Source organism: Hydrogenophaga sp. GW456-12-10-14-TSB4 (genome assembly GCF_059424305.1).
The window spans coordinates 300-54,899 of the sequence record NZ_JBWKZH010000015.1 but is presented as its reverse complement, the minus strand read 5'-3'; the positions used below and the strand labels follow the sequence as shown (position 1 = coordinate 54,899).

54 protein-coding genes and 1 riboswitch (1 of these 55 cut by a window edge) are annotated in these 54,600 nt (G+C 68.7%); of the genes, 24 read left to right on the top strand and 30 right to left on the bottom strand.

The genetic code is table 11. From position 1 onward, the window contains the following. On the bottom strand, window positions 1–818 hold the 5' portion of the coding sequence (locus AC07ZS_RS10110) for a threonine ammonia-lyase (RefSeq protein WP_494798467.1). Its footprint begins 382 nt before the window's first position; 818 of the gene's 1,200 nt are visible here — the first part of the coding sequence; the start codon lies at window positions 816–818; its stop codon lies off the left edge, out of view. 170 nt (window positions 819–988) lie between these two features. Here AC07ZS_RS10110 and AC07ZS_RS10105 point away from each other — a divergent pair, with 170 nt between their 5' ends. Then, window positions 989–3,388 carry an ATP-binding protein gene (locus AC07ZS_RS10105; RefSeq protein ID WP_494798466.1) on the top strand — a complete coding sequence of 800 codons (2,400 nt, stop codon included), beginning with the start codon at window positions 989–991 and terminating at the stop codon, window positions 3,386–3,388. 133 nt (window positions 3,389–3,521) lie between these two features. Here AC07ZS_RS10105 and AC07ZS_RS10100 read toward each other — a convergent pair whose 3' ends face one another. The 7 genes from AC07ZS_RS10100 to AC07ZS_RS10070 all read right to left on the bottom strand — a co-directional run bounded on the left by AC07ZS_RS10100 (window position 3,522) and on the right by AC07ZS_RS10070 (window position 10,044). After that, window positions 3,522–3,872: a hypothetical protein gene (locus AC07ZS_RS10100; protein WP_494798465.1), complete on the bottom strand. Its 351-nt coding sequence runs from the start codon at window positions 3,870–3,872 to the stop codon at window positions 3,522–3,524. 178 nt (window positions 3,873–4,050) lie between these two features. Beyond that, a complete protein-coding gene (gene recQ, locus AC07ZS_RS10095; RefSeq protein ID WP_494798464.1) occupies window positions 4,051–5,964 on the bottom strand; it encodes a DNA helicase RecQ in 1,914 nt (637 codons plus the stop codon). Window positions 5,965–5,968: 4 nt separating this feature from the next. Next, the gene (locus tag AC07ZS_RS10090) at window positions 5,969–6,388 is read right to left on the bottom strand and encodes a rhodanese-like domain-containing protein (protein ID WP_494798463.1); all 420 of its coding nucleotides are present in this window, start codon (window positions 6,386–6,388) and stop codon (window positions 5,969–5,971) included. A gap of 89 nt (window positions 6,389–6,477) precedes the next feature. Beyond that, entirely contained in the window at window positions 6,478–8,205 is a 1,728-nt protein-coding gene (locus AC07ZS_RS10085; protein ID WP_494798462.1) for a flotillin family protein, read from the bottom strand. 28 nt (window positions 8,206–8,233) lie between these two features. Further along, on the bottom strand, window positions 8,234–8,842 hold the full coding sequence (locus AC07ZS_RS10080) for a YqiJ family protein (RefSeq protein WP_494798461.1): 609 nt from the start codon (window positions 8,840–8,842) through the stop codon (window positions 8,234–8,236). A 7-nt stretch (window positions 8,843–8,849) separates the two neighbouring features. After that, the gene (locus tag AC07ZS_RS10075; RefSeq protein WP_494798460.1) at window positions 8,850–9,518 is read right to left on the bottom strand and encodes a PspA/IM30 family protein; all 669 of its coding nucleotides are present in this window, start codon (window positions 9,516–9,518) and stop codon (window positions 8,850–8,852) included. Next, the gene (locus AC07ZS_RS10070) at window positions 9,511–10,044 is read right to left on the bottom strand and encodes a hypothetical protein (protein ID WP_494798459.1); all 534 of its coding nucleotides are present in this window, start codon (window positions 10,042–10,044) and stop codon (window positions 9,511–9,513) included. Before AC07ZS_RS10070 ends, AC07ZS_RS10075 begins: the two co-directional genes overlap by 8 nt. A 130-nt stretch (window positions 10,045–10,174) precedes the next feature. Between AC07ZS_RS10070 and AC07ZS_RS10065 the strand changes: the two genes are divergently transcribed. Together AC07ZS_RS10065 and AC07ZS_RS10060 are read left to right on the top strand one after the other, a co-directional pair. Then, entirely contained in the window at window positions 10,175–11,227 is a 1,053-nt protein-coding gene (locus AC07ZS_RS10065) for a homocysteine S-methyltransferase family protein (protein ID WP_494798458.1), read from the top strand. A gap of 215 nt (window positions 11,228–11,442) precedes the next feature. Beyond that, the gene (locus AC07ZS_RS10060; RefSeq protein WP_494798457.1) at window positions 11,443–12,390 is read left to right on the top strand and encodes a TerC family protein; all 948 of its coding nucleotides are present in this window, start codon (window positions 11,443–11,445) and stop codon (window positions 12,388–12,390) included. 4 nt (window positions 12,391–12,394) lie between these two features. Here AC07ZS_RS10060 and AC07ZS_RS10055 read toward each other — a convergent pair whose 3' ends face one another. Next, a complete protein-coding gene (locus tag AC07ZS_RS10055; protein WP_494798456.1) occupies window positions 12,395–12,976 on the bottom strand; it encodes a cyclic nucleotide-binding domain-containing protein in 582 nt (193 codons plus the stop codon). A gap of 98 nt (window positions 12,977–13,074) precedes the next feature. Between AC07ZS_RS10055 and AC07ZS_RS10050 the strand changes: the two genes are divergently transcribed. From AC07ZS_RS10050 to cynS, 6 genes are all read left to right on the top strand, one after another. Beyond that, on the top strand, window positions 13,075–14,289 hold the full coding sequence (locus AC07ZS_RS10050) for a sensor histidine kinase (RefSeq protein ID WP_494798455.1): 1,215 nt from the start codon (window positions 13,075–13,077) through the stop codon (window positions 14,287–14,289). A 17-nt stretch (window positions 14,290–14,306) separates the two neighbouring features. Continuing rightward, window positions 14,307–14,969 carry a response regulator gene (locus tag AC07ZS_RS10045; protein ID WP_494798498.1) on the top strand — a complete coding sequence of 221 codons (663 nt, stop codon included), beginning with the start codon at window positions 14,307–14,309 and terminating at the stop codon, window positions 14,967–14,969. 135 nt (window positions 14,970–15,104) lie between these two features. Further along, window positions 15,105–16,526, top strand: a complete 1,422-nt coding sequence (locus tag AC07ZS_RS10040) for a CmpA/NrtA family ABC transporter substrate-binding protein (protein ID WP_494798454.1) — start codon at window positions 15,105–15,107, stop codon at window positions 16,524–16,526. 1 nt (window position 16,527) lies between these two features. After that, window positions 16,528–17,391: a nitrate ABC transporter permease gene (ntrB, locus tag AC07ZS_RS10035; protein ID WP_494798453.1), complete on the top strand. Its 864-nt coding sequence runs from the start codon at window positions 16,528–16,530 to the stop codon at window positions 17,389–17,391. Window positions 17,392–17,440: 49 nt separating this feature from the next. Beyond that, window positions 17,441–18,238, top strand: coding sequence for an ABC transporter ATP-binding protein (locus AC07ZS_RS10030; RefSeq protein ID WP_494798452.1), 798 nt, complete (start codon window positions 17,441–17,443; stop codon window positions 18,236–18,238). A gap of 42 nt (window positions 18,239–18,280) precedes the next feature. Further along, a complete protein-coding gene (gene cynS, locus AC07ZS_RS10025; RefSeq protein ID WP_494798451.1) occupies window positions 18,281–18,724 on the top strand; it encodes a cyanase in 444 nt (147 codons plus the stop codon). 5 nt (window positions 18,725–18,729) lie between these two features. Here cynS and AC07ZS_RS10020 read toward each other — a convergent pair whose 3' ends face one another. Next, on the bottom strand, window positions 18,730–19,596 hold the full coding sequence (locus AC07ZS_RS10020) for a LysR family transcriptional regulator (RefSeq protein WP_494798450.1): 867 nt from the start codon (window positions 19,594–19,596) through the stop codon (window positions 18,730–18,732). A gap of 103 nt (window positions 19,597–19,699) precedes the next feature. Here AC07ZS_RS10020 and bla point away from each other — a divergent pair, with 103 nt between their 5' ends. Beyond that, window positions 19,700–20,566, top strand: a complete 867-nt coding sequence (bla, locus tag AC07ZS_RS10015) for a class A beta-lactamase (RefSeq protein ID WP_494798449.1) — start codon at window positions 19,700–19,702, stop codon at window positions 20,564–20,566. A gap of 53 nt (window positions 20,567–20,619) precedes the next feature. On the opposite strand, the gene AC07ZS_RS10010 is transcribed toward bla, so the two are convergent. The 3 genes from AC07ZS_RS10010 to AC07ZS_RS10000 are packed head-to-tail and all read right to left on the bottom strand — an operon-like array spanning window position 20,620 to window position 22,627. Next, complete coding sequence (locus AC07ZS_RS10010; protein WP_494798448.1) at window positions 20,620–20,832, bottom strand: AbrB/MazE/SpoVT family DNA-binding domain-containing protein; 213 nt, start codon at window positions 20,830–20,832, stop codon at window positions 20,620–20,622. A 30-nt stretch (window positions 20,833–20,862) separates the two neighbouring features. Next, on the bottom strand, window positions 20,863–21,732 hold the full coding sequence (locus tag AC07ZS_RS10005; protein WP_494798447.1) for a pirin family protein: 870 nt from the start codon (window positions 21,730–21,732) through the stop codon (window positions 20,863–20,865). Window positions 21,733–21,751: 19 nt separating this feature from the next. Further along, window positions 21,752–22,627: a pirin family protein gene (locus AC07ZS_RS10000; protein ID WP_494798446.1), complete on the bottom strand. Its 876-nt coding sequence runs from the start codon at window positions 22,625–22,627 to the stop codon at window positions 21,752–21,754. Window positions 22,628–22,713: 86 nt separating this feature from the next. Between AC07ZS_RS10000 and AC07ZS_RS09995 the strand changes: the two genes are divergently transcribed. Together AC07ZS_RS09995 and AC07ZS_RS09990 are read left to right on the top strand one after the other, a co-directional pair. After that, a complete protein-coding gene (locus AC07ZS_RS09995; protein ID WP_494798445.1) occupies window positions 22,714–23,619 on the top strand; it encodes a LysR family transcriptional regulator in 906 nt (301 codons plus the stop codon). Between the two features lie 25 nt (window positions 23,620–23,644). Beyond that, the gene (locus AC07ZS_RS09990) at window positions 23,645–24,685 is read left to right on the top strand and encodes an RNA methyltransferase (protein WP_494798444.1); all 1,041 of its coding nucleotides are present in this window, start codon (window positions 23,645–23,647) and stop codon (window positions 24,683–24,685) included. Here the strand turns inward: AC07ZS_RS09990 and AC07ZS_RS09985 are convergent. Beyond that, window positions 24,669–25,391, bottom strand: coding sequence for a hypothetical protein (locus tag AC07ZS_RS09985; protein ID WP_494798443.1), 723 nt, complete (start codon window positions 25,389–25,391; stop codon window positions 24,669–24,671). The genes AC07ZS_RS09990 and AC07ZS_RS09985 overlap by 17 nt on opposite strands. Window positions 25,392–25,526: 135 nt before the next feature. On the opposite strand from AC07ZS_RS09985, the gene AC07ZS_RS09980 reads away from it, so the two are divergent. After that, entirely contained in the window at window positions 25,527–25,928 is a 402-nt protein-coding gene (locus AC07ZS_RS09980; RefSeq protein ID WP_494798442.1) for a transcriptional regulator, read from the top strand. Window positions 25,929–25,937: 9 nt separating this feature from the next. Here AC07ZS_RS09980 and AC07ZS_RS09975 read toward each other — a convergent pair whose 3' ends face one another. The 5 genes from AC07ZS_RS09975 to AC07ZS_RS09955 all read right to left on the bottom strand — a co-directional run bounded on the left by AC07ZS_RS09975 (window position 25,938) and on the right by AC07ZS_RS09955 (window position 31,569). Continuing rightward, the gene (locus AC07ZS_RS09975) at window positions 25,938–27,161 is read right to left on the bottom strand and encodes an FAD-dependent oxidoreductase (protein WP_494798441.1); all 1,224 of its coding nucleotides are present in this window, start codon (window positions 27,159–27,161) and stop codon (window positions 25,938–25,940) included. Continuing rightward, window positions 27,158–28,309: an acyl-CoA dehydrogenase family protein gene (locus AC07ZS_RS09970; protein ID WP_494798440.1), complete on the bottom strand. Its 1,152-nt coding sequence runs from the start codon at window positions 28,307–28,309 to the stop codon at window positions 27,158–27,160. Before AC07ZS_RS09970 ends, AC07ZS_RS09975 begins: the two co-directional genes overlap by 4 nt. Further along, window positions 28,306–28,881 (bottom strand): OsmC family protein, encoded by a 576-nt coding sequence (locus AC07ZS_RS09965; RefSeq protein WP_494798439.1) that lies wholly within the window; start codon window positions 28,879–28,881, stop codon window positions 28,306–28,308. The genes AC07ZS_RS09970 and AC07ZS_RS09965 overlap by 4 nt, the downstream gene beginning before the upstream one ends. 36 nt (window positions 28,882–28,917) lie before the next feature. Then, a complete protein-coding gene (locus AC07ZS_RS09960) occupies window positions 28,918–29,808 on the bottom strand; it encodes a sulfurtransferase (protein ID WP_494798438.1) in 891 nt (296 codons plus the stop codon). Between the two features lie 195 nt (window positions 29,809–30,003). Then, complete coding sequence (locus tag AC07ZS_RS09955; protein ID WP_494798437.1) at window positions 30,004–31,569, bottom strand: sigma-54 interaction domain-containing protein; 1,566 nt, start codon at window positions 31,567–31,569, stop codon at window positions 30,004–30,006. A 67-nt stretch (window positions 31,570–31,636) separates the two neighbouring features. After that, window positions 31,637–31,733: riboswitch (S-adenosyl-L-homocysteine riboswitch) on the top strand. 30 nt (window positions 31,734–31,763) lie between these two features. Here AC07ZS_RS09955 and metH point away from each other — a divergent pair. From metH to AC07ZS_RS09940, 3 genes are all read left to right on the top strand, one after another. Continuing rightward, on the top strand, window positions 31,764–34,508 hold the full coding sequence (gene metH / locus AC07ZS_RS09950) for a methionine synthase (protein ID WP_494798436.1): 2,745 nt from the start codon (window positions 31,764–31,766) through the stop codon (window positions 34,506–34,508). Between the two features lie 12 nt (window positions 34,509–34,520). Continuing rightward, on the top strand, window positions 34,521–34,745 hold the full coding sequence (locus tag AC07ZS_RS09945) for a hypothetical protein (RefSeq protein WP_494798435.1): 225 nt from the start codon (window positions 34,521–34,523) through the stop codon (window positions 34,743–34,745). A 119-nt stretch (window positions 34,746–34,864) separates the two neighbouring features. Beyond that, window positions 34,865–35,263 carry a DoxX family protein gene (locus AC07ZS_RS09940; protein WP_494798434.1) on the top strand — a complete coding sequence of 133 codons (399 nt, stop codon included), beginning with the start codon at window positions 34,865–34,867 and terminating at the stop codon, window positions 35,261–35,263. 34 nt (window positions 35,264–35,297) lie between these two features. Here AC07ZS_RS09940 and AC07ZS_RS09935 read toward each other — a convergent pair whose 3' ends face one another. Continuing rightward, window positions 35,298–36,737 carry an NAD-dependent succinate-semialdehyde dehydrogenase gene (locus AC07ZS_RS09935; RefSeq protein ID WP_494798433.1) on the bottom strand — a complete coding sequence of 480 codons (1,440 nt, stop codon included), beginning with the start codon at window positions 36,735–36,737 and terminating at the stop codon, window positions 35,298–35,300. A gap of 82 nt (window positions 36,738–36,819) precedes the next feature. Next, window positions 36,820–38,367: a YifB family Mg chelatase-like AAA ATPase gene (locus AC07ZS_RS09930; protein WP_494798432.1), complete on the bottom strand. Its 1,548-nt coding sequence runs from the start codon at window positions 38,365–38,367 to the stop codon at window positions 36,820–36,822. A gap of 334 nt (window positions 38,368–38,701) precedes the next feature. On the opposite strand from AC07ZS_RS09930, the gene AC07ZS_RS09925 reads away from it, so the two are divergent. From AC07ZS_RS09925 to glcF, 5 genes are all read left to right on the top strand, one after another. Beyond that, window positions 38,702–39,040 (top strand): P-II family nitrogen regulator, encoded by a 339-nt coding sequence (locus AC07ZS_RS09925; RefSeq protein WP_291124926.1) that lies wholly within the window; start codon window positions 38,702–38,704, stop codon window positions 39,038–39,040. Between the two features lie 32 nt (window positions 39,041–39,072). Beyond that, window positions 39,073–40,491, top strand: a complete 1,419-nt coding sequence (locus tag AC07ZS_RS09920) for an ammonium transporter (protein WP_494798431.1) — start codon at window positions 39,073–39,075, stop codon at window positions 40,489–40,491. Between the two features lie 113 nt (window positions 40,492–40,604). Continuing rightward, window positions 40,605–40,823, top strand: coding sequence for a hypothetical protein (locus tag AC07ZS_RS09915; RefSeq protein ID WP_494798430.1), 219 nt, complete (start codon window positions 40,605–40,607; stop codon window positions 40,821–40,823). 75 nt (window positions 40,824–40,898) lie between these two features. Continuing rightward, a complete protein-coding gene (gene glcE / locus AC07ZS_RS09910) occupies window positions 40,899–41,999 on the top strand; it encodes a glycolate oxidase subunit GlcE (protein ID WP_494798429.1) in 1,101 nt (366 codons plus the stop codon). 13 nt (window positions 42,000–42,012) lie between these two features. Further along, window positions 42,013–43,242 (top strand): glycolate oxidase subunit GlcF, encoded by a 1,230-nt coding sequence (glcF, locus tag AC07ZS_RS09905; protein ID WP_494798428.1) that lies wholly within the window; start codon window positions 42,013–42,015, stop codon window positions 43,240–43,242. A gap of 193 nt (window positions 43,243–43,435) precedes the next feature. Here the strand turns inward: glcF and AC07ZS_RS09900 are convergent, their stop codons facing one another. Next, window positions 43,436–43,918 (bottom strand): glutathione peroxidase, encoded by a 483-nt coding sequence (locus AC07ZS_RS09900; RefSeq protein WP_494798427.1) that lies wholly within the window; start codon window positions 43,916–43,918, stop codon window positions 43,436–43,438. 170 nt (window positions 43,919–44,088) lie between these two features. Between AC07ZS_RS09900 and AC07ZS_RS09895 the strand changes: the two genes are divergently transcribed. Beyond that, on the top strand, window positions 44,089–45,300 hold the full coding sequence (locus tag AC07ZS_RS09895; protein WP_494798426.1) for a hypothetical protein: 1,212 nt from the start codon (window positions 44,089–44,091) through the stop codon (window positions 45,298–45,300). 10 nt (window positions 45,301–45,310) lie between these two features. Here the strand turns inward: AC07ZS_RS09895 and lplT are convergent, their stop codons facing one another. Then, the gene (lplT, locus tag AC07ZS_RS09890; protein WP_494798425.1) at window positions 45,311–46,582 is read right to left on the bottom strand and encodes a lysophospholipid transporter LplT; all 1,272 of its coding nucleotides are present in this window, start codon (window positions 46,580–46,582) and stop codon (window positions 45,311–45,313) included. A 209-nt stretch (window positions 46,583–46,791) separates the two neighbouring features. Here lplT and alr point away from each other — a divergent pair, with 209 nt between their 5' ends. Next, entirely contained in the window at window positions 46,792–47,904 is a 1,113-nt protein-coding gene (gene alr, locus AC07ZS_RS09885) for an alanine racemase (RefSeq protein WP_494798424.1), read from the top strand. Here the strand turns inward: alr and AC07ZS_RS09880 are convergent, their stop codons facing one another. From AC07ZS_RS09880 to AC07ZS_RS09865, 4 genes are all read right to left on the bottom strand, one after another. Continuing rightward, window positions 47,905–49,452, bottom strand: coding sequence for an ArnT family glycosyltransferase (locus tag AC07ZS_RS09880; protein ID WP_494798423.1), 1,548 nt, complete (start codon window positions 49,450–49,452; stop codon window positions 47,905–47,907). A 10-nt stretch (window positions 49,453–49,462) separates the two neighbouring features. Then, entirely contained in the window at window positions 49,463–49,825 is a 363-nt protein-coding gene (locus AC07ZS_RS09875) for an SMR family transporter (protein WP_291121883.1), read from the bottom strand. Window positions 49,826–49,844: 19 nt separating this feature from the next. Next, entirely contained in the window at window positions 49,845–51,317 is a 1,473-nt protein-coding gene (locus AC07ZS_RS09870; protein WP_494798422.1) for a UbiA family prenyltransferase, read from the bottom strand. A 131-nt stretch (window positions 51,318–51,448) separates the two neighbouring features. Then, window positions 51,449–51,841, bottom strand: coding sequence for a hypothetical protein (locus AC07ZS_RS09865; protein ID WP_494798421.1), 393 nt, complete (start codon window positions 51,839–51,841; stop codon window positions 51,449–51,451). A 146-nt stretch (window positions 51,842–51,987) separates the two neighbouring features. On the opposite strand from AC07ZS_RS09865, the gene AC07ZS_RS09860 reads away from it, so the two are divergent. Continuing rightward, on the top strand, window positions 51,988–52,875 hold the full coding sequence (locus tag AC07ZS_RS09860) for a LysR family transcriptional regulator (protein WP_494798420.1): 888 nt from the start codon (window positions 51,988–51,990) through the stop codon (window positions 52,873–52,875). Here AC07ZS_RS09860 and AC07ZS_RS09855 read toward each other — a convergent pair. The 3 genes from AC07ZS_RS09855 to AC07ZS_RS09845 form a co-directional block, all read right to left on the bottom strand. Continuing rightward, window positions 52,856–53,536, bottom strand: a complete 681-nt coding sequence (locus tag AC07ZS_RS09855; protein WP_494798419.1) for a Pr6Pr family membrane protein — start codon at window positions 53,534–53,536, stop codon at window positions 52,856–52,858. The genes AC07ZS_RS09860 and AC07ZS_RS09855 overlap by 20 nt on opposite strands. After that, entirely contained in the window at window positions 53,499–53,708 is a 210-nt protein-coding gene (locus tag AC07ZS_RS09850) for a hypothetical protein (protein ID WP_494798418.1), read from the bottom strand. Before AC07ZS_RS09850 ends, AC07ZS_RS09855 begins: the two co-directional genes overlap by 38 nt. Window positions 53,709–53,719: 11 nt before the next feature. Next, on the bottom strand, window positions 53,720–54,600 hold an 881-nt coding region (locus AC07ZS_RS09845), incomplete at its 5' end, for an AI-2E family transporter (RefSeq protein ID WP_494798417.1).

Genomic DNA, 54,600 nt, shown 5'->3' with positions numbered 1-54,600 from the left:
TCGACCAGGGTCTTCTCGATTTCCAGCAACATCACGATGGCCTGCTCCACGTCGCCTTCGTCGACCAGCAGCAGGTCGTCCACCCGACGGCGGATGATGGCCTCGGTCACCACGCCCGGCGTGCCCACCGCGATGCCCTCGGCGATCGTGCTCGTGCCTTGTGGCAGGTGGGTGCCCTTGATGGCGTTGACCATGGCCGGAAAGCGCTCGGTCTGCACGCCCACGATCTCGATGTCGGGCCGGATCGCCTTGGCCGCGGTAGCGATGCCGGCGATCAGGCCGCCGCCACCGATGGCGATCACCAGCGTGTCCAGATCGGGCTGATCGCGCAGCATCTCCAGCGCCACCGTGCCCTGGCCGGCGACGATCGCCTCGTCGTCGTAAGGGTGGACGAACACCAGGCCCTGCTGCTGAGCCAGTTCCCGGGCGTGGGAGCGGGCCGCGTCCAGCGTGTCGCCGTGCAGCACCACCTCGGCGCCGAAGCCCCGCGTGCGCTCCACCTTCACGCCCGGTGTGAAGCGCGGCATGACGATCACCGCGCGCAAGCCCAGCCGATGGGCGTGGTAAGCCACCCCCTGGGCGTGGTTGCCCGCGCTCATGGCGACCACGCCGCGCAACCGCTCCTCGGGCGTGAGCTGCGCCAGCTTGTTGCAGGCGCCTCGTTCCTTGAAAGAGGCGGTGTATTGCAGGTTCTCGAACTTCAGGAACACCTGGCAGCCGGTGAGCTGCGAAATGGTGCGCGATTCGACGAAAGGTGTGTCCAGCACCTGCCCGGCGAGGCGACCGGCGGCGGTCTGGATGTCTTGGAGTTGCAGCATGGCGCGATTGTGTACCCGCCGTGACGGTGTGGTGCGAGGGCAAAGCCCGACAAATTGCTCAAACCGTTCGTATCACTCTCTTCCATGATTCATCAAGCTGGGTTATGGTCCGCTCAAATGCCGGCTCCCCTGGCATGGCGTCATGGGGAGGCATTTCTGGAGGTGTCTGGATGACGAAGCGCTCGCTGCAGTCCGCTGCATCGGCGGCCCGCACCGTTCTCGATGCACGCGAAGGCCGTGCCCCTCTCTCGAGTGAGGGGCGCGTCTTCGTGCCCCACGGCCTGCGCCAGGCGCCCGTGCTCGACCTCATGTGCTCGCATTTCGTGCTCACCCTGGCCGCGCGCCAGGGCCCGCGCTTCAATGTGCGGCGCGATCTCAATACCCTGCTGTCGCTCGCCGGCCGCCACCTGGTGTGGCCGCACACCGTGCTGCTGCGCCTGCGCGAGTTCCTGGCGCGCCGCTGCAAGGACAACGAGCTGTGGAGCGGCCACGACGGCCTGACCACCAACGCCTTCATGGAGCGCTACGGCGTGTGGCGCGGCCCCTACGAGGAAGGCACGCTGTTCTTCTACCTGGACGAGTACGCCAAGGAGTCGCCCAAGGACCTGCTGTCCGTGCTGGCCGTCACCGGTGAGTGGCTGAGCCACTCGCTCAAGAAGCAGTCCACCCTGGTGGAGAAGAACATCGACGCGCTGGCCAGCCTGCTGCAGCTCAACCGCGCCGAGCGCGCGCTGCTGCTGTACGGCACGCTGGCGCGCTACCAGCGCGACCTGCGTTCCATCCTGGTCGAGTTCAAGGTCAACAACGCGCCCGAGGCCTATGCGGCCATTGCCGACGTGGCCGGCGTGAAGGCCAGCGAGGTCGGCGAGGCGCTGCGCGCGGGCTCGCGCCTGGAGCGCATCGGCATGGTGGAGAACCTGATTTCCGAGCACAACATCACCGACCTGGCCGACCTCATGAAAGTGAGCGAGAAGCTGCCCCCGGTGCTGATGCGCGAGTACCGCACGCAAAGCGAGCTGATGGCGGTGTTCACCCGCCCGGCCGCCCGGTCCGCGCTCACCCCCAAGGACTTCGACTACGTGGGCGAGGATGTGCGCCTGCTCTGCGGTCTGCTGCGCGAAGCCGTGGCGCGCAAGGAGCTGGGCGTGAACGTGCTGCTGTACGGCCCGCCCGGCACCGGCAAGACCGAGCTCGCGCGCGTGGTGGCGCAGGCCGCGGGCCTGGAACTCTTCGAGGTGGAGTACGCCGACCGCGACGGCAACGCGCTCTCCGGCCGCGACCGCTACCGCTCGCTGCAGATCGCGCAGGTGTTCCTCAAGGGCACGGCGCATTCGGCGCTGCTGTTCGACGAGGTGGAAGACGTGTTCCCGCCGATCTCCAGCGAGGCGGCACAGATCATGGCGCGCGCCGAACACGTGGCGGCTGCGCACACCGGCAGCGTCAGCGGCAAGGCCTGGGTCAACCAGATCCTGGAGACCAACGCGGTGCCCACGCTGTGGGTGACCAACCGCATCGAGCAGATCGACCCGGCCTTCCGCCGCCGTTTTGCCTACCACCTCGAACTCAAGAGCCCGCCGCCCGGTGCGCGCGAGCAGCTGGTGCGCAAGACGCTGGAAGGCGCGCCGGTGTCCGACGGCCTGGTGGCGCGCCTGACCGAGCGCAAGGGGCTCACGCCGGCGCAGATCCGCACCGCGCTGCGGTTCGCGCAGCTGGCGGGCCAGCCCGCACCCCGGCGCGGCGGCAAGGCGCGGGCGACCGAGGCGCCCGTGCTTGACGAGCTGATCGAACGCCAACTGAAGAACGCCGACCTCGCTTTGGGCCGCAAGCCCGATCTGGTGCAGCGCCCCAGCGCCACGCAGTACAGCCTGGACATGCTCAACGTCGAGTCGCGCTACGAGCTGCCGCGCGTGATCGCGGCGCTCAAGGCGCGGGGCCATGGCTGCCTGTGCTTCCACGGCGCGCCCGGCACCGGCAAGACCGCGCTGGCCGAGCACATGGCCCAGCAGCTGGACCGCCCGCTGATGATCCGCCGCGCCAGCGACCTGGTGAGCAAGTTCGTGGGCGAGACCGAACAACAGATGGCCGCGATGTTCCGCGAGGCCGAGGCCGAGAAAGCCGTGCTGTTGCTCGACGAAGCCGACAGTTTCCTGCAGGACCGGCGCGGCGCGCAGCGCACCTACGAGGTGACCGAGGTCAACGAAATGCTGCAGGGCATGGAGCGCTTCGCGGGCATCTTCATCTGCACCACCAACCTGATGGACAGCATCGACCAGGCGGCGCTGCGGCGCTTCACCTTCAAGATCCGCTTCAAACCGCTGACCGCGCGCCAGCGCGAGACCATGTTCGTGGTGGAAGCCCTGGGAGGCGATGCCGCGCGCCTGAGCCCCGAGCTGGCCACGCGGCTGGCGAAGCTGGAGCAGCTCTGCCCGGGCGACTTCGCGGCCGTGAAGCGGCAGGTGGAGATCCTGGCCGAGGCCCTGGCGCCCGAGGAGTTCATGGCCCAGCTGGAGGCCGAGCACCGCATCAAGCCCGAGGTGCGGGAGGCGCGCCCGATGGGATTCACGCACTGAGCGCTGAGAGCGCCAAAAACAAAAGCCACCGCAAGGTGGCTTTTGTTTGTCCAGGGCAGCGCGGAACCGGCTTTGCCGGGCCGCTGCTGCCGCCCCCTGGGGGGTGACGCCGCAGGCGGCGCGGGGGGGACCGTCAGTGCAGCAAGGCCATCGGGCCGCTGGGCAACTCGTCGGCGGAATACTCCGGGTGGTGGGAGACGAAGAAGCGCAGCTTCTGGTCGAGCCGGGCCACGCGGCTGTTGGCCACGCTTTCGCAGTGGTGCTTGGAGATCAGGCTGAACAGCTTGCTGCGCAGGAACCAGAGGTCCTTGGGCGTCTGGCAGGACATCAGCGCAGCGTGCACCCTTTGGCGCACGGGGTCCTTGATGTCGGCCATGGCTTCGTGGAACTCGTCAACGAGAAAATCCAGCTCCAGCACCTGGGTGTCGTGGTACTGCGGCTGTACCTGCCGGGATTTGCCAAACCATGGCAACCTGAAAAACATGACGCGCTCCGTTTCGTGGGTCTCAGGCCAGAGGGCAAGAAGTCCTCCGGCTACATCTGAAACATCGGCGCGGCCGTGAGAAGCTTGAGCGGCAGCGGCGTCCGACAGACGGCTCGCCGACAGGCGGTTGAGCTCCTAAAACCTAGGTACCAAAGACCGGGAAGGGGCTGAATCGACTTCAGACGAAAGCACTCACGACCTGGAGCACGTCCGAGCCGTAGGCTTCGCGTTTTTTCTGCCCGATGCCGGCAATCCCGTCCAGGTCGGCCAGGGTTTCGGGCTTGCGGCCGGCAATGGCACGCAGCGTCGCGTCGTGGAAGATCACGAAGGCCGGCAGGTTGTGCTCTCGTGCCACGCCCGCGCGCCAGGCCTTGAGGGCCTCCAGGCATTCGCGTTCGGACAGGCTCAGCGGCACGCCATCGTCCTTGGCGGTGGCGCGCGAAGCGCGCTGGCGGCCGCTGCGCGCCGAGCTGGCGGCCTTGTCCGCCAGCGACTTGAGCCACACCGGGCTCTGGCCCTTGAGGATGTCGCGCGCCGCGTCGGCCAGGTGCAAGGTGTTGTAGGGCGCGTCGTGCACCTGCACCGCTTCGCGGGCGATCAGCTGGCGCAACAGCGCGCGCCACTGCGTTTCGGAGAGGTCGGCGCCGATGCCGAAGGTGGACAGCTTCTCGTGGCCGTACTGCTTGACCTTGTCGGTGGCCTTGCCACGCAGGATGTCCATGATGTGACCCGCGCCGAAGGCGGTGCCACTGGCCTGCTGCACCCGGTAGATGCACGAGAGCAGCTTGCGCGCCGACTCGGTCGCGTCGTGCAGCTCGGGCGGGGTGAGGCAGTTGTCGCAGTTGCCGCAGGGCTGGCTGGCTTCACCGAAGTACGACAGCAGGCGCACGCGCCGGCAGTCGCTGGCCTCGGCGAGCGTGAGCAGGGCGTCGAGCTTGCCGCGCAGCACCTGCTTGAACTCGTCGGCCGCCGGGCTTTCGTCGATCATGCGGCGCTGGTTCACCACGTCCTGCAGGCCGTAGGCCATCCAGGCGTTGGCGGGCTCGCCGTCGCGGCCCGCGCGGCCGGTCTCCTGGTAGTAGCCCTCGATGTTCTTGGGCATGTCCAGGTGCGCGACGAAGCGCACGTCGGGCTTGTCGATGCCCATGCCGAAGGCGATCGTGGCCACCATGATCAGACCCTCTTCGCGCAGGAAGCGGTCCTGGTGGCGCTGGCGCACGGCGGCGTCCAGACCCGCGTGGTACGGCAGTGCGTTAAAGCCGGCCTCGCACAGCATCGCGGCCACTTCTTCGACCCGGCGGCGCGACTGGCAGTAGACGATGCCCGCGTCGTGGCCGTCCGCACCGGTGTGCTCGTCGCGGATGAAGCGCTGCAGCTGGGTCGTGGCGTCCTTCTTCTCCACCAGCTGGTAGCGGATGTTGGGCCGGTCGAAGCTGCTGATGAAGGTGCGCGCTTCCTGCAGCTGCAGGCGCTCGACGATGTCGGCGCGCGTGAGGTCGTCGGCGGTGGCCGTCAGGGCCACGCGCGGCACGCCGGCATAGCGCTCGTGCAGCACCACCAGGGCGCGGTACTCGGGGCGGAAGTCGTGGCCCCACTGGCTCACGCAGTGCGCCTCGTCGATCGCGAACAGGCTCAGCTTGCCGCGCTCGTGCAGCGAGTCGAGCAGGGCCAGGAAACGCGGCGTGGTCAGGCGTTCGGGCGCCGCGTAGAGCAGGGTGAGCTCGCCGCGCAGCATCTGCTTCTCGACCTGCTGCGCGTCTTCCAGCGACAGGCTGGAATTGAGGAAGGCGGCGGCCACGCCGGCCTCGATCAGCGCGCCCACCTGGTCGTGCATGAGCGCGATCAGGGGCGAGACCACCACCGTCAGGCCCTGGCCCGTGCGCTCGCGCACGATGGCCGGCACCTGATAGCACAGCGACTTGCCGCCGCCCGTGGGCATGAGCACGAGCGCATCGCCGCCTGCGCCCACGTGCGAGACGATGTCGGCCTGCGGGCCCCGGAAGGCGTCGTAGCCGAACACCTCGTGCAGCACGCCGAGGCTGTTTTCCAGGATCTCGCCGCCCGGTGCGATGTCGATGGTGGCCGCGGTCATGGGCTTACATCTGCTCCCAGGGCAGGCCGTCGTGGCGCCAGCCGTTGAGGCTGGAGCGCTTGAAGTCGTCGTTGAGTTCGCCCTCGAAACCGTGCAGCACGTGCGCCACGTCGCTGAAACCGGCGGCCTCCAGGGCCTGGCCCGCGTCCAGCGTGCGTTTGCCGCTGCGGCAGATCAGGAGGACCGGCCGGTGCTTGCCGCCGGCTTCCTGCTCCACCGACGACGCGAAGCGCGCCGGGTCGGGCGTGAGGTCGGGGTACTCGTACCAGGGAATGTTCTCCACGCCGGGCGGGCGGCCCACGTAGAGCGACTCGATCTCCATGCGCACGTCGACAAACAGCGGGGGCTCTTCACCACGGGCTGCGCGCTGTTCGCGTTCGGCCTGCAGCCAGGCCCAGGCCTGCTTGGGCGTGAGGTGTTTCATGCCGGGTATTGTCGGGGATCGCGAATCCGTGCAGAAACCATCGCCATATTGAACTGCGCCAGCATGCCGCTGGCGGAGTGTGCAAGGTGTTATGCCGGGTTGGGGAGCGAAGCGGGAGAGGGGGGCTCACTCAGCGCACCGGAACCGTTGACCATGGCGGCCACGGACTGCGAGATGCCTGTCAGGGACGGGTTGGCCAATCCGGCGTCTTTCATGATGGCGTCGACAATGGGCTTGGCGACCTGGTACTGAAGTGCCGAGTTCATGACCTGCTCGGGCAAGGAGCCGGATGAGCCACCCCGTGCGGAGCCGTCATCCGTCCCATTCAGCCCGCCCATGGGCAAGCCGTTGACCTGGAAGAGTCGGATCGAATCGATTTTCTCCAGCGGTTTGGAGGCTTCCCGGATGATCAGCGGCAAGGACTGGATGAGCTGCATGCGCACCGCCAGATCGATCTGGGCGGCGCCCAGGCGGTTCTTGGCGTCGTTGATGGCCGAGATGCCCTCGGCCTCTGCCAGCGCCGCTTCCCGCTTGGCATCGGCCTCCACCTTCAAGGCCATCGCGCGATTTTCCGCGGCTTCTTTCTCGGCTTCGGCGGCCACCTTCACCGAGATGGCCAGTTGCTCTGCCTCCCGCGCGGCGTCGATCAGCTGGATGGACTTGCCCCGCTCGGCAATGGCGACTTCACGCGCGGTGTTGACGCCTTCTTCCGCCTTGACCGCTTCTGCTCGTGCCTGGTTGGCGGCAGCGTCCGCCTGGGACTGTTCTTCGGACTTGCGCGCGATCGCAATGGCGGCCCCCTGGTTGGCCAACTCGACCGCTTGCCGTTGCTCGGCCTGCTTGACCCGGGTTTCCCGATCCGCCTCGATGGTCTTCTTCTGAATGGTCAGGTTCTTGTCGATTTCAGCGCTGTTGACGGTGCGGTCGGCCTCGATGCGGCGCTCCTTGACCAGCCGCTCGGCATTGATCCGCACTTCTTCGGCCTCGCGCTGCCGCTCGGCTTCGATCTTGGCGATTTCCGCCACTTGGTCGGCCTTGGCGTTGGAGATCTCCTGCTGCTGGGTGAGGGTGGCGAATTCCTGTTGCTTGGTGATGTCGAGCTTGAGCCGTTCGGCTTCCAGGTTTTTGGTGCGAACCTGAACCTCCGTGTCCTGCTCGATGTCGTTGCGCTGTTTGCGGCGTGTCTCGGTTTCCTGCGTGAGCTTGGTCAGACCTTCGGCATCGAAAGCATTGTTCGGATTGAAGAAGTCTTTCGCCGTCTGGTCCATGCTCGTGAGCGAGACGGATTCGAGCTCCAGCCCGTTCTTTTCAAGGTCTTCCGCCACGGCGTTCTGCACCGCCTGAACAAACTCGCGGCGTTTGTCCTGCAACTCCTGCATGGTCATCGTGGCAGCGGTGGCGCGCAGGGCGTCCACGAACTTGTCTTCGACCAGGACCTTCAGCTCGTTGGGTGCCATGGTCTTGCGTCCCAAGGTTTGCGCGGCGGTGCTCACGGACTCGGCGACCTGCTTGACACGCACGAAGAACGCCGCCGCCACGTCCACACGCATGCGGTCCAGGGCGATCAGGCTCTGCTCCTCGCGGCGCGACACCTCCAGCTTGAGCGTGTTCATGTTCACCGGGATGATTTCGTGAAAGATGGGTAGCACGATGGCGCCGCCGTCCATGATCACCTTTTGGCCTCCCAGGCCCGTGCGGACAAAGGCCGTTTCCTTGGTTGCCCTGCGGTACAGGCGGGCAAAGATGATGCCGATGAAAACGAGGGCAACGAAACCGATGGCGGCGGGCACGCCGATGTTGAACAGCAGGTCGATCATTTCTTCCCTTTGGGTTTATGGAGTGGTTTCAAAGCAGATCGGGGTGGGGGTTCTTGATGCCGAAGTACCGGGCCCCCGTTTTCTTGACCAGCAGGACGGCGACGCCTTCTTCAAAGGTGTCGCCTGCCAGATCGGGTTCGACAAGGACATAGTGCGCCCGGCCATGCATGTCCCTTACCCTGGCCTGTGCCGCCATGCCTTGGCGAGCGATGCCTTGCGTGACGACCCCCGCACGTCCGATCAGGCTCTGTTCGCTGACCACACTGCTCTCGTCGGTCGGCATGACTCGGGCGATCAGGCCGCCCAGGCCACTGACGGTTGCAACGGCCGTCAGGGCCGCTGGCACAGAGGCAAGCCAGGCGGGCAGCAAGCGCCCCAACAGGGCATCGCTGAAGCTCTGGATGGCGTAGCCGCTGATGGAAAAGCCAGCCAGGAAGAGCCCCAGCAGGATGAGAAACGGCACCTTGCCGAGATGAAGCCAGCCGAGCGAACCGTCCACGCTGTCGGGCAGAAGCCCGTCCAGCCAGCTCGAGGGGCTGGCGGACAGCAGAAGTCCGGCGCCCTCCGCCACCAGGAGTGCCAGCATCAGCAACAAAGCCGCGCCGAAAGGCCACGTCTCGTGGGCAAACAGGATCATGGCTTGCCTACTTTGCTTTGAGTGCGGCGAGTCGCTCGTTGATCTTGTTCTCGCGAACCAGATCACCCAGCTCCTTCAATTTGGCTGCCTGTTCCAGGCTGGTGCCGCGCCCGGCAAGGTCCAGCCCGGTTTGGCGTTGGTAGGTCCGGTCGAATGCGGATTGGGCGGCCTGCAGTTTGGAGGCCACGGGCGTGCCGGCGCCGGCGCCCCGGAGCGCGGCACTCTCGGCGGCCTGCCGTGATTGTTCAAAGTCGCGGATGGCCGCCTGCATCTCGCGTTTCTTCCCCATCAGGGCATCGACGAAACCGGAAAGCTCCTTCTCCTGCGAGGCCAGCTCCGCCAGGCTGGCTTCAAGCACAGGCAGTTGGGCTTCGATGTCGATCTGCCTTGCGATCGCCGGCTTGGCCAGATCCTCGCGTTGGCTGTCCAGCGCCTGTCCAATGGAAACGCTCAGGTGCTCGTGCTCCTTGTTCAGATTCAGGTGCTGCTGCTGCGCCAGATGCCGGTTGGCCACGACCCGGCCCAGTTCCGATCGGACTTCGTCGGCGATGCCCTCGACCTCACGAACGCTTTGCTCCAGCATCGCGACGGGCGCGTTGTCCTCTATCTTGTCCAGCAGGGCGTGGGCGCCTCCTGCAATCACCCTCGATACCCTCTGACGCAACGAGTCACTCATGTCGTGTTCCTTCCTGTTCGTTGATGGACTGCCTGTGAATCATGTTGGCCAGTTCGACCAAGGGCGCAGCGTGTCTTGAGACCACGTCGCCATCATGGGCCCTGGCTTTGCGGGTGATGGCCTGTCGCAGCAGGCTCTCGGCCAACTGCAGGCAGCGCTGCGTGAGTTGATCTTCCAGCCGTCGGGCATCGGACACGCCGTTGATCTGGGCCGACGTCAGTGCGGCCAAGATGGCCGGCGCGTGTTCGATGATGGTGGAAAGAACCTCGGAGTGCCCATGCTTGGGCTCCATCTGTGCCAGCTGTCTGCGCGTGTTGCTGCAGAGATCCCGGTACATGGACAGTGCGCCGTTGTAGTCCGTATCCCCTTCCTGCAGTTGCTTCAGCGTGGTGATCGCCACCCGCAACTTGTCGCTCATGGTGGTGGCGCCATCGAACGAAGCAGTGGACAGCCACTGATACAGCTCGTCGGGTATGCGACCCGACAAGGGCATCATGGAATGGGATGGCCGGGATGCTGTGTTCATGCGATGTCAATTGTATTCAATTGAATTCAGGCGTCAACAAGTTTGATCGGCAGCCTTTTTCGCCGATGGAGAGGTCCCGCATTTGCCCTCAAGGCCGGGTGGGCAGGAGGTTGTTCCTACAATCCAGGGCATGAACGCCCCTGCCTACACCCGCGCCCAGGCGCTGCCCGAGATCCTGAAGCACCGCATCGCCATTCTCGACGGCGCGATGGGCACCATGATCCAGCGCTTCAAGCTGGGCGAGGCCGAGTACCGGGGCGAGCGCTTCAAGGACTTCCACAAGGACGTCAAGGGCAACAACGAACTGCTCAGCCTCACGCGCCCGGACGTGATCCGCGACATTCACGAGGGCTACCTGAGCGCCGGCGCCGACCTGATCGAGACCAACACCTTCGGTGCCACCACGATCGCGCAGGACGACTACGAGATGGGCCACCTCGCGCGCGAGATGAACCTGGCCTCGGCCCGCCTGGCCCGCGAGGCCTGCGACAAGTTCAGCACGCCCGACAAGCCGCGCTTCGTGGCCGGCGCCCTGGGCCCCACGCCCAAGACCGCCAGCATCAGCCCCGATGTGAACGACGCCGGGGCGCGCAACGTCACCTTCGAGCAGCTGCGCGCGGCCTACCTGGAGCAGATCGAGGCGCTGGTCGAGGGCGGGGCCGACGTGCTGCTGGTCGAGACCATCTTCGACACGCTCAACGCCAAGGCCGCGCTGTTCGCGGTGGACGAGTTCTTCGAGCAGTCGGGCCAGCGCCTGCCGCTGATCATCAGCGGCACCGTGACCGACGCCTCCGGCCGCATCCTCAGCGGCCAGACCGTGACCGCTTTCTGGGCCAGCGTGCGCCACCTGCAGCCGCTGGCCGTGGGCCTGAACTGCGCGCTGGGCGCCGCGCTGATGCGCCCCTACATCCAGGAACTGGCCAAGGCCGCAGGCGACACCTTCATCAGCTGCTACCCCAACGCCGGCCTGCCCAACCCCATGAGCGACACCGGCTTCGACGAGACGCCGGAAGACACCAGCCGCCTGCTGCGCGAGTTCGCGGCCGAGGGCCTGGTCAACATCGTGGGCGGTTGCTGCGGCACCACGCCGCAGCACATCGAGGCGATCCGCCTGAGCGTGGAGCCCCTGGCACCGCGCGGTGTGCGGCGCGACTACTTCTACAAGGAAGCCGAAGCGGTCTGAAGTCCGACCGCGGCACGGGGTCGGTGGACCTCGTGCATAATCGGCGTTCCCTTCAAGGGGAGTAGTCAGCCTGCCACCCGGCGTCCAGCCGGTCTTCGGTGGGCGGAATTTCCGTCATTACGTGGTCTTCGGGTCACCGGGAATTCCCAGCCGCGCCACGCGCGGTGGAGGCAAGACCTTGGGGTGTTTGTTCAACACCAACCTGAGGTCTTTCAATGGAAAGCATTGCCCCGCTGTGGCTGTGGGTCGTCTTCGTCGTGTTCGTCGTGGCGGCTCTGTTCGTGGATTTCGTCGTGCTCAAGAAGCAGGGCTCGCACGCCGTCGGCGTGAAGGAAGCGCTGAACTGGTCGTTCGCCTGGGTCGCGCTGAGCCTGCTGTTCAACGGCCTGTTCTGGTGGGCCGTGAAGGACGCCACCGGTTCGAGCGCGATCGCCACCGAGAAATCGCTCGAGTTCCTCACCGGCTACCTGATCGAGAAAAGCCTGGCGGTCGACAACATCTTCGTCTTCCTGCTGATCTTCAGCTACTTCGCCGTGCCGGCCGCGTTCCAGAAGCGCGTGCTCATGATCGGCATCCTGGGCGCCATCGTGCTGCGCACCGTGATGATCCTGGTGGGCGGCTGGCTGCTGGCGCAGTTCCACTGGATCCTTTACGTCTTCGGTGCCTTCCTGGTGCTTACCGGCGTGAAGATGTGGTGGGCCGCCGGCCAGGAGCCCAGCCTGGACGAAAACCCCGCGCTGAAGTTGTTGCGCCGCGTGCTGCCTGTCAGCAAGGGCTTTGACGGCGAGAAGTTCTTCACCGTGGAAAACGGCAAGCGCATCGCCACGCCGCTGCTCATGGTGATCTGCCTGGTCGGCTTCACCGACGTGATCTTCGCGGTCGACTCCATCCCGGCCATCTTCGCCGTCACGCGCGACCCGTTCATCGTACTGACCAGCAACGTGTTCGCCATCCTGGGCCTGCGCGCCATGTTCTTCCTGCTGCAGGCCGCCGCGAGCCGCTTCCACCTGCTCAACTACGGGCTGGCGCTGATCCTGGTCTTCATCGGCACCAAGATGCTGCTGATCGACATCTACAAGATCCCGGTCGCGATGGCGCTGGGGGTGGTGCTCTCCATTCTGGCCATCACCATGCTCTGGAGCGCGCGCACGGCAAAGACCTGAGGCTTCAGTCCAGGTCCGGCACCAGCCGGTCGATCTCCTGCTGCATGGAGAAGACCAGCTGGCTGTAGAGCTGCAGCTTGCTGTCGGCTTCCCGCAGGCGCCGGCTCAGGCGCAGCGCCACGGCGCTCAGCAGCTTGGCGGCGGTGGCGGGCTCCTCCGCGATCATCGCCTCCAGCGCGTCGCGGGTGAGCACCGCGCAGCGCACCTCGGTGCTGGCGGTGCAGGTGGCCGAGCGCGCCGCGCCGTCCATCAGCGACATCTCGCCCATCAGGTGGCCGGGGCCCAGCACGTTGACGGTCTGGGCGTCGATGCGGCTCACGTTGAGCGCCTCGACCGTGACCTCGCCCTCCACCACCAGCGCCATGAAGCCGTCGTCGCCGCTGCCCCCGCTGTCGCCCTGGCGGATGATGGCCTCGCCTTCGGCACAGTGGCGCATCTCCATGTAGCCCACCACCGTGAGCGCCTCGCCCTCGCTGAGCTGGATCAGCGCGTTCGCCGAGCGCAGCAGTTCCGCGGCGCGCAGGGCGGTGCCCGAGGCGCTCTCGCGGGCGCGGCGGGTACCGAACAGGGTGTTGAAGAAGGCCATGGCGGAGGTCCGGTGGGCAGGGGGGCGCGAACCAAGCGATTGTCGTGCCTTCCGGCGCCATGCACCGCTTTGGCACATCCATTGCTTGGGCAAGGCCCATGCACCTGGACGCCAACCACCTCGTCAGCCGCCCCGAAGCGCCCGCCACCGGCGCCTGGCGCGACCCGCTCGCGCTGCTGCTGGCCTCCACCGGCGAAGGGGTGTTCGGGGTCGACCTCGACGGCCTGTGCGTGTTCATCAACCACGCCGGCGCGCGCATGATCGGCTTCGAGCCGGCCGAGTTGCTGGGCGCCAACATGCACGACCTCACCCACCACTCGCACGCCGATGGTGCGCACTACCCGGTCGAGGACTGCCCGATCTTCAACGCCTTCCGCCAGGGCCTGCCCTGCCGCATCGACAGCGAAGTGTTCTGGCGCCGCGACGGTACGGCCTTTCCGGTCGAGTACTCGAGCCACCCCATCGTGGACGGCGGCGAGGTGCGCGGCGCGGTGGTCACCTTCGTCGACATCACCGAGCGCAAGCGCGCCGCCGATGCCCTGCAGCGCGCCAAGGATCAGCTGGAAGAGCGCGTGGGTGAGCGCACGCTCGCGCTGGCAACCGCATTGAAACAAGTGCGTGAACTTGCTGCCCGCTCGGAAACCGTGCGCGAGGACGAGCGCACCCGCATCGCGCGCGAGGTGCATGACGAGCTGGGCAGCCTGCTCGTGGCGCTCAAGATGGACGTCAACTGGATGGACAAGCGCCTGTCCGAACAGGAGCAGCGCAGCGCCGAAGCCGCCCACGACATGCGCGACCGCATGCGATGCAAGTGCCAGAACATGAGCCGGCTGATCGAAACGGCGGTGGACAACGTCGGCCGCATCATCACCGACCTGCGCCCCAGCATCCTCGACCACCAGGGCCTGTGGGCCGCGCTGGAATGGCAGGCGCAGGAGTTCGTGCAGTCGGCCGAGATGGCGCTGGACTGGCGCCTGGACGTGGCCGAGGCCCCCGAGCCGCCCGAGCCTCTGGCCATGGCGGTGTTCCGCATCTTCCAGGAAATGCTCAGCAACGTCGGGCGCCACGCGCACGCCGATCAGCTGGCGGTGCACATCGTCGTGCAGGGGACTGCCTTGCAGTTGTGTGTGCAAGACAATGGTGTGGGGGCGCCGCCGCAGGCCTTCGAGGCCGCGAACGCCTACGGCGTGATGGGCATGCGTGAGCGCGCGAGGCATTTCGGCGGCGACATCCGGATCGACAGCGCACCAGGGCGGGGCACGCGCATGTGCCTGACGGTGACGCTGCCGTTGGAGACCGAGGCATTGACATGAACACGCAGTTCGACCTGATGACCGAAACCATCCGCGTGCTGATCGGCGACGACCACCGCATCGTGCGCGAGGGGCTCAAGCAGATCCTGGCCGATGCCCCGGACGTGCAGGTGGTGGCCGAGGCCCAGACCGGCCCCGAGGTGCTGGCCGAGGTGAAGGCCTTTCATGGCAGCGAGGGGCTGGACCTCGTGCTGCTCGACATCGCCATGCCCGGGCTCGACGGGCTGGACGTGCTGCAGGCCATCAAGCGCGAGCACCCGCGCCTGCCGGTGCTCATGCTCAGCACCTACCCGGAGAAACAGTACGCCGTGCGTTGCATTCGCCTGGGCGCCTGCGGCTACCTGAACAAGAGCGCCGACCCCGACGACATGCTCGCCGCCGTGCGCAAGGCCGCCGGCGGTGCGGTGTTCGTGAGCCAGGCCACGGCCGAGGCGCTGGCCGCCGCCGTGGGCAGCGCGGGCGCGCAGGGCGGGCCTGAGGCGCTCTCGCACCGCGAGTACCAGGTCTACCGCCTGCTCACCCAGGGCCGCACCGTGAGCGAAATTGGTGCGCAGTTGGGTCTGGCGCCCAACACGGTGAGCACTTACCGTGCGCGCGTGCTGGAGAAGACCGGCGCGAAGAACGACGTGGAGCTCGCGCTCTACGCCGAACGCCACGCGCGCGCGCCCAAAAGCACCTGAAACGCCGTTTTTTGTAGGGCTGGCCCTACACCGCGTCGGTCGACGCGGCACGACTTGCACCACGCAGCGCACAGCACCCGGCTTCTGGCCCGGTGCTTGCAAAGAGCCCCTCGTCTTCAACACACGAGGTGCGCCATGTCCGAATTCTTCGATCCCTACAACGCCGATCGTCCGCTCATGATGAAGTGCAGCTGCGGGCGCGAGCACACCGTGGCCGACCACCACGCCGAGGTGGCCGCCGACAGCGCCGCCATCGAGCTGCGCCGGCGCAGCGAGACCGCCGAGTTCGAGGCCTACAGCAACGAGTTCATCGAGGCCACCCTGGTCAAGGCGCTGTTCCCGCAGGACGAGGTGCGCCGCCGCTTCCTGCGCGCGGTGGGCAAGGGCACGGCCATGGCCGCCATCGCCAGCGTGCTGCCGGTGACCAGCTTGCAGGCCATGGCGCAGGAGACCGGCACGAAGAAGGGCACGCTGGAGAAGACCAACCTCAAGGTCGGCTTCATTCCCATCACCTGCGCCACGCCGCTGATCATGGCCCACCCGCTGGGCTTCTACAGCAAGCAGGGCCTCAACGTCGAGGTCACCAAGACGGCCGGCTGGGCCCTGGTGCGCGACAAGATGATCAACAAGGAGTACGACGCCTCGCACTTCCTCTCGCCCATGCCGCTGGCCATCTCGCTCGGCCTGGGCAGCAATGCCACGCCGATGAACGTGGCCACCATCCAGAACATCAACGGCCAGGCCATCACGCTGAGCCTGAAGCACAAGGACAACCGCGACCCGAAGAACTGGAAGGGCTTCAAGTTCGGCATCCCGTTCGACTACTCGATCCACAACTTCCTGCTGCGCTACTACCTGGCCGAAGCCGGCCTGAACCCCGACACCGACGTGCAACTGCGCGTGATCCCGCCGGCCGAGATGGTGGCCAACCTGCGCGCGGGCAACATCGACGGCTTCCTTGGCCCCGACCCCTTCAACCAGCGCGCGGTGTTCGACGAGGTCGGCTTCATCCATGTGCTGACCAAGGACCTCTGGAACGGCCACCCCTGCTGCGCCTTCGGCACCAGCACCGAGTTCATCCAGAAGAACCCCAACACCTTCGCGGCGCTCTACCGCGCGGTGCTCACCTCGGCCGCCATGGCGCGCGACCCCAAGAACCGCGAACTCATCGCCAAGGTGATCGCGCCCAGCCAATACCTCAACCAGCCCGAGGCCGTGCTCACGCAAGTGCTCACCGGCCGTTTCGCCGATGGCCTGGGCAAGATCCAGACCGTGCCCGATCGCGCCGACTTCGACCCCATGCCCTGGCAGAGCATGGCGGTGTGGATGCTCACGCAGATGCAGCGCTGGGGCTACATCAAGGGCGAGGTGAACTACCAGCAGATCGCCGAGAAAGTGTTCCTCATCACCGACGCGCGCAAGCACATGAAGGAACTGGGCCAGCCCTTCGCGGCCGGCCCGGGCTACACCAAGCACACCATCATGGGCAAGGTGTTCGATCCGGCCAAACCCGCCGAGTACCTCAAGAGCTTCGCCATCAGCAAGGCGGCGGCCTGACATGAAGCAAGCGAGCCTCAACCTGCGCGCTGCGCTGGTCTCCCTGCTGCTGTTCGCCGTCTTCATCGGCGCCTGGCAGCTTTCCACCAGCGGGCCCAGCATCGGCGGTTCCTCGGCCGGCATGACAGCCGAGGAAATCGAGTACGCCAAGATGATGGGCAAGGACCCTGGCGCGGCCAAGAGCACCGGCTTTCCGCCGCCGATCGAAGTGGCGAAATCGAGCTGGGCCCAGCTGTCCGACCCGTTCTACGACAAGGGCCCGAACGACAAGGGCATCGGCATCCAGCTCGCGCACTCGCTGGCGCGCGTGGGCCTGGGCTTCGTGCTTGCCATGGCGGTGGCCATTCCGCTGGGCTTTCTCATCGGCATGTCGCCGCTGATGCGCAAGGCCTTCGACCCTTTCGTGCAGGTCTTGAAGCCCATCAGCCCGCTGGCCTGGATGCCGCTGGCGCTCTACACGCTCAAGGACTCGGACGTCAGCGGCATCTTCGTCATCTTCATCTGCTCGGTCTGGCCCATGCTGATCAACACCGCCTTCGGCGTGGCCTCGGTCAAGCGCGAATGGCTCAACGTGGCGAGCACGCTGGAGGTCAACCCGATCCGCAAGGCCTTCCAGGTGATCCTGCCGGCGGCCGCGCCCACCATCCTCACCGGCATGCGCATCAGCATGGGCATCGCCTGGCTGGTCATCGTGGCCGCCGAGATGCTCGTGGGCGGCACTGGCGTGGGCTACTTCGTGTGGAACGAGTGGAACAACCTCTCGCTCACCAACGTGATCTTCGCCGTGCTGCTCATCGGCGTGGTCGGCATGCTGCTCGACCTGATGTTCGCCCAGCTCCAGAAGGCGGTGACCTATGTGGAGTGAATCCGGCGAGCGCGCTCCGCAGGCCGCTGTCCCAACGAAAGCCCCTCAGATGACAACCGGTTTCCTGAAGGTGGAACACCTCGCCAAGGCCTACCAGGCCGACAAGCCGGTGTTCGCCGATGTCTCCTTCACCCTCGACAAGGGTGAGTTCGTCTGCATCATCGGCCACAGCGGCTGCGGCAAGACCACCATCCTCAACGTGCTTGCGGGGCTGGACACCGCGAGCTCGGGCCACTGCTTCATGGACGGCCGCGAAATCGCCGGCCCCAGCCTGGAGCGTGGCGTGGTGTTCCAGAGCCACGCGCTCATGCCCTGGCTCACGGTGCGGCAGAACATCGCCTTCGCGGTGAAGTCGCGCTGGCCCGACATGCCGCGCGCCGAACTCAACGCCCACGTCGAAAAGTTCGTCGCGCTCGTGGGCCTGAGCCCGGCCATCGACAAGAAGCCCAGCCAGCTCTCCGGCGGCATGAAGCAGCGCGTGGGCATCGCACGCGCCTTTGCCATCCAGCCCAAGATGCTGCTGCTCGACGAGCCCTTCGGCGCACTGGACGCGCTCACGCGCGGCACCATCCAGGACGAGCTCATGGGCATCGTGCGCGAGACGCAGCAGACCGTCTTCATGATCACGCACGACGTGGACGAGGCCATCCTGCTGGCCGACCGCATCCTGCTCATGAGCAACGGCAGCGAAGGCCCGAACGGCTACGTGCCCGGCGGCATGGCCGAGGTGGTGGTCAACCCGCTGCCGCGCAGCCGCACGCGCGCGCAACTCCATCACCTGGATGGTTACTACGACCTGCGCAACCACATCGTGGACTTTCTGGTCACCCGGGCCAAGGCGCACTGATTTTTTCCTCTTCTTTTTCATCCCATCACAACGAGGCAACCCATGAACCGACTCGACGTCACCGAAAAGATCATTTCCACCAAGGTGTCCAAAGGCATCAGCTGGGCCGACGTGGCCAAGAAGGTGGGCCAGTCCAAGGAATGGACCACGGCGCTGTGCCTGGGCCAGATGACGGCCTCGCCCGCCCAGGCCAAAGTGGTCGGCAAGATCTTCGGCCTCTCCGTGGAAGAGCAGAAGTGGCTGCAGGTCGTGCCCTACAAGGGCTCGCTGCCCACGCCCGTGCCGACCGACCCGCTGATCTACCGCTGGTACGAGATCGTCAGCGTCTACGGCACCACCATCAAGGAGCTGATCCACGAAGAGTTCGGCGACGGCATCATGAGCGCGATCGACTTCAGCATGGACGTCGAGCGCCAGGCCGATCCCAAGGGCGACCGCGTCAACGTGGTGTTGTCCGGCAAGTTCCTGCCCTACAAGCAGTACTGATCCCCTCAGGCCAGGGCCGGTGCCTGCAGCTCCAGCCAGTCCTGGAAGGCTTTCATGGCCGCGCTCTTGCGCCGCGTCTTCAGGCGCGTGAGCCAGTAGCCGCCCACGTCCACCTCGGCCTCGAACAGGCGCACCAGCCGCCCGCCCTGCAGGTCGCGGGTGAACAGCGACACCGGCAGCAGGGCCACGCCCGCCCCCTGGGCGGCGGCGTCGGCCAGCACCAATGACGAGTCGAACATCGGCCCGGTGAGCAGCGGCGCGCGCCCGCCCGCCGCCTCGAACCACTGCGCCCACTCGTCCGAGCGGTACGAGCGCAGCAGGGTCTCGCACCCCAGGTCGGCCACCGCGCGGATGCGGTGCGCCAGGGCCGGCGCGCACACCGGCGCCAGCGGTGCGGCCAGCAGGTGCCGCGTCTGCAGGCCGGGCCACTGGCCGTCGCCGAAGCGGATCGCGCAGTCCAGGCCCTCGGCCGCGAGGTCGATGCGGTTGTTGTTCGTGAACAGCCGCAGCTCCACGAAGGGGTGGCGCGCCTGGAACTCACGCAGGCGCGGCAGCAGCCAACCCACCGCGAAGGTGCCCACCGCGCCCACCGACAGCACCTCGCGCTTGTGCGCGCCCTTGAAGCTCTCCAGCGTGGCTGAGACGCGCGCGAACGCGTCCACCAGCGTGGGCAGCAGGGCCATGCCTTCGTCGGTCAGGGCCAGGCCGCGCGGCACGCGGCGGAACAGCGGCTTGCCCAGGCGCTGCTCCAGGTTCTTGACGTGCTGGCTCACGGCGGTCTGCGTGAGGTTCAGCTCCTGCGCGGCGCGCGTGAAGCTCAGGTGGCGTGCCGATACCTCGAAGGCACGCAGGGCATTGAGTGGCAGGTCCATGGCGTCGATCCCCAAGTTTTTCCGTGGTGTGACCTTGATTATTCCCGTTTGATCGCGCAGCCCGTCCTGCCTACGATGCGGGCCTGATTCACAAGGAAACACCATGACCGACCGACGCACCTTCTGCCTGGCCTCCGGCGCCGCCCTGCTGGGCCTGACCCATGGAAATACTTGGGCCGATACCGATGCCCTGCAAGACGCCCTGCGCGACATCGAAGCCACGGCCCGGGGCCGTCTGGGCGTGCACCTCATCGACACCGCCACCGGTCGCGAGCAGGGCTGGCGCATGGACGAACGCTTCCTGATGCTCAGCTCGTTCAAGCTGCTGGCCAGCGCGCTGGTGCTGGACCGAGCGGACCGGGGCGAGGAGTCGCTGGAGCGGCGCATCCGCTACCGCCGGCAGGACCTCGTGTCGTGGTCGCCCGTGACCGAGCGCCACGTGGGCGGCGAGGGCCTGAGCCTGGCGCAGCTGTGCGAAGCCACCATCACCACCAGCGACAACACCGCCGCCAACCTGATCCTGGCCAGCTACGGTGGCCCGGGCGCGCTCACTGCCTATGCGCGCCGGCTGGGCGACCGCGTGACGCGGCTGGACCGCACCGAGCCCGAGCTGAACCGCCGCGCCGCCAGCGGCGAACCGCTGGACACCACCACGCCGCGCGCCATGGCGCACACGCTGCGCGCGCTGCTGGTGGGCGATGCGCTGTCGCCGGCCTCGCGCGCGCGGCTGCTGCAATGGCTGCTGGCCAACACCACGGGCGGCAAGCGCCTGCGGGCCGGGGTGCCGGCGGATTGGCGCATCGGTGAGAAGACCGGCACCGCCGGCGACGACGCCAACGACATCGGCATCGCCTTCCCGCCGCAGCGCGCGCCGGTGATCGTGACCGCCTACCTCGCCGAGAGCGCCACCGACGGCGCCACGCGGGAAGCAGCGCTGGCGACCGTGGGGCGGTTGCTGGCGCGGCTGTGACGGCGCCTCATTGATTCATGCTGAGTTGTTGCCAACCCGCAGTACTCCCGCCATCAGTACCGGTCCTTGCGATCGCGGTAGCCTTCGGTGTCAGCGCCCCCAGCGATGTCAGCGAGCTCCTGAAGCTTCGGCGCGGGCATGACCATCAGGCCTTTGCCGTTGGGGATAAGCACCAATTCCTGACCAGCTTCCCAGCGCAACTGTTCGAGAACGGCCCTGGGGATGGAGATCTGGATCTCTCTGGAAAGAGGGTTGAAGACAGGCATGTAGGGGCTCGGCTACATCACTTGACCCGGCTAGCCCGGCAGCGGGATCCATTCCTGGTTGTCCTCCGGTGGCAGCGGGATGCGGCCCGCCGCCCAGTCGGCCTTGGCCTGCTCGATTCGCTCCTTGCGCGAGGACACGAAGTTCCAGAAGATGTGGCGTTCGCCCAGCGGTTCGCCGCCGAAAATCATCAGCGTGCTCTTGGTGTGCGCGGTGATCACGGCGTCGGTGTCGTCGCCGAACACCAGCAGCTGGCCGGGCACGTAGGTCTGGCCGCCGTACTCCACTTCACCGCGCGCCACGTAGGCCGCCTGTTCGCGGTGGCCGCCCGGCAGGGCCAGGCGCGCACCCGGTTGCCACTCGGTGTGCAGGTAGAACAGCGGCGAGTGCGTGCGCACCGGGCTCTTCATGCCGTAGGCCTCGCCCGCGATCAGGCGCATCCACACCCCGCCTTCGTCGCGCACCGGCAGGTCGGCGGCGGGGTAGTGGGTGAAGGCCGGCTCGATCTCTTCATCGGCCTCGGGCAGCGCCACCCACAGCTGCATGAGTTCGAGCCCCCCACCGGCGAAGGAGTCCGGGTGCTTGAAGCGCTCGGAATGCGAGATGCCGCGCCCGGCCGTCATCCAGTTCACGTCGCCCGGGTTGATGAGCTGGTGCACGCCCAGGCTGTCCTGGTGCGAGACCTGGCCGCTGAGCAGGTAGCTCACGGTGGACAGGCCGATGTGCGGGTGCGGCCGCACGTCGGCGGCGCGCGTGTCCTCGGCCGCCAGCGTCACCGGCCCGGCGTGGTCCACGAAGATCCACGGGCCGACCATGCGGCGCTTGGCGTAGGGCAGCACGCGACGCACCTTCAGGCCGTGGCCCAGGTCGGCCTCGCGGGCGGTGATCACCATTTCAAGCATCTCTTTTCCTTTCGTGGGTTCAGGCCGTGGCGCCGGCGATGCGGCCCATTTTGCCGCTCTGGAAGTCGGCGAAGGCCTGGTGGATCTCGGCCTCGCTGTTCATCACGAACGGACCATACCCCACGATGGGCTCGTCGATCGGCTCGCCCGCCAGCCAGAGCACGGTGGCGTCTTCCAGCACCTCGAAGCTCACGTCCTGCCCGTCGCGCGAATGCACGGCCATCTGCGCCGCGGTCACTTCCTTGCCGTCGGCCAGGCGCAGCCGGCCGCGCAGCACGAAGGGCGCGGTGGTGTGGCCTTCGGCCGCCGGCAGCGTCACGGTGTGGCCGGCCTTCAGCCGCAGGTCCCAGACCTGCATGGGCGTGAAAGTGTGGGCCGGGCCTTTCGTGCCCAGCAGTTCGCCCGCGATCACGCGCGCCGTGCCGGCCCCATCGGGCAGGTCGATCTGCGGGATCTGGTCGCGCGTGATGCCCTGGTAACCCGGCGCGGCCATCTTGTCGCGCGCGGGCAGGTTCACCCAGAGCTGCACCATCTCGAACGGGCCGCCCTGTTTCGCGAAGTGCTCGCCGTGGTACTCCTCGTGCACGATGCCCGAGGCGGCTGTCATCCACTGGACCTCGCCGGGGCCGATGGTGCCGCCGCCGCCGCTGGAGTCGCTGTGCGAGACCTCGCCGTCGTAGACGATGGTCACGGTCTCGAAGCCGCGGTGCGGGTGCTGGCCCACGCCCCGGCGTTTCGTGGTGGGCTCGAATTTCGTCGGGCCGCCGTAGTCCAGCAGCAGGAAGGGCGAGAAGCGCTCGGCCGCGCCGTTGTACGAAAAGATGCTGCGCACCGGAAAGCCGTCGCCGACCCAGTGGCCGCCGGCGCTGCGTTGGATGAAAGAAACGGTTTTCATGGGGTGTTCTCCTGTGTGAATGAGGACTTTACCGGGCCCGCGTTCCCGTGATAAGTCGGTAAGATCACAAATCATTTTTCAATGACATGAACAATCAGATCCCCGACCTCAACGACACCCTGGTGTTCGTGCGCGTGGCGCAGGCCGGCGGTTTCAGCGCCGCCGCCCGGCTCATGGGTATGCCCACGTCCACGCTGAGCGTGCGCGTGTCGCGGCTGGAGCAGCGCCTGGGCGTCACGCTGCTGCAGCGCACCACGCGGCGGCTGCGCCTCACCGAGGCCGGCCAGGCCTACCTGCACCAGGCCTCGCGCGGACTCGATGAGATCCTGCAGGCCGAGGCGCAGCTCGACGCCGGCCGGCACGAGGCCCAGGGCCTGCTGCGCATCACGCTGCCGATCGACATGGGCGACGAGCAGCTGCTCGGCATCCTCAGCGGCTACCGGGCGCGCCACCCCGGTGTGGCGGTGGAGCTGGTGTTTTCCGATGCGCGGCTCGACCTGGTGGAGCAGGGGTTGGACCTGGCCTTGCGTGCGGGCGAGCTGGCCGACTCCAGCCTGGTGGCGCGCCGGATCGGTGAAGCGCGCTGGGCGCCCTTTGCGCACCCGGACTACCTGGCGCGCGCGCCCGCGCTGCGCGCACCCAAAGACCTCACGCAGCACGCCGCCCTGTGTTTCAGCCCGCTCGGGCGCGAGAGCTGGACGCTCATGCGCGGCAAGGCCCGCGTGAACGTGCCGCTGCACAGCGCCTTTGCCGCCAACGACATGCGCCCGATCCGCCGCCTCGCGCTCGATGCCCAGGGTGTGGCCCTGTTGCCGGACTACGTGTGCCGGCGCGAGGTGGACCACGGCGAGCTGGTGCCGCTGCTGCCGGGCTGGCACGCGCGCACCGACCCCATCCACCTTGTCTACCCGAGCCAGCGCTTCGTGCCGGCCAAGCTGCGCCACTTCATCGACGAAGTCGGGCCCCAGCTCGCGGCCCTGTTCGAGCGCTGAGCACGGCGCTAAGCTTCTGCCCCTTATGCGCATTGAAGACATCCGCCAACGCCTGCGCGCGCTCGGCGCCAACCCCCGCCACGCGCAGCGCGTGCTGCGCCTGTGGTCGCAGGCCCTGCCGCAGGACGCGGGCCGGCGCCAGGTCGAGCATTTCCTGCCCGCGACGCTGGTGGCGGCCTTGCCCGCGCTGGCCGACGAACTCGCGGGCCTGGCGGTGCTGCGGTCCGAACACCCGGGCGAGGACGGCTCGGCGCGCCTGCTGGTGGCGCTGGCCGACGGCCAGACGGTGGAGAGCGTGCTGCTGCCGCGCGACGGCCTGTGCGTGTCCACCCAGGTGGGCTGTGCGGTGGGCTGCGTGTTCTGCATGACGGGCCAGGGCGGTCTGGTGCGCCAGGTCGGCAGTGCCGAGATCGTGGCCCAGGTGGCGCTGGCGCGCACGCGCCGTGTGGTGAAGAAGGTGGTGTTCATGGGCATGGGTGAGCCGGCGCACAACCTGGACAACGTGCTCGAAGCCATCGACCTGCTGGGCACCGTGGGCAACATCGGCCACAAGAACCTGGTGTTCTCCACCGTGGGCGACCCGCGCGTGTTCGAGGCCCTGCCGCAGGGCCGCGTGAAGCCCGCGCTGGCGCTCTCGCTGCACACCACCAAGGCCGATCTGCGCGAGCAGCTGCTGCCGCGCGCCCCACGCCTGACGCCCGAGGCTTTGGTGGCCGCGGGCGAGCGCTACGCGCGCGCCACCGGCTACCCCATTCAATACCAGTGGACGCTGCTCGAAGGCATCAACGACGGCGACGACGAGATCGAGGGCCTGGTGCGCCTGCTGCACGGCAAGTACGCCATCCTCAACATGATTCCCTACAACACGGTGGACGACCTGCCGTACCGGCGCCCGAGCTGGGAACAGGCGGCCGGCATCGCGCGCCGCCTGCACCGGCGCGGCATCCTCACCAAGCTGCGGCAGTCGGCCGGGCAGGACGTGGAGGGCGGCTGCGGGCAGTTGCGCGCGCGCGCGGAGAAACCCGCGCGGCGCACCATCCCATTGGCGATCAGCGACGCCCGGTGAACACCACCTGCACGCCGTGCCCGCGGCGGGCGGCGGCGAAACGGCGCAGTTGCCCACGCCAGGCCATGGCTTGCGCCCCGTCTTCGCCCCGGGGCCAGTAGGGCGGGCGCGTTTCGTCGTCGAACAGCATCGCGTGGCGCAGGCGCGCGAGGTTTTCCAGGGCATCGACGCGGCCGTCGCAGATGACGATCACCCCCACCCCGTCGGTGTGCGTGGGCAGTTGACCGGTGCCGCGGATGTGGGCGCGCACGAAATCGCACACCTCGATCCGGTGGCGGGGCGGGATCAGCATCGCGGCCTGCTGCGCCAGGTCGCTGGTGCTGAAGTCGCGCGCGCCGGTGGCGTCCGAGGGGGCGCCGCGCAGCGCGCAGAAGAGGCGCTCGCGGATGCGGGCGTGGTGCCCCACCAGGATGAAATGGCGCGTGAAGCGCGGGTCGTCGATGCCCGCGGCCCGGGCATGGTTGGCGTTGAGCAGCTGCCAGATCAGCAGTGCCAGCAGCACCTGGATCTGGTCCTGCCCGAGCGTCAGGTGCAGGCGGTGGACCGGCCGCTGCCGCTCCAGGTCGACCCGATCCATCGCCTCGTGCGCGGTGATGGTGTCCAGAAGCGCGTGGCGCTGCCGGCCGTTGAAACACAGGCCGCCGCGCGGGACGATGCCTTGGGGGTCGAACCACCAGCGCAGCAGCGCCTCGGTGGTGGGGGTCATGTGTTGTGCAACAGCCTGCGCCATGGAGTCCCTCCGGGTGGAAGTGGTTTTTGGGTGAGTGAATCACTCAATAAGTGAATTAAGAATACAACAGAAAGTTCATTTCGGGCGCAGCCGAAAACTAGCGTTCGGTGCATGAACCAGAAGCTCGAATTTGGCCAACGGCTGCACGAAGGGATGAGGGCGGTGGGGCTGGAGCCCAAGCCCAGCGTGCTGCTCAACCTGTTCAACGCCCGTTACTGGGGCACCTCGGTGTCGTTCCAGGCGGCGTCACGCTGGTTGAACGGCCAGGCGATGCCCCGGCAGGACAAGCTGGTGGTGCTGGCCGAGATCCTGCGGATGGAGCCCGAGCTGCTGCAGTACGGCCGGACCGTCCACCGCCGTGTGCAGGAGCAGCGCAAGCGCTGGGACGAGGCCCTGAGCTACCAGGAGCGCGAGATGTTCGACGCCTACCTGCAGCTGCCGGTGCCGCAGCGCAAGCTGGTGCGCGAGGTCATCCAGGCCCTGGTGCAGGTGCACGGCAAGCCGAAGGGCTGAGCGGGCCGCTCAGTGCAGCGTGAGTGGGCGCGAGGTGGTCTTGACCCGCACCACCGCCGCGCGCAGCTCGTAAGGGGCCGGCGCCGCGCCGCAGATGCCGGCGGCAATGGCGCGCGCCTGCCGCGCGATGGGCTCGATGTAGCGGCTCGCTTGCCCGTTCACCGCGATGCAGTCGCCCAGGGCGTGGATGCGCGGATCGCTGGTGCGCAGCGTGGCGGCGTCGACCGCGATGCCGTTGTCCCAGGCCAGTCCTGCGCTGTGCGCCAGGCGGGGCGGGGTCTGCAGGCCGGCGGCGGCGATCACCTGGTCGGCCGCGAAACGCTGGCCGCAGGCGGTGCTGAGGCGGTAGCGGCCGGCCACGCGCTCCAGCTGCGCGACCTGAACGCTCCCCACGAAGCGGATGGCCAGGTCTTTCCAGGCCTCGAGCAGGGGTGTGCCCGCGTGTTCGGCGGGCCAGCGCGCCAGCGGCGCGGCCTGCACGTCGAGCAGGGTGATGCGGTGGCCGCCGAGTGCGAGGTCGTTGGCGAGTTCGCTGCCGATCAGGCCGGCGCCGACGATGGCCACGTCCTTCGGCGAATCACCCAGCGCGGCACGCAGCCGCTTGTACGCGCCCAGGTGGTTGATGCGCCAGCACAGGGCGGCGGGCAGCGCGGGTGGCAGCGCGGCCTGGGCGCCGTGGGCCAGCACCAGCCGGTCGTAGCGCAGGTTGCCGCGCGTGGTGCGCAGCGTGCGCGTGTCGGGGCAGATGCGCACGGCCTGCGTGTGGGCCAGCAGGCGCACGTTCAGGCGCGCGGCCGCCGTGGGGCCGCTTTCCTTCGTGAGCGCCCCGGGCGCCAGCCCGCGCGCCAGGGCGACGGACAGCAGGGGCTTGTCATACAGGTCGCCCGCACAGTCGCTGACCAGGGTGAGCGGCAGGTCGGTGTCGAGCGCGCGCAGCGCCTCGGCCACCTGCCAGCCGGCCCGGCCCGCGCCCACGATCACCACCCCTGCGGCGCCGCGAGCGGCCATCGGGGCACGGTGCGCGACGGCGGCACGCAGGGCGTCCAGCGAGGGCGGGGTGTAGGGCCGGAAGTCGGCCTTGGTCACGCCGCACAGCGGGCAGGCCCAGTCGTCCGGGATGTCGGCGTAGCGCGTGCCGGGTGGCAGGCCGCCGTCGGGGTCGCCGTCGGCTTCGTTGTAGAGGTAGCCGCAGGCGTCGCAGATGTACGACTGGTAGGGCGCGAGCGCGGTCATGAGGGCATCACCTCGGCGGACAGGCGCGCGATTTCCTTGCGCAGGTGCTTGATGGCCGGCGTGACGATGGCCACGAAGTGCGATTCGCGCACGCGGCGCTGCACGTCCGAGCTCATCAGGTAACCGCGCGCGCCCTGGTGCAACAGGGCCGACTGCGCGGCGCGCAGGCTGAGCTCGGCGCCGTGGGCGCGCGCGTCGAGCACGTCGATGAAGAATTCCGCGCGGTCGTCGAACGGTGTTTCGGCCATGCGCATCACGCGCGCCGTCAGCGCGTCCAGCTCGGCCTGCAGCGCATCGGGCCGGTCTTCGAGGAACTGGTTCACGTGGCCCAGCTGCGCCTCCACCGCCCACATGCTGTCGATGGCGCCCTGCGCCACGCCGACCGCCATGCCGCACTGGAGCATCACGAAGGCGGCGCGGATGCGCGCGATGAAGGGCCTGGCCGGCTCGGCCATGTGCTCGTCGGCGCCGATGAACACGTCCTTGAGGCGCAGGGCGTAGGTGCCGGTGCCTTCCATGGCGGAGAAGCTCGGGCATTCGCGCAGCTCCACACCGGGCGCATCGCAGCGCAGCAGGAACATCAGTTCCCGCCCCAGCGGCTCGCCCTGGCCGTCCACCACCGCCGCGAGCGCGCCGCACGCGTGACCGGGCCCGAGGTTGCTGACCCAGGGCAAGGTGCCGTTGACGAGGTGGCCGCCTTGCACCGGCGTGGCCTTGAGCAGCAGGCTTTCGATCTGCGCGTAGCTTTTCATGGGGTTGGACATGGCGGTGCCGCCCAGCGACATGCCGCCGGCCAGTGCGCGCAGCGCCTCGCCGTTCAGGGCCGGGTTGCCACTGGCCTGCATGTACAGGCCGCAGACCAGCTGGCACCACACCATGAAGCCGGTGGCGCCGCAGACGCGCGAGACCTCGGCCATGGCGCGGATGGCCAGGCCGTAGTCCGCACGGCCCGCCGGAGCGTCCAGGTGGGCGCCGAACGCACCCGCCGCGCCCAGCTGCTGCAGCACCTCGCGCGGGTAGTGGCCTTGGCGGTCGATGGCCTCCGCCACGGCGGCCAGCGGGCCCTGCGCCACGGCGCGCACCGCGGCCAGCAGCTCGTCGGCCGGTGTCTCGTGGGTCAGCTCGCGGGGCAGGTCGAGGGGGTTCATGCGTCCGCCAGACCGATGGTGAAGGGGATGGGGTTGCGCAACGTGTTGGCCACGGGCGAGTAGAAGTTGGCGTGCTGCACGATCTCGTCGAGGACCTCGCGCGGGGCGTCGCCCTCCACAAGCACCTTCACGCGGATGGCCTGGAAGCCCATCTCGGGCGGCGTTTTCTCCAGCGCGCCGCCGGCGCCCCAGGCGGCCGGGTTGCCGATGTCGCCTTCCAGGAAGACCTCCAGCCGGCTGAGCTTCACGCCTTTCCAGGTCGCCACCGCGGTGATGCCCACGGCCAGGCAGCCGCCCAGGCCCGAGAGCACGATCTCGCCCGGGGCGGGCGCGGTGTCCTGGCCGAACAGGTGCAGCGGCTCGTCCACCACCACCGGGGCGTGCTGGCCCACGGTGGAGAGCGAGCGGTACTGGCCCTCCATCACGGTGTGGACCTTGTTGGTGCCCCGGCTGGCCGGGTTGGCCTTGCCCTTGGCGGCGAAGGCGGCGAGGCCGGCGCCGTCGATCGGGCGCAGATACGCCTTCACGGTGCTGACGGGGGCGGTGGGGGCGAGGGTGGCGGTGGCGGACATGGGGTCTCCAGGGTTGAAAAAGCGGGATGGTTGAAGTCAGGCGGCGAGTGCCAGGCTGGGTTTTTTGGTGGACTTCGCCAACGGCAGGCCGGTCTCGATCGGCAGGCGGTCGTCGCGCGACCACTCGTTCCACGAGCCGAAGTACATGCGCACATCGCTGAAGCCGGCCTGTTTGAGGGCCAGGAAGGTGTTGGACGCGCGCGCACCCTTGAAGCAGTAGAGGTAGACGGTGTCGTCGGGCGCGATGCCGGCGGTGGCGCACTCGGCCTTCACCTCGTCGGGCGTCTTGAACACCGGGCCTTGGGCGGACGGCTTCATGAAGCGGTACCACTCGACCCATTTCGCGCCGGGCAGGCGGCCCTTGCGCGGCGCGAAGTCCTTGCCGTAGGGCGAGGAGCTGTCGCCGATCCACTCGTCCACGTCGCGCACGTCGAGCAGCACGGTGTCGGTGCCGAGCGCGGCCTGCACGTCGGCCTGGGTGAGCATCACGTCGTTGCCGACGAGTTCGGGGAAGGTGGCGGGCGCGGGGGTGGTGGCCTCGGTGGAGACGGGCAGACCGGCGGCTTTCCAGGCGCTGAAGCCGCCGTTGAGCACCTTGATCTTCGGGTAGCCCAGCCAGGTCAACAGGTAGTAGCCGCGGCAGGACTGGCCGTAGCCGCTGTTCATCGCGTCTTCGTAGAACACGGCGGTCTCGGTGCCCGAGAGGCCGGCGGCGCCCAGTGCGGCGGCGAAGGTGGCCTTGAGGGCTTCCAGGCCTTCGGGCGTGGAGGTGGCGAGGTAGGTGAAGACCTCGCGCAGGTTCACCGCACCGGGGATGTGGCCGGCGGCGAAGGCCTCGGCGTCGCGGGTGTCGATGACCACCACGGGTTCGGACGACTGCAGGGCCTGCAACTGGGCGGGGGCGATCAGGGTGGCGTCGATGCTCATGGAAACCTCACGAAATAGGGGGCCGGCGGGATTGCCTGCCGACCCTTTTTGCAACCGCCGTGCCAGTGCCGTGAGCCTGCCGTGTTTTGAGCTCAAGTGATTGTTTTCATTGGATTTTTTCTGTGCATCGAGGGCCTCGGACCCGGGCTGCCGGCTTCAATGTGTCGACACTTTGTCGACACATTGCGCGGCCCTTCAACGCAGGCCGGCCTTGCGAAGCCGGTAGGCGAACTGGCGCAACGTCAACCCGAGGCTCTGCGCCGCGCGCGACTGGTTGCCCTGGTGCCGGGCCAGCGCCTCGCGCAGGGCCTGCGCGCTGTGCGACTGCGCGCTCTGGTAGTCGCGCACCAGCGGCGCGGCCTCGCTGGCGGCGGCCGTCGTGCCCTGGGGCATGAAACGCTCCAGCGTGGCGGCCGTCACCAGGGTGTGGTCGGCCAGCAGCACCAGGCGCTCGATCAGGTTGCCCAGCTCGCGGATGTTGCCCGGCCAGTCGTGCGCCTCCAGCCGCGCCAGCGCGTCGGGCGCGAGGTTCACGTTGCGCTGGTGTGCCTGGTTGGCCCGGTTCACGAAGTGCAGGGCCAGCGCGCGCACGTCCTCGCCGCGTTCGCGCAGGCTGGGCAGGCGGATCGGGATCACGTTGAGCCGGTAGTACAGGTCCTGCCGGAAGCGCCCGGCCTGCACCTCGTGCGCGAGGTCGCGGTTGGTGGCCGCCACCAGGCGCACGTTGACCTTCAGCTCGCGCGTGCTGCCCAGGCGCACCAGCGTGCCTTCCTGCAGGGTGCGCAGCAGCTTGGACTGCATGGCCAGCGGCAGCTCGCCGATCTCGTCGAGGAAGATGGTGCCGCCGTGGGCCTGCTCGAACCAGCCCGCGCGCGCCGTGTTCGCGCCGGTGAAGGCGCCTTTCTCGTAGCCGAACAGCTCGGACTCGAACAGCGTGTCGGGAATCGCCGAGCAGTTGACCTTGATGAAGGGCTGGTCGTGCCGGCCGCTGGCCAGGTGCACCGCGCGCGCGAACAGCTCCTTGCCGGTGCCCGACTCGCCCAGCAGCAGCACCGTGGCCTGCGACTGCGACACCTGTTCCAGTTCGCCCAGCGCCTGCAGCAGCGCGGGCGAGCGGCCGATGAGGCCGTAGCGCGCGCTCGCGCTGTCCAGCGCGCGGGCCAGCGCGGCGTTGCGCGCCAGCAGCTGGCGCGTCTGCTCGGCCACCAGCTGTTCGAGCCGCAGCAGCTGCCCGGCCAGCGTGGCCAGGATGCGCAGCACGGCCAGGTCGTCGTTGAGGTGGCGCTGGCGGCTGCGGATGCGGTGGCAGGCCAGCACGCCGATGGTCGCGCCGTTGACCTCGATCGGCAGCGCGATGAAGGCCACCGTCTGCGGCGGCAGGCGATCGCGCGGCACGGTGCGGAACAGGAACAGCGGCTCGGCGTCCACGTCCTGCACGATGGCCGGCAGGCCGGTGGCCAGCACGCGCCCCGTGATGCCCTCGCCCCAGCGGAACACTCCGCGCTGCACCTCCTCGGCCGTGAGGCCGTAGGCGTGGCGCACCGAGGCCGTGCGCGCCTCACCGGGCGCGGTCTCGCGGGCCAGCACCATGCGGCCCCGGTTCAGGCCCAGCAGCTCGCTCATCAGGTGCAGCATCTCGCGCAGCACGAAGGCCGGTGCCAGGCTGCGGCCCACCAGCTTCATCACCTCGCGCATGAGCAGCAGCTCCTGGGCGTGCCAGTCGGTCGCGGGGCTGTCGAGGTCGCTGGGGCTGGAAGGCATGGGCGCGAGGCAAGCAAACATCGCACCAATGGCGGGCGAAGCCCTCCTTGGCGAGCTAAAATCGCCGCTTCTCAAGGAGCGTTGCAGCGCCGGCGGGTTTTTCAGCCTCCACCGTGCGTCAGGCTTGAGTGGGCGCGAACAGGCCCAAACGGCGCTCACCGGTCTGTTTTTCGAAAACTGCCTTGGTGAGCCTCATGTCCTCCGAATCCGCTTCTCCGTCCCCGTCTTCCCTCGTGCCGCCGATGCTGCTCTCCGGCCTGGAGCCGCTGCGCGTCGAGCCGGGCAGCCTGTTCGTCAACGTCGGCGAGCGCACCAACGTCACCGGCTCCAAGGCCTTCGCCCGCATGATCCTCGAAGGCCGCTTCGAGGACGCCTTGGCCGTGGCGCGCCAGCAGGTCGAGAACGGCGCCCAGATCATCGACGTCAACATGGATGAGGCCATGCTCGACAGCAAGGCCGCGATGGTGCGTTTTCTCAACCTGATCGCCGGCGAACCCGACATCGCGCGCGTGCCGGTGATGGTGGATTCCTCCAAGTGGGAGGTGATCGAGGCCGGCCTGCGCTGCGTGCAGGGCAAGGGCGTCGTCAACTCCATCTCCATGAAGGAAGGCCTGGACGAGTTCAAGCGCCAGGCGCGCCTCGTCAAGCGCTACGGCGCGGCCGCCGTGGTGATGGCCTTCGACGAAAAAGGCCAGGCCGACACCTACGAACGCAAGGTCGAGATCTGCGAACGCGCCTACCGCGTGCTGGTCGATGAAGTGGGCTTCCCGCCCGAAGACATCATCTTCGACCCCAACATCTTCGCCATCGCCACCGGCATCGAGGAGCACAACAACTACGCGGTGGACTTCATCAACGCCACGCGCTGGATCAAGCAGAACCTGCCCGGTGCCAAGGTCAGCGGCGGCGTGTCCAACGTGTCCTTCAGCTTCCGCGGCAACGACCCGGTGCGCGAGGCCATCCACACCGTGTTCCTGTACCACGCGATCAAGGCGGGCATGGACATGGGCATCGTCAACGCCGGCATGGTGGGCGTGTACGACGAGCTGGAGCTCGAGCTGCGCGAGCGCGTGGAGGACGTGGTGCTCAACCGCCGGCCCGACGCCGGCGAGCGGCTGGTGGAAGTGGCCGAGAGCGCCAAGGGTTCGGCCAAGGACGACAGCAAGAAGAACGAATGGCGCGCGCTGCCGATCCGTGAGCGCCTGTCGCACGCGCTGGTGCGCGGCATCAACGACTTCATCACCGAAGACACCGAAGAGATGTGGCGCGAGATCGAGGCCGGCGGCGGGCGCCCGCTCAACGTGATCGAAGGCCCGCTGATGGACGGCATGAACGTCGTCGGCGACCTGTTCGGCCAGGGCAAGATGTTCCTGCCGCAGGTGGTCAAGAGCGCGCGCGTGATGAAACAGGCCGTGGCGCACCTGCTGCCCTACATCGAGGCCGAGAAGCTGGCCCTGCAGGCGGCCGGCGGCGACGTGAAGCCCAAGGGCAAGATCGTGATCGCCACCGTCAAGGGCGACGTGCACGACATCGGCAAGAACATCGTGACCGTCGTGCTCCAGTGCAACAACTACGAGGTCGTGAACATGGGCGTGATGGTGCCCTGCCACGAGATCCTGGCCATGGCCAAGGCCGAGGGCGCCGACATCGTGGGCCTCTCGGGCCTGATCACGCCCAGCCTGGAGGAGATGCAGTATGTGGCCGGCGAGATGCAGAAGGACGAGCACTTCCGCGGCAAGGGCATCCCGCTGCTGATCGGCGGCGCCACCACCAGCCGCGTGCACACGGCGGTGAAGATCGCGCCGCACTACGACGGCCCGGTGGTCTATGTGCCCGACGCCTCGCGCAGCGTGAGCGTGGCGCAGGGCCTGCTGTCCGACCAGGCCGCGGCCTACATCGCCGAAGTCAACGCCGACTATGAGCGCGTGCGCACCCAGCACGCCAACAAGAAGCAGGTGCCGCTGTGGCCGCTGGAGCGCGCGCGCCTGAACAAGACGCCGATCGACTGGAAGGCCTACACGCCGCAGAAGCCGAAGTTCATCGGCAAGCGCGTGTTCAAGAACTTCGACCTGAACGAGATCGCCAAGTACATCGACTGGGGCCCGTTCTTCCAGACCTGGGACCTGGCCGGCCCCTTCCCCGAGATCCTGAAGGACGAGGTGGTGGGCGAAGAGGCGCGGCGCGTGTTCAGCGACGGCAAGCGCATGCTGCAGCGCCTCATCGAAGGCCGCTGGCTCAGTGCCAGCGCGGTGGTGGGCCTGTACCCGGCCAACACCGTGCACGACGACGACATCGAGCTCTACACCGACGAAAGCCGCACCAGCGTGGCCCTGACCTGGCACGGCCTGCGCCAGCAGGCCGAGAAGCACGAGATCGATGGCGTGATGCGCCCCAGCCGCTGCCTGTCCGACTTCGTCGCGCCCCGGGGCGCAGCCGACGACTACGTGGGCATGTTCGCCGTGACCGCCGGCCTGGGCGTGGAGAAGAAGGAAAAGCAGTTCCTCGACGACCTCGACGACTACTCCGCCATCATGCTCAAGGCCCTGGCCGACCGCATGGCCGAGGCGCTGGCCGAGTGCATGCATCACCGCGTGCGCACCGACCTCTGGGGCTACGTGGCCGACGAGGCGCTGAGCAACGAAGAGCTGATCAAGGAAAAGTACCAGGGCATCCGCCCGGCGCCGGGTTACCCGGCCTGCCCGGACCACTCCGTCAAGCGCGCGATGTTCGACGTGCTGCAGTGCGAGGACATCGGCATGGGCCTGACCGAGAGCCTGGCCATGACGCCGGCGGCCAGCGTGAGCGGTTTCTACCTCGCCCACCCGCAGAGCACCTACTTCAACGTCGGCAAGATCGGCGACGACCAGGTGGACGACCTGGCCGAGCGCAGCGCGGTGGCGCGCAACGAGCTGCAGCGCTGGCTCGCGCCGAACCTGTGAGGACGGCGAACGATGAAGTCGAAGAACCAAAAGCCCAGCGACGACCTGCTCTGGAAAGGCGCGCTGCTTGCGGCCATTGGCCTGATCGTGCTGATCGCACCCCACCGCCTCCAGTCGCCGGAGCTGCGGGACATCGTCGCGGGCTCAGCGGGCCTGGGCTGGCTGGCGCTGGTGTTGGGCGCCGGGTGCCTGGCGGTGTGGGGATGGCGCGGGTACAGACACTGGAAGCGGCAGTAGGTCACCGACCCGGTCGCGGGGCGCCATGGCGGCGCGTGCCGGGAACCTCTTCACGCGGCGGCGGCTCAGCACCTCGGTGCATCCCCTTTTTGATGTTGGCTCCTTAAAACCTTCTCACCATGAACGTACTCAACAACCTCTTCAACCACCCCCGACTCGGCGTCATCCTGTTGCGCTGGACCCTGGCGCTCCTGATGGTGCTGCACGGCTGGGCCAAGATCACCGGCGGCGTGAGTGGCATCGAAGGCATGCTGGTGGCCAAGGGCCTGCCCGGCTTCCTGGCCTATGGGGTGTACCTGGGCGAGTTCGTGGCGCCGCTGTTCCTGCTCGCGGGCGTGTGGGTGGTGCCGGCGGCCCTGGTCATCGCGATCAACATGGCCTTCGCCGTGGGACTGGCGCACATGGGCCACTGGTTCGATATCACCAACACCGGCGGCTGGCGCCTGGAACTGCAGGCCTTCTTCTTCGTGACCGCGCTGGTGGTGGCGTTCACGCACCGCATCGGTCCGAACAAGTGATCTGGGGGGCGCCGCGAGCGGCGCCCCATCGAACTCAGACGTTCATGATCGTCACGGCACGCGAGTTCAGGTAGGCCTCCATCGCCTCCGGACCGCCCTCGGAGCCGTAGCCCGAGTCCTTGATGCCGCCGAACGGCATTTCCGCCGAAGGCATCGCGGGCATGTTCACCCACAGCATGCCCACGTCCACCCGGCGCGCGAGCAGGTCCGCGTTCTTCAGCGAGCGCGTGAAGGCATAACCGGCCAGACCGTAGGGCAGGCGGTTGGCCTCGGCGATGGCTTCGTCCAGCGTGTTGAAGCTGCGCACGGCGGCCATGGGGCCGAAGGGCTCGTCGTTGAACACGCGTGCGTCGAGCGGCACGTCGGTCAGGATGGTCGGCCGCCAGAAGTTGCCTTCGTCGCCGATGCGCTCGCCGCCGGTGGCCAGGGTGGCGCCGCGTTCCACGGCGTCCTTGGTGAACTCGGCCATGGCCGTGACGCGGCGCGGGTTGGCCAGCGGGCCCATCTGCGTGCCCTCGGTCGTGCCGTCACCCACCGCAAGCCCCGCCGCGTGCTTGACCAGGGCGGCCGAGAACTCCTTGGCGATGCTCTCGTGCACCAGGAAGCGCGTGGGCGAGATGCAGACCTGGCCCGCGTTGCGGAACTTGGCGCCGCCGGCGGTCTTCACGGCCAGGGCCACGTCGGCGTCCTCCGCCACGATCACCGGCGCGTGGCCGCCCAGTTCCATCGTGACGCGCTTCATGTGCTGGCCGGCCATCGCGGCGAGCTGCTTGCCCACCGGCGTGGAGCCGGTGAAGGTGATCTTGCGGATGACCGGGTGCGCGATCAGGTAGCTGGAGATCTCCGACGGCGTGCCGTAGACCAGGCCGAGCACGCCTGCCGGCAGGCCGGCGTCGGCGAAGGCGCGCACCAGTTCGGCCGGGGCGGCCGGGGTTTCTTCGGGGGCCTTGACGATCATGGAGCAGCCCGTGGCCAGCGCCGCCGCGAGCTTGCGCACGACCTGGTTGATGGGGAAGTTCCAGGGCGTGAAGGCGGCCACCGGGCCCACCGGGTCCTTGAGCACCATCTGGCGCATCGCGAGGTTGCCGCGCGAGGGCACGATGCGGCCGTAGACGCGCAGGCCTTCGTCGGCGAACCATTCGAGGATGTCGGCCGCGGCCATGGCCTCGCCCTTGGCTTCGGCCAGCGGCTTGCCTTGTTCCTGCGTGAGCAGGCGGGCGATGGCGCCGGCGCGCTCGCGCATCAGGCCGGCGGCCGCGCGCATCACCTTGGCGCGCTCGATGGCAGGCGTGTCGCGCCAGGTCTCGAAGCCCTTCTGGGCGGCGGCCAGGGCCAGGTCGAGGTCGGCCTGGCGCGCGTGCGCCACGCGCCCGATCTCTTTTCCGGTCGCGGGGTTGAACACGGCCAGCGTCTCGCCCGCTTGGGCATCGCGCCATTGGCCTTGGATGAACAGCTGGGTGTTGGGGTAGCTCATGGAGGTCTCCTGCTTGGAAAGGGGGCGGGGCGGAAACCGGGAACCATACCAGTTGGCGGGGGGCGCGGGGCGGCAGGGGGATTCAGCCGGCTCGCAACACCCGCCGGTACTGCACCGCCTCCGCCACGTGCGCGGCAGCCACCGCATCGACACCCGAGAGGTCGGCGATGGTGCGCGCCACGCGCAGGGCGCGGTGCGTGCTGCGCGCGCTCCAGCCCAGGCGCGCGGCGGCGGTGTTCAGGAACTTCAGCGCGGCCGGTTCGGCGTTCACGTGCGCGTCCAGTGCCTGCCCGGCCAGGGCCTGGTTGGTGGTGCCCTGGCGGGCCTGGGCGCGCTGCCGCGCCAGGTGCACGCGCTCGCGCACCGTGGCACTGGGCTCGCCCGGTGGGCCGCGCAGCAGGTCGTCCGGGGGCATGGTGGGCACCTCGACGTGCAGGTCGATGCGGTCGAGCAGCGGGCCGCTGAGCTTGCCCTGGTAGCGCGCGATCTGGTCCGGCGTGTCGCGGCAGGCGCGGGTGGGGTGGCCCAGAAAGCCGCAAGGGCAGGGGTTCATCGCGCCGATGAGCTGGAAGCGGGCCGGGAACTCGCTCTGCATGGCCGCGCGCGAGATGCGGATGTGGCCGCTCTCCAGCGGCTCGCGCAGGGCCTCCAGCGCCGAACGCGGAAACTCCGGCAGTTCGTCGAGGAACAGCACGCCCTGGTGCGCCAGGGAGATCTCGCCCGGGCGCGGCGGGGAGCCGCCGCCCACCAGGGCCGCGGCGCTGGCGCTGTGGTGGGGGGCACAGGTGGGGCGCTGGCCCCAGCGATCCAGGGTGAAGCGCCCGGCCAGCGAGGCCACGGCGGCGGACTCCAGCGCTTCGAGCGTGCCCATGGGTGGCAGCAGGCCGGCAAAGCGCTGGGCCAGCATGGACTTGCCCGACCCCGGCGGCCCGACCATCAGCAGGCTGTGGCCGCCGGCCGCGGCGATCTCCAGCGCGCGCTTGGCGGCCACCTGGCCTTTCACGTCGAGCAGGTCGGGGTAGCTGGGCAAGGTGGCGCGCGCGCTGGGTGCCAGGGCGGCCCAGCCGGCCTCGTCGGGCGCCGCGGCGGCGGTGTCGCCTTCGCGTTCGGGCAGGAAGCGGGCGACCACGTCGAGCAGGTGGCGCGCGCGGTAGACCTGCGCCTGGGGCACCAGGGCGGCCTCTTCGGCGCTGCCCGGCGGCAGCACCAGCCGGATCGGCCGCTCATGGTGTTGCCGGTAGGCGGCCAGGCTCATGGCAAGTGCGCCGCGCACCGGCCGCAGCTCTCCGCCGAGCGAGAGCTCGCCCGCGAACTCCCAGCCGTCCAGCCGAGCCGGGTCGATCTGTCCACTGGCGGCCAGGATGCCCAGCGCGATCGGCAGGTCGAAGCGGCCGGAGTCCTTGGGCAGGTCGGCGGGCGCCAGGTTGACCGTGATGCGCTTGTTCGACGGGAACTCCAGCCCCGCGTTGGCGATGGCCGAGCGCACGCGCTCGCGCGCTTCCTTCACGCCGGTGTCGGCCAGGCCGACCAGGGTGAAGCTGGGCAGGCCGTTGGCGAGATGGACCTCGACACAGACCGGGCGGGCTTCCAGGCCGAGCAGCGCCCGGCTGTGCACCAATGACAGACTCATGCGTGATTTCTCCCTGTTTCGGTGCGCACCCGGGCCCCTATCGGGCCCCATGGTGGTTCAATGGACTTGCACTCAAATGGTGCGCACAGCTTTGGTGTGGCGAGGGGCCAGACGGCCGGGTCGCTGCGTGAAAAATCCGTGCGCACGGCGCCACTGTAGATGGCCGCCAGGGCCGATACCCCCCTAGGGTACGGAGGTGGTGTCCACTGGCATGGTCTGTGCTTGGGGGTGTAAGCGATTGAATCCGGACCGTGGAGTTCCCTGGTCCCCTCCGCAAACCGCGGTGTCGGCCTTCCGGTTGAGCACCCTTTCGTTCTAGAAGAGGAATCACAGCATGAAAATGGTTTCAGCCATCATCAAGCCGTTCAAGCTGGACGAAGTGCGCGAAGCACTTTCCGGTATGGGCGTGCAAGGCATCACCGTCACCGAGGTCAAGGGCTTCGGCCGCCAGAAGGGCCATACCGAGCTGTACCGCGGCGCGGAATACGTGGTCGACTTCCTGCCCAAGGTCAAGATCGAGGCCGCCGTGTCGGACGAGCTCGTCGAGCGCGTGATCGAAGCCATCGAAGGTGCGGCTCGCACCGGCAAGATCGGCGACGGCAAGATTTTCGTCACTTCCCTGGAACAGGTGGTGCGCATCCGGACCGGTGAGACCGGCAAGGAAGCGCTCTGATCGCCGCCCCCTGAACAAGAAAGATCACGGACATGAAAAAACTCATTGCAACCCTGTTCCTGGGCATGGGCCTGGCCTTTGGCGGCCTGAACGCCATGGCGCAGACCGCCGCGCCTGCTGAAGCGCCTGCGGCGGCCGCCGCCCCCGCCGAAGCCGCACCGGCCGCTGCGCCGGCGCCGGCCGAAGCCGCACCTGCCGCCGCTGCCGAAGCCGCACCGGCTGCCGCCGCGCCTGCGCTGGACACCGGCGACACCGCCTGGATGCTGACCTCCACCATGCTGGTCATCCTGATGACCATCCCCGGCCTGGCCCTGTTCTACGGCGGCCTGGCCCGCTCGAAGAACATGCTGTCGGTGCTGATGCACGTGTTCGTCATCTTCTCGCTGATCACCATCCTCTGGTGCGTCTATGGCTACAGCCTGACCTTCGTGGGTGAGGGCAAGTTCGTGGGCGGCTTCGACAAGGTCTTCCTGAAGGGCATCACGGCCGACACGCTGTCGGGCCTGCTGCCGACGATCCCCGAGTTCGTCTTCGTGGCCTTCCAGTCGACCTTCGCGGCCATCACCTGCGCGCTGATCGTGGGCTCGTTCGCCGAGCGCATCAAGTTCTCCGCCGTGTTGCTGTTCTCCGTGATCTGGTTCACCTTCAGCTACATCCCGATGGCCCACATGGTCTGGGGCGGCGGTCTGCTGGGCGCCGACGGCGCGCTGGACTTCGCCGGCGGCACCGTGGTTCACATCAACGCCGGTATTGCCGGTCTGGTGGGTGCCTATGTGGTCGGCAAGCGCATCGGCTACGGCAAGGAAGCGCTCACCCCGCACAGCCTGACGCTCACCATGGTCGGCGCTTCGCTGCTGTGGGTCGGCTGGTTCGGCTTCAACGCCGGCTCGGCAGGTGCCGCCAACGGCGTGGCCGGTCTGGCCTTCATCAACACCATCCTCGCCACCGGCGCGGCCACGCTGTCCTGGATCGCCGGTGAAGCGCTGCACAAGGGCAAGGGCTCCATGCTGGGCGCCGCTTCGGGTGCCGTTGCTGGCCTGGTGGCCGTCACCCCTGCCGCCGGTTTCATCGGCCCGATGGGCTCCATCGCCCTCGGCCTGATCGCCGGTCTGGTGTGCCTGTGGGGCGTGGGTGGCCTCAAGAAGATGCTGGGTGCCGATGACGCGTTCGACGTGTTCGGCGTGCACGGTGTCGGCGGTATCGTCGGCGCCATCCTGACCGCCGTCTTCGCCGCTTCCAGCCTGGGTGGCGTCAAGGCCGACGACTACGCCATCGGCGCTCAGCTGTGGGTGCAGATCAAGAGCGTGCTCGTGACCATCGTGTGGTCCGGCGTGGTCTCGTTCATCACCTACAAGATCGTCGACATGATGGTCGGTCTGCGCGTCAGCGAAGAAGCCGAACGCGAAGGTCTGGACATCACCTCGCACGGCGAGACGGCTTACAACCGCTGATCCCGAATCTCCTCTGGATTGAACCCGCGTTGCCTGAGGGCACGCGGGTTTTTTTTCGCCATGAGAACTTTCGTATGATGCGCGCCGGGACCCAACCATCCAAGGAGGACACCATGTTCAGGAACCCGTTGCGCCTGTGCGCCGCTGCCCTGCTGGCCGCTCTGGCGGCCGCCTCGCTCCATGCCGCCGAGACCTCGACGCGCAAGCTGCCGTCCAAGGTCACCTTCCACAAGTCGACTTCGGAGGAAGCACCGGCCGCGCGCGAGAAACGCCTCAAGCGCGAATGCCAGGGTCGGCCAAACGCGGGCATGTGCATGGGCTACACAAGGTAGGTCCGGGCCGCGATTGCATCGCGGCGTGCAGAAAATTCAAAGCCGGCGGAGGGCCGCGCGACTACCATCGTCGCCATGTCTTTCCCGCCCCACGAGACCCCCGGCGAACTGATCGACCGGGTCCGCGCCGCTGCGGACGCGCGCTCACCCTTGCACATCGCCGGCGGCCGCACCAAGGCCTTCTATGGCGAGGCCGTCGCGGGCGACACCCTGTCCACCACCGGCTGGTCGGGCATCGTCAGCTACGAGCCGACCGAGCTCGTGGTCACGGTGCGCGCGGGCACGCCGCTGGCCGAACTGGAGGCCGTGCTGGCCGAGCGCGGCCAGTGCTTCCCGTTCGAGCCGCCGCATTTCGGCGCCGGCGGCACGGTGGGCGGCATGGTCGCTGCCGGCCTTGCGGGCCCGGCGCGCGCCAGCGCCGGCGGGGTGCGCGACTTCGTGCTCGGCGCGCGCTTCATCAACGGGCGTGGCGAGCTGCTCACCTTTGGTGGCCAGGTCATGAAGAACGTGGCCGGCTACGACGTCAGCCGCGTGCTCGCCGGCTCCCTGGGCACGCTGGGCGTGATCACCGAGGTCAGCCTCAAGGTGCTGCCGGTGGCGCCGGCCGAGGCCACGCTGGTGTTTTCGCTCGGCCAGCACGAGGCGCTGGAGCAACTGCACCGCTGGGGCGGTCAGCCGCTGCCGATCAATGCCAGCCGCTGGGCGGCGGACCGCCTCACCGTGCGCCTGCGCGGTGCGGTCGCGGCGGTGGAGGCCGCGGGCGAGCGCATGGCGCGCGAGGCCGGCGGTACCCGCCTGGCCCCCGAGCCCGCTGGCCGCGACTGGGCCGACGGCCGCGACCAGCGCCTGCCCTTCTTCCAGGCCCCGACCGCCGATCACGCCCTGTGGCGCCTCTCGGTGCCGCAGACCGCACCGGTGCTGGGCCTGCCTTGGGCGCCGCTGATCGAATGGCAGGGTGCGCAGCGCTGGCTGTGGGCGCCCGCGAGCGCCGCGGGCCAGATCCGCGCGGCCACCGCGGCGGTGAACGGCCACGCCACGCTGTTCCGCGCCGGGGCCGACGGCGCGCCCGGCGTGCCGCGCTTCGACCGCTCGGGCGCCGCCATCGCCACCATCACGCAACGCCTGCGCGCCGAATTCGACCCGGCGGGCCTCTTCACCCCGGGCCGCATGGGCTGACCGGAACCGATCCATGCAGACCCAGCTCTCTCCCGAATACCAGCAGCGCGCCGACGGCCGCGCGGCCGAAGCCATCCTGCGCAAGTGCGTGCACTGCGGCTTCTGCACCGCCACCTGTCCCACCTACCAGGTGCTCGGCGACGAGCTCGACGGCCCGCGCGGGCGCATCTACCTCATGAAGCAGGTGCTCGAAGGCGCGGAGCCGACGCGCAAGACCCAGCTGCACCTGGACCGCTGCCTCACCTGCCGCAATTGCGAAAGCACCTGTCCCAGCGGCGTGGACTACGGCCACCTGGTCGACATCGGCCGCCAGATCGTGGACGAGAAGGTGCCGCGCCCGATGGGCGAAAAAGCCGTGCGCTGGCTGCTCAAGGAAGGCCTGACTTCACCGCTGTTCGCGCCGGCCATGAAGCTCGGGCAGGCGGTGCGCCCGCTGCTGCCCGGCCTGCTCAAGGACAAGGTGCCGGTGCCGCGCGCCGCCGGCAAGTTGCCCACGCGCTCGCACGCGCGCCGCGTGCTGCTGCTCGCGGGCTGCGTGCAACCGGCCATGATGCCGAGCATCCATGCCGCCACTGTGCGCGTGCTCGACGCCGCCGGCATCCAAGGGGTGTTGGCGCCCGAAGCGGGTTGCTGCGGCGCCGTGAAGTTCCACCTCAACGACCAGGACGGCGGGCGCGCCCAGATGCGCGCCAACATCGACGCCTGGTGGCCTTTGATCGAGAGCGGCGTCGAGGCCATCGTGATGAACGCCTCGGGCTGCGGTGTGACGGTGAAAGAGTACGGGCACATCCTTCAGGACGACCCGGCCTACGCGGCCAAGGCCGCGCGCGTGAGCGAGCTCACGCGCGACCTGAGCGAGCTGCTGCCCGCGCTGGTGCCGGTGCTGCGACCCCTGCTGAAGCGCGCACCCGATGTGGCGCGTGTGGTGGCCTTCCACCCACCCTGCACGCTGCAGCATGGTCAACAGCTCAAGGGCGGGGTGGAGCAGCATCTGGGGGCGCTGGGTTTCACCGTGCAGGTGGCGAAGACCGAAGCCCACCTGTGCTGCGGCTCGGCCGGCACCTACTCGGTGCTCAACCCCGACATGGCCCACACCCTGCGCGACCGCAAGCTCGGCCACCTGCGCGAGCTGCAACCCGCGGTGATCGCCAGCGCCAACATCGGCTGCATCACGCACCTGCAGAGCGGCACCGCCACGCCGGTGCGGCACTGGGTCGAGGTGCTCGACGAAATTTTGGGTTGACCCCCCGCGCCGGCTTCGCCGTCACCCCCGGGGGGGCGATGCCTGCGGCCAGGCAAAGCCCGTTCCGCGGCATCCTGGATCAAGTCACGCGCGCCGGCGGCAGGTGCATTTGCCAAGGGCACGCGGAACGGGCTTTGCCCGGCCGCCAGTGCCGCCCCCTGGGGGGGGTGACGGCGAAGCCGGCGCGGGGGGGTCAGCTTAACGCCGCCTCGATGTCCTTGGAAAGCTTCTCCGGCGCATCCTGCGGCGCGTAGCGCTTGAGCACCCGGCCGTCTTTGCCCACCAGGAACTTGGTGAAGTTCCACTTGATGGCCTTGCTGCCCAGGAGGCCCGGGGCCTCGGCCGTCAGCCACTGGTACAGCGGGTGGGCGTTCGCGCCGTTCACGTCGATCTTGCTCATCATGGGAAAGCTCACGCCATAGTTGAGCTGGCAGAAACTGGCGATCTCGTCGTTGCTGCCCGGGTCCTGAGCGCCGAACTGGTTGCTCGGAAAACCCAGCACCACCAGACCCCGCGACCCGTAGGCCTGGTGCAACTTCTCCAGCCCGCCGAACTGTGGCGTGAAACCGCAGGCGCTCGCGGTGTTGACGATCAACAGAGGTTTGCCCTCGAACTGCCGCAAAGGCACGGGCTTGCCGTCGATGGACTGGGCTTCAAAGTCATAGATGCTGCTCATGCGGGGCTCCTGGGAGGGGGGGATGCAGTGTGACGGATTGTGCGCCGGCACGCCGATGTACGACGAAAGGTGCATTTGCAGGAGCTGGCGTGAACGCTTCCCTCTTCCAAAGCCCTGGCCGGTGAAGGCATACTGCCTCGCAACATTCAATAACAAAACTGGGGCTGGAGATGGTGACTGCCTACTCGGTGGCGTTGGTGGGGTTTTCCCAGGCCGAATCGTCCACATTCGAATCGTTCTTTCGCCTGGCGTCGCGCCGGCCTCCGGGCTACCTGGTGCAGGACGAAGTCATGGACGCGCAGATCCTGATCGTCAACGCCGACAACGTGCAGGCCGTGCTGCTGGTGCGCGATGCCGAACTGCCCGGGCGCGTCATGCTGGTCGGCAGTTCCGACGCCGGCACCGGTTGGCCGCTGCAGCGCAAGCCCGTCAAGCTGGTCGCCATGCTGGCCGCGCTCGACGAGATCGTGGGTGCGACCCCGCCCGAGCCCGCGCGCCGCCGGACGCCCGATGCCACCGCCGTCCATGGTGCGGGTGAAGCCCCATTCCAGTCGTCCCAGTTCCAGGGACTGGACGCGAGCATGAAGCTGGCCAGCGGCCGCGCGGTGCCGATCCAGCATCCGCCTCTGGTCGCGCCCGGTGCCGGGGCGGACCGGGGCTTTGCGCTGACCCAGCCTTTCGGCGCCTTGCCGCCGTCGGCCCTGGTGCCGGCCGTGCGCGGCGGTCGGCGCCGCTCCCCCGACACCGAATTCCCGCCCACGCGTCCCTTGGAGCGCGGCGACGCCGCCCACCTGCGCAGCACGGTGCCCCCGCCTGGGCGCACCGCGCCCGCGCCTGCACCCGCCGTGCGCCCTGGCGTGATGGGCATGACCGACTTCGGCAGCCTCGAAGACCTGCCCGCCCCGCCGGCGCCGCGCACCCGTTCGCCCAAGTCCCGGCTCAGCGCCGACAAGGCCGCGCCCGTGCCCGAAGTGACGCGCGGCGACATGCTGCTGGTGGCCGAAAGCCTGGTGGAAGGGCGCATCCTGCTCAAGCGCTTCAAGAAATACGGCCTCACGGTGGACTGGTCGCGCGAGGGCGCGCAGGCCCTGGTCATGCTCAAGGCCCACCCCTACCGCGTGGTGGCGATCGACCGCCTCAAGGGCGAGCCCGACGCCAACCACATCTGCCGCGCCGCCAAACAGACCAAGGGCCCCAAGGGCGCACCGGTGGTCATCATGTTCGCGCCCACCGCCGGCAGCATGGACCGCATGAAGGCCGGTCTGGCCGGCAGCGACGCCTACCTCTCACGCTCCGTGGGCGAGGCCGAGCTCTACAAGGTGCTGGCCCAGCACCGCCTGGTGAGCCTGAACGGCTTCGCGCCCACCAACGTGGGGTTCTGAACGCTTTGTTCTAGCCGTGCAGGTCGTCGCGGCGGGCGATTTCCAGCAGGCGCTCCAGCTCGTGCGGGTGCGTGCGCTGGTTGTGGCGGTGCCACAGCGCGATCAGCCCCATGCAGCCGGCCACCAGCACACCAAAGGCCGTGATGGCCGCGAACGCCGACCAGCCCATGCCGGTGGAGAAGCTGTAGAGCGCACCCAGGGTCAGGATGCAGGCCTGCTCGTTGAAGTTCTGCACCGCGATCGAGCGGCCCGCGCCCATCAGGTTGTGGCCCCGGTGCTGCAGCAGCGCGTTCATCGGCACCACCAGGAAACCGCCCAGGCCGCCGAGCAGCACCAGGAAGGGCGCGGCCACCCAGACGTTGTCGATGAAATTCATCAGGATCACCAGCAGGCCCATGGCGATGCCCAGCGGCATCACGCGAGTGGCCTGGTCCAGCCGCATGCGCATCGAGGCGACCACCGCGCCCACCGCCGTGCCGACCGCCACCACGCCGACCAGCGAAGAGGCCTGGGTGGTGCCATAGCCCAGCGCGGCGCCGGCCCAGGCCAGCACGATGTAGCGCAGGTTGCCCGAGACGCCCCAGAACAGCGTGGTGGTGGCCAGCGAGATCTGGCCCAGGCGGTCGCGCCACAGGCGGCTGTTGCAGCGCCAGAAATCGGGCAGCAGGGCCAGCGGGTTCTTCGGCATCGGCCGCGGCGTCACGCCGGTGAGCGGGATGCGGGTGTTGAACCAGGCGGCCAGTGCGTACACCACCACCAGCGCGGCGATCGCCGCTTCGGCCGCATGGTGGATACCGGGCAGGTCGACGGCCAGCAGCCGGGTCGAGATCCAGGGGCTCACCAGCTGGCCGCCGAGCAGGACGCCCAGGATGATGGAGGCGATCGTGAGGCCTTCGATCCAGCCGTTGGCCTTGACCAGCTGCGAGGGCGGCAGCAGCTCGGTGAGGATGCCGTACTTGGCCGGCGAGTAGGCCGCCGCGCCCAGGCCCACCAGGGTGTAGGCCAGCAAGGGGTGCACACCCACCAGCATCAGCAGGCAGCCCGCCACCTTGATGGCGTTGCTGATGAACATGACCTGGCCTTTGGGCCTGGCGTCGGCGAAGGCGCCGACGAAGGGCGCGAGCACCACATAGAACAGCGCAAAGAGCGGCACCAGAGCGGCGCTCTGCCACTCGGGTGCGCCGCGCGTGCGGAGCAGTTCGATCGCAGCCACGAACAGCGCGTTGTCCGCCAGCGAGCTGAAGAACTGCGCCGTCATGATGGTGTAGAAGCCGCGCTTCATGGAGATGATTTTGTGTGCCGGGGCGCTTCAGCCAGGGGGAGCTGAGCCGATGCACCGGCCTTTTTTGTGCGACAGTTGACGGGTCTCCAGACGATGCCGGGTTATAGCACGCCACCCTGAAAATACCGGGGCGGGTTCCCCCCGGTGTGCATCCGACGGCCCGTCCCGCGACTTCCCGCACGTTCCCTCGACGCCTCCCGCCGCCCGCCATGCCCCGTCCCATTCTTGCCACCGTCCATACCGACGCCCTGCAACACAACCTGGCGCGCGCGCGCGACTTCGCCCCCGACGCCCGCGTGTGGGCGGTGGTCAAGGCCAATGCCTACGGCCATGGCATCGAGCGCTGCTTCGACGCGCTGCGCAGCGCCGACGGCTTCGCGCTGCTGGACCTGGCCGAGGCCGAGCGCCTGCGCGCGCTCGACTGGCGTGGCCCCATCCACCTGCTCGAAGGCGTGTTCGAGCCGCGCGACCTGGAGCTGTGTTCGCGCCTGCACCTGTGGCACACGGTGCACTGCAACGAACAGATCGACTGGCTCGCCGCGCACAAGACGCAGGTGCCGCACCGCGTGTTCCTCAAGCTCAACAGCGGCATGAACCGCCTGGGCTTCACGCCCGCCGCGTTCCGCAGCGCCTGGGCGCGGCTCAATGCGTTGCCGCAGGTGGACGAGATTTCGCTCATGACGCACTTCAGCGACGCCGACGGCGCGCGCGGCATTGCGCACCAGGTGGCCGCGTTCGAGGCCGCCACCGCCGACCTGCCGGGCGAGCGCACGCTGTGCAACAGCGCGGCCATCCTGCGCCATGCCAAGCTGGCGCTGCGCGGAGCGCAAAGCCTGTCGGCCGACTGGGTGCGCGAGGGCATCGCGCTGTACGGCAGCGCGCCCGACTTCCCCGAGAAGCGCGCGAGCGACTGGGGCCTGCAGCCGGCCATGACGCTGTCCAGCCGCATCATCGGCACGCAGTCGCTGCAGGCGGGCGATACCGTGGGCTACGGCTCGACGTTCACGGCCGAGGGGCCGATGCGCATCGGGGTGGTGGCCTGCGGGTATGCGGACGGGTATCCGCGCCATGCGCTCACCGGGACGCCAGTGCTGGTGGACGGGGTGCGCACGCGGCTGGTCGGGCGGGTGAGCATGGACATGCTGGTGGTCGACCTCTCGCCGATCGCGGCGGCGGGGATCGGGTCGGAGGTGACGCTGTGGGGTCGGGCTTCCTCCTCCGACCAGGTGTTGCCGATCGATGAGGTGGCCGCGGCGGCGGGAACCATCAGCTATGAGCTGATGTGTGCGGTGGCGCCCCGTGTCGCGTTTGCCTCAGCCTGATCAGGGGCGGCCTGGCGAACACATGGCGAAGCCGTAACGCTCGCAGAAGGGGCTGCCGAGGATGGGCAGCCATGTCGGGATGTCGTGGAACTCGCGGGCGACTTCGGCCAGCACGGTGTCGTGGAAGGGCTGGTACTTGAAGCCTTGGCCGTCGACCGCGTAGAAGGCAACGCCGTCCACGTCGAAACGCTTGGCGCTCACGCGCTCGAAGTAGGGAGCGAACTCCTCCAGCTTGGGTTCGTCGTAGAGGAACACGCGGATGGGCTGGCCGTCGTAGCGGCGGAAGTCGACGATCTGGTCGTCCTGCCGCGCATGGTGCTTGCCCACGCCGAACACCGGCACGTACTGCCGGTGGTGGAAGGCCAGCATGGCCGCCGGGTTGTAGGTGCGACCCATGAGCGTGGCACCGGCCGGCAGGTCTTTTTCCAGCGCGGCGACCACGGCGGCGGTTTCGCGCAGGAAGACCGCGCGGTCGTAGATCTTGAAGGGCTGCCACCACGAGAGCGGCGCCCAGGCGATGGCGGCCACCACCAGCAAGTGGGGCACCGAGAGCGCGACGGTCCAGGTCAGGCTGCGGCGCAGGGCGCGCGCGTCCAGCCGCAGGCCGGCCCAGACCACGAACAGCGGCACGAAGCCCAGCACCCAGTGCAGGCCGATGGTGCGGCGCGTGCTCAGCAGCGCAAACAGGATCAGCGGGAACAGCCACAGCACGGCCAGCGTGCGCTGGGTGGTGGGCGAGACGCCGGATGCGCCCCGCGCGGCCAGCGCGCGCCAGAGCAGCCAGGGCGTGAGCAGGTAGATCGCCATCGCGAGGTACACGCCGAAGGTCTCGAACGACCACGACGAGCCCTCGTTGCGGTTGAACACGTTGAACATCACGTTGCTCCAGCCGTGCGTGGCGTTGAAGGCGATGTTGAGCGCGATCGAGGGCAGGGCGAGCACGAAGATGAGGAACGGCGCCCACCAGCGTTCGCGCCGCCAGCCGAAGCAGTGCGCTGCGTAGGCGAAGCCGAGCAGCGCCGCGAAGTACTTGGAGAGGAAGGCCAGGCCGAGGAAGGCGCCGGCCAGTGCGTACCAGGGCACGCTGCCGCGCTGCGCACCGGTGTCGGCGCGCAGGTAGCACCAGGCCGAGAGCACCATGAAGAAGATCAGCGGCGTGTCGGTGGTCACCAGCACGAACATCCACGACCAGGGCATGGCCAGGTAGACCGCACCCGCCAGCCAGGCGCTGGCTTCGCGGTCTTCCGGCAGGAAGCGGCGCAGCAGGTCCACCACGCCGAGCGCGATGAAGCTGGTGAGCAGCAGCGTGAAGCTGCGCAGCGCCAGCGGGTGGTCGCCGATCTGGCGCAGCGCCGCGATCAGCCAGCCCACCATGGGCGGGTGGTCGGAGTAGCCCCAGGCCGGGAACACGCCCCACTGGTAGAAGAAGGCCTCGTCGCCGGTGATGGGGAAGCCGGCGGCGATGACCAGCTTGAGCAGCAGGGTGACGGCGAACGCGACCCAGAAGATCTGGCGCGAGGTGTGGGCGGAAAATTCGGAAGCGCGCATGGGCAGGGGGTCAGGCATCCAGGGCAAGCAGGCTCACGCCCACCACGATCAGCGTGCAGCCGGCCACGCGCAGCCACGAGAAGGGTTCGCCGAGCCAGAGCACGCCCAGCGCGAGCGTGACCACGAAGCCCAGGCTCACCAGCGGGTAGGCCACGCTCACGTCCAGCCGCGAGAGCACCCACAGCCAGAGCACGGCGCTGGCGCCGTAGAGCATCAGGCCCACCCACACCAGCGGGCTGCTGAGCGCCTGCAGGTAGGTGCTGCCGACGTCGGCGGCGGCGCTGGGCGCGCCCATGCCGCGCTTCATGGCGATTTGCGCGGCCGAAGACAGCAGCACGCAGAACAGGGCCAGGCCCAGGGCGATGGATTTCATGGGAGGGGGTGTCCTGGGTTCAGAAACCGACGGTGGCCACGAAGCCGATGCCGCCCATCACGAGCAGCGTGACCCAGCTGAACGGGTCTTTCAGCGCGAACTGCAGCGGGTCCTCGCCGTGCAGCTCGCGCCGCCCGGTCTTGAGCCAGATGCGCATGATCCACAGCAGCAGCACCGGCGCGGCGGCCCACAGCCAGTCGGCGTGGGCATACAGCTTCTGGCTGTTCTGGCTGTCGATGTAGAGCGTGAGCACCAGCACCGCCATGAAACCGCTGGACATGCCCATGGCGCGCAGCGAGGCCAGGTCGCGCGGCTGGTAGCCCCGGCCGGGCGCGAGCGTGCGCTGGTCGTCCTCCAGCTCTTCGAGTTCGGCGCAGCGCTTGACCAGCGCCAGGCTCAGGAACAGGAAGATCGAGATCGCCAGCAGCCAGTTGGACAGGTCCACGCCGGAGGCCACCGCGCCCGCGCCGATGCGCAGCGTGTACAGGCCCGAGAGCACCAGCACGTCGATCAGCGCCAGCCGCTTGAGGTACATCGAATACGCCAGCGTGGTCACGGTGTAGGCCAGCAGCACCACGGCAAAGCCGGTGGAGACCGCGAAGGCCAGCACGAAGGCCAGCACCAGCATGGCCACCCCCAGGCCGACGGCGGTGGTGATGCCGATCGCCCCCGAGGCCAGCGGGCGGTGGCGCTTGATGCGGTGCGCGCGGTCGTTGGGCAGGTCCAGCAGGTCGTTGACCAGGTAGGTCGCCGAGGCGCACAGGCCGAAGGCGATGAAGGCGAGCCACACCGCGCCCCAGAGTGCGGGGTCCAGCGAGTGCGCGGCCAGCAGCGGGATGAACAGCAGGCCGTTCTTGGACCATTGCTTGAGCCGGATCGCGCGCAGCACGGTCTTCAGGCGCAGGGGCTCGCGCTCGAACACGCGGGCCTGCGGGTGCGTGCGCTGCAGCGAGGCCACCACGCCGCCGGGGGCGTTGACCGCCACCGCCTCGGCGCTGCCGGCCCACACATCGAGGTCGTCGCGGCTGTTGCCGGCGTAGGCCCAGCTGCCGTGGCCGTGGGCGCGCGCGTGCGCGTCGATCGCCGCGCGCTTGTTGCCGCGGCTGAGGTTGACGCCGTCGGCCTGCGCGTTGGTGCCCAGGCTGTCGTCGAACACCGCCAGGTGCGAGGCCACATCCTGCACGATGCGCGCATCGGCCGCGCTGGCGAGCACCAGGGGCCGGCCGCGCGCGTGTTCGTCGCGCAGGTACTGCACGAAGGGTTCGTTGTAGGGCAGGCGCGCCGGGTCGGGCCGCACCGCGCTGGCCAGCCGCTGCTTGAAGCCGGCCTTGCCCAGCGGCAGCCAGGTCAGCATGCGCAGCAGGTTCAGCGGGTTGGCCCGCACGAACAGCATGGCCGACTCGTGCAGGGTGTCGCTGTGTGTGAGCGTGCCGTCCAGGTCCACATAGAGCGGGCAGGTGTCGGTGGGCGCGGGGGTGGTGTTGGGCGTCAAGGTGTGCGTCCAGGAAAGTGTGGGCCGATTTTAGGGGTCGGTCCTCACTTCCCTCGTGACGCGCCGGCCCGTTTCTCCCCGGTCCGTGCATTGCGCACGCTGCTGTGGTTTCGGCGCGCCGCGCCCGGGGCTCAACCCCGGACGGGGCGGGGCGGCAGTTTCAGGCGGCCGGCCACCCAGTGCAGCGCGATCGCCGGCACCAGCAGGCACACCATGCCCAGCGCCCAGGCGGTCCACACCAGGGGTGTGACCCAGGCCATCAGGCCGCCGGTGGTGGGCAGGACCTGGCCCAGCCACTGCACCAGGCCCAGCCACGCGCCCTGCATGGCTTTCACCCAGGCCGGATCGACCCACAGGGCCAGCCAGTCGGGCACCGGCCATTGGCCCGTGGCGGTGGCCAGGTCGGTCGCCTGGCCCGAGCCCACCAGGGTCAGCAACCACTCGGTGATTTCCACCGAGGCCGCGGCCAGACCGGTCCAGCACAGGGCGAGCAGACCGAAAACACCCCAGATCAGCGGCTTCATGACAGGGCTCTCGCTGACGGGCTGTGGATGGGATGGGTGCGCATGGGCGTGCAAGTCCTTTGTTGAAGGGAAACCATGACCATAGCCGGTCCTGGGTTTCGCAAAAAGCAGAAAATCAGAGATCAATCATCCTGAAAAATCGAACTGTGGACCAGGAACTCAACTACAGGCACCTGTATTACTTCTGGGTCACGGCCAAGGAAGGCGGCATGTCGCACGCGGCGGCCCGCCTGGGCATGGCGGTGCAGACCGTGAGCGCGCAGGTGCGCCAGCTGGAGCAGGCGCTCGGCCACGCGCTGTTCAAGCCGGCCGGGCGCGGCCTGGCGCTCACCGAGGCGGGCCAGGCGGCGCTGGCCCTGGCCGAGCAGATCTTCTCGCTGGGCGAGCAACTGCGCGGCGCGGTGAGCGACGCCGCTGGCGGGCAGCGGGTGCGTCTGGTGGTGGGCATCTCCGACGGCCTGCCCAAGCTCGCCGTGCGCGAGTTGCTCGCGCCGGTGCTGACCGAGGCCAACCTGCGCCTGCTCTGCCACGAGGACAGCTTCGACGACCTGCTGGCCGCGCTCGCGCTGCACCGGCTCGACGTGGTGCTGTCCGACCGGCCCGCGCCGGCCAACCCCAACCTCAAGCTGTACAGCCACGCGCTGGGCTCGTCGCCCCTGGGCTGGTACGCGCCCCCGGCCTGGCTGGACGCGGCCCGGCGCGATTTCCCCCGTTGCCTGTCGCAGGTGCCGGTGCTGTTGCCCACGGCGCAGTCCTCGGTGCGCCTGCGCATCGACCAGTGGTTCGAGCGCCAGCGGGTGGTGCCGCGCGTGGTGGGCGAGTTCGAGGACAGTGCGCTGCTGGCCACCTTCGGCGCCTCCGGCATGGGCGTGCTGCCGGCCGCCGAGCGCATGCGCGAGCAACTCGCCCAGGCCTACGGCCTGCGGGGGGTTGGCCCCTGCGAGGGCGTGCAGGAGCACTTCTATGCCATTGGCACCGCGCGCAAGGTGCAGCACCCGCTGGTGCAGCGGCTGCTCAGCGCGGCGGCGGTCTGAGCCGCCAGCGGGCGACCGCCACGAAGGCCGCGCCCACCAGCAGGAACACCGCCCACAGGCCCAGCGCGTTCAGCAAGGTGTGCGGGTAGCCCAGCGCGGCCACGTCGATGAACGGGTAGGGGTAGGTGCCGAGCCAGAGGCCGCGCAGCAGCGCGTAGCCCAGGTAGGCCAGCGGCCAGAGCGACCAGGCCAGCGGCGCGTGCCAGGCCATGCGCGCGGGCGGCACCGCCAGCCACCAGTGCAGCACGCCCAGCAGCGGCAAGGCGTAGTGCAGCGTGACGTCGGCCACTTTCTGCAGGCCCTGCGGGTCCCAGACGTGGCGCAGCAGCAGGTGGTAGGTGAGGCCCACCAGCGCGATGCTCACGGCCACCGCCGTGGCCACCCCCGGTCGCCGGCACCAGCGCCCGGCGGCGCTGGTGGGGCGCAGCAACGCCAGGCTCAGGCTCAGGGCCATCAGCAGGTTGGTGAGCACGGTGAAGTAACCGAGGTAGACCACCAGCCCGCCCAGGAGCGTGCCGCCTTGTGCGACGACCAGCCGCAACGACAGCAGCAGCTGCAACCCCAGGCCGAACCAGGCCAGCGCCGCCACCAGCCCCGTCAGGCCGGGGTGGCGCCAGGCCGCGTCAGCGCGCGGCTGGGGCGGTGTTGGCGGCGCAGACAAAGACGCAGCCCGGCGGGGTGCGGCCGACGAAGCGGCCATCGGGGCACTGCAGCACGTCCTGCGTGCACATGATGGGTGAGCGCTCGCTGGCCGGTGGCGTGGGCGTGGTGGTGGAGCAGGCGGCCAGCCACGGAAGCAGCGCAACGGCGCAGAGCGCGAAGGGGTTGTTCATGGGCTGCATGGTCAGTGCGGTTCGCTGCCCTTGTCAATGGGCGGGGCCGCGGGAGGGGGGGTGTCGGCCGCCAGGGAGGCCGCCCGCGCGCGCACCCGGGTCGCGGTCTGGATGTCCCAGACCGCCACGAACATCGCCGCGATCACCGGGCCGATCACAAAGCCGTTGATGCCCATGACCGCGATACCGCCGATCGTGCTGATCAGCACCAGGTAGTCCGGCATGCCGGTGTCCTTGCCCACCAGCAGCGGGCGCAGCACGTTGTCGACCAGGCCGATCACGAACACGCCGTACAGCGTCAGGCCTACCGCCGGCCAGACCTCGCCGGTGGCGAACAGCCAGATCGCGACCGGGCCCCACACCAGCCCGGCGCCGACGGCGGGCAGCAGCGAGAGCAGGGCCATGAGCACCGCCCACAGCAACGCCGCGTTCACGCCCAGCACCCAGAACGCCAGGCCGCCCAGCGCACCCTGCACCAGCGCGACCACGAGGTTGCCTTTCACGGTGGCGCGCAGCACGGTGCCGAACTGCTCCAGCAGCTCCTGCTTGTCGTCGGGCGGCAGGGGGATCGCCAGCCGGATCGAGCGCACGATGCTGCCGCCGTCGCGCACCAGGAAGAAGGCCAGGTAGAGCGCGATGCCCAGGCTGATCAACAGGCCCAGCATGTCCTGCCCCAGGTTGAAGGTCTGCGTGGCGATGAACTGGCTGCCCTGGGTGAGGGCCTGGGTGAGCTTGCGCTGGATCAGGTCGACATTGCCCAGGCCGACGCGCGCGAGCAGGTCGGTGAGCCAGTCGGGCAGGGCTTCGAACACGCTGCGCAGCCACAGCGCGGGCTTGAGCTCGCCCGATTCGATGCGGGCGTAGAGCTGGGTGGCCTCGCGCGCCAGCGAGG

Coding starts and splice junctions, on each gene's coding strand:
- AC07ZS_RS10105 (WP_494798466.1), top strand. CDS start 989: ATGACGAAGCGCTCGCTGCAGTCCGCTGCATCGGCGGCCCGCACCGTT.
- AC07ZS_RS10100 (WP_494798465.1), bottom strand. CDS start 3,872: ATGTTTTTCAGGTTGCCATGGTTTGGCAAATCCCGGCAGGTACAGCCG.
- recQ (WP_494798464.1), bottom strand. CDS start 5,964: ATGACCGCGGCCACCATCGACATCGCACCGGGCGGCGAGATCCTGGAA.
- AC07ZS_RS10090 (WP_494798463.1), bottom strand. CDS start 6,388: ATGAAACACCTCACGCCCAAGCAGGCCTGGGCCTGGCTGCAGGCCGAA.
- AC07ZS_RS10085 (WP_494798462.1), bottom strand. CDS start 8,205: ATGATCGACCTGCTGTTCAACATCGGCGTGCCCGCCGCCATCGGTTTC.
- AC07ZS_RS10080 (WP_494798461.1), bottom strand. CDS start 8,842: ATGATCCTGTTTGCCCACGAGACGTGGCCTTTCGGCGCGGCTTTGTTG.
- AC07ZS_RS10075 (WP_494798460.1), bottom strand. CDS start 9,518: ATGAGTGACTCGTTGCGTCAGAGGGTATCGAGGGTGATTGCAGGAGGC.
- AC07ZS_RS10070 (WP_494798459.1), bottom strand. CDS start 10,044: ATGAACACAGCATCCCGGCCATCCCATTCCATGATGCCCTTGTCGGGT.
- AC07ZS_RS10065 (WP_494798458.1), top strand. CDS start 10,175: ATGAACGCCCCTGCCTACACCCGCGCCCAGGCGCTGCCCGAGATCCTG.
- AC07ZS_RS10060 (WP_494798457.1), top strand. CDS start 11,443: ATGGAAAGCATTGCCCCGCTGTGGCTGTGGGTCGTCTTCGTCGTGTTC.
- AC07ZS_RS10055 (WP_494798456.1), bottom strand. CDS start 12,976: ATGGCCTTCTTCAACACCCTGTTCGGTACCCGCCGCGCCCGCGAGAGC.
- AC07ZS_RS10050 (WP_494798455.1), top strand. CDS start 13,075: ATGCACCTGGACGCCAACCACCTCGTCAGCCGCCCCGAAGCGCCCGCC.
- AC07ZS_RS10045 (WP_494798498.1), top strand. CDS start 14,307: ATGACCGAAACCATCCGCGTGCTGATCGGCGACGACCACCGCATCGTG.
- AC07ZS_RS10040 (WP_494798454.1), top strand. CDS start 15,105: ATGTCCGAATTCTTCGATCCCTACAACGCCGATCGTCCGCTCATGATG.
- ntrB (WP_494798453.1), top strand. CDS start 16,528: ATGAAGCAAGCGAGCCTCAACCTGCGCGCTGCGCTGGTCTCCCTGCTG.
- AC07ZS_RS10030 (WP_494798452.1), top strand. CDS start 17,441: ATGACAACCGGTTTCCTGAAGGTGGAACACCTCGCCAAGGCCTACCAG.
- cynS (WP_494798451.1), top strand. CDS start 18,281: ATGAACCGACTCGACGTCACCGAAAAGATCATTTCCACCAAGGTGTCC.
- AC07ZS_RS10020 (WP_494798450.1), bottom strand. CDS start 19,596: ATGGACCTGCCACTCAATGCCCTGCGTGCCTTCGAGGTATCGGCACGC.
- bla (WP_494798449.1), top strand. CDS start 19,700: ATGACCGACCGACGCACCTTCTGCCTGGCCTCCGGCGCCGCCCTGCTG.
- AC07ZS_RS10010 (WP_494798448.1), bottom strand. CDS start 20,832: ATGCCTGTCTTCAACCCTCTTTCCAGAGAGATCCAGATCTCCATCCCC.
- AC07ZS_RS10005 (WP_494798447.1), bottom strand. CDS start 21,732: ATGCTTGAAATGGTGATCACCGCCCGCGAGGCCGACCTGGGCCACGGC.
- AC07ZS_RS10000 (WP_494798446.1), bottom strand. CDS start 22,627: ATGAAAACCGTTTCTTTCATCCAACGCAGCGCCGGCGGCCACTGGGTC.
- AC07ZS_RS09995 (WP_494798445.1), top strand. CDS start 22,714: ATGAACAATCAGATCCCCGACCTCAACGACACCCTGGTGTTCGTGCGC.
- AC07ZS_RS09990 (WP_494798444.1), top strand. CDS start 23,645: ATGCGCATTGAAGACATCCGCCAACGCCTGCGCGCGCTCGGCGCCAAC.
- AC07ZS_RS09985 (WP_494798443.1), bottom strand. CDS start 25,391: ATGACCCCCACCACCGAGGCGCTGCTGCGCTGGTGGTTCGACCCCCAA.
- AC07ZS_RS09980 (WP_494798442.1), top strand. CDS start 25,527: ATGAACCAGAAGCTCGAATTTGGCCAACGGCTGCACGAAGGGATGAGG.
- AC07ZS_RS09975 (WP_494798441.1), bottom strand. CDS start 27,161: ATGACCGCGCTCGCGCCCTACCAGTCGTACATCTGCGACGCCTGCGGC.
- AC07ZS_RS09970 (WP_494798440.1), bottom strand. CDS start 28,309: ATGAACCCCCTCGACCTGCCCCGCGAGCTGACCCACGAGACACCGGCC.
- AC07ZS_RS09965 (WP_494798439.1), bottom strand. CDS start 28,881: ATGTCCGCCACCGCCACCCTCGCCCCCACCGCCCCCGTCAGCACCGTG.
- AC07ZS_RS09960 (WP_494798438.1), bottom strand. CDS start 29,808: ATGAGCATCGACGCCACCCTGATCGCCCCCGCCCAGTTGCAGGCCCTG.
- AC07ZS_RS09955 (WP_494798437.1), bottom strand. CDS start 31,569: ATGCCTTCCAGCCCCAGCGACCTCGACAGCCCCGCGACCGACTGGCAC.
- metH (WP_494798436.1), top strand. CDS start 31,764: ATGTCCTCCGAATCCGCTTCTCCGTCCCCGTCTTCCCTCGTGCCGCCG.
- AC07ZS_RS09945 (WP_494798435.1), top strand. CDS start 34,521: ATGAAGTCGAAGAACCAAAAGCCCAGCGACGACCTGCTCTGGAAAGGC.
- AC07ZS_RS09940 (WP_494798434.1), top strand. CDS start 34,865: ATGAACGTACTCAACAACCTCTTCAACCACCCCCGACTCGGCGTCATC.
- AC07ZS_RS09935 (WP_494798433.1), bottom strand. CDS start 36,737: ATGAGCTACCCCAACACCCAGCTGTTCATCCAAGGCCAATGGCGCGAT.
- AC07ZS_RS09930 (WP_494798432.1), bottom strand. CDS start 38,367: ATGAGTCTGTCATTGGTGCACAGCCGGGCGCTGCTCGGCCTGGAAGCC.
- AC07ZS_RS09925 (WP_291124926.1), top strand. CDS start 38,702: ATGAAAATGGTTTCAGCCATCATCAAGCCGTTCAAGCTGGACGAAGTG.
- AC07ZS_RS09920 (WP_494798431.1), top strand. CDS start 39,073: ATGAAAAAACTCATTGCAACCCTGTTCCTGGGCATGGGCCTGGCCTTT.
- AC07ZS_RS09915 (WP_494798430.1), top strand. CDS start 40,605: ATGTTCAGGAACCCGTTGCGCCTGTGCGCCGCTGCCCTGCTGGCCGCT.
- glcE (WP_494798429.1), top strand. CDS start 40,899: ATGTCTTTCCCGCCCCACGAGACCCCCGGCGAACTGATCGACCGGGTC.
- glcF (WP_494798428.1), top strand. CDS start 42,013: ATGCAGACCCAGCTCTCTCCCGAATACCAGCAGCGCGCCGACGGCCGC.
- AC07ZS_RS09900 (WP_494798427.1), bottom strand. CDS start 43,918: ATGAGCAGCATCTATGACTTTGAAGCCCAGTCCATCGACGGCAAGCCC.
- AC07ZS_RS09895 (WP_494798426.1), top strand. CDS start 44,089: ATGGTGACTGCCTACTCGGTGGCGTTGGTGGGGTTTTCCCAGGCCGAA.
- lplT (WP_494798425.1), bottom strand. CDS start 46,582: ATGAAGCGCGGCTTCTACACCATCATGACGGCGCAGTTCTTCAGCTCG.
- alr (WP_494798424.1), top strand. CDS start 46,792: ATGCCCCGTCCCATTCTTGCCACCGTCCATACCGACGCCCTGCAACAC.
- AC07ZS_RS09880 (WP_494798423.1), bottom strand. CDS start 49,452: ATGCGCGCTTCCGAATTTTCCGCCCACACCTCGCGCCAGATCTTCTGG.
- AC07ZS_RS09875 (WP_291121883.1), bottom strand. CDS start 49,825: ATGAAATCCATCGCCCTGGGCCTGGCCCTGTTCTGCGTGCTGCTGTCT.
- AC07ZS_RS09865 (WP_494798421.1), bottom strand. CDS start 51,841: ATGAAGCCGCTGATCTGGGGTGTTTTCGGTCTGCTCGCCCTGTGCTGG.
- AC07ZS_RS09850 (WP_494798418.1), bottom strand. CDS start 53,708: ATGAACAACCCCTTCGCGCTCTGCGCCGTTGCGCTGCTTCCGTGGCTG.